The organism is Comamonas sp. MYb69, from assembly GCF_037479315.1.
GTDB lineage: Bacteria > Pseudomonadota > Gammaproteobacteria > Burkholderiales > Burkholderiaceae_C > Comamonas.
Map to the genome: position 1 here is coordinate 56,282 of NZ_JBBGZG010000002.1, position 56,030 is coordinate 112,311.

At 65.4% G+C, this 56,030-nt stretch carries 52 protein-coding genes and 1 riboswitch (2 of these 53 running past the window's edge); of the genes, 22 read left to right on the forward strand and 30 right to left on the reverse strand.

The features are described from left to right. The 3 genes from WH303_RS02440 to WH303_RS02450 all read left to right on the forward strand — a co-directional run. A protein-coding gene (locus WH303_RS02440) for an alpha-hydroxy acid oxidase (RefSeq protein ID WP_339516725.1) crosses the window boundary here: on the forward strand, window positions 1-783 show its 3' portion. Its footprint begins 354 nt before the window's first position; only the last 783 of its 1,137 coding nucleotides appear in the window; its start codon lies off the left edge, out of view; its stop codon occupies window positions 781-783. 29 nt (window positions 784-812) lie between these two features. Next, window positions 813-1,637 (forward strand): IclR family transcriptional regulator, encoded by an 825-nt coding sequence (locus WH303_RS02445; RefSeq protein ID WP_027011415.1) that lies wholly within the window; start codon window positions 813-815, stop codon window positions 1,635-1,637. 157 nt (window positions 1,638-1,794) lie between these two features. Next, window positions 1,795-2,568 carry a ferredoxin--NADP reductase gene (locus tag WH303_RS02450; RefSeq protein WP_116927613.1) on the forward strand — a complete coding sequence of 258 codons (774 nt, stop codon included), beginning with the start codon at window positions 1,795-1,797 and terminating at the stop codon, window positions 2,566-2,568. A gap of 66 nt (window positions 2,569-2,634) precedes the next feature. Here WH303_RS02450 and WH303_RS02455 read toward each other — a convergent pair whose 3' ends face one another. Beyond that, the gene (locus tag WH303_RS02455) at window positions 2,635-3,162 is read right to left on the reverse strand and encodes a flavin reductase family protein (RefSeq protein WP_021029037.1); all 528 of its coding nucleotides are present in this window, start codon (window positions 3,160-3,162) and stop codon (window positions 2,635-2,637) included. A gap of 155 nt (window positions 3,163-3,317) precedes the next feature. Here WH303_RS02455 and WH303_RS02460 point away from each other — a divergent pair, with 155 nt between their 5' ends. Both WH303_RS02460 and WH303_RS02465 read left to right on the forward strand, forming a co-directional pair. After that, complete coding sequence (locus tag WH303_RS02460; RefSeq protein ID WP_339516732.1) at window positions 3,318-4,127, forward strand: alpha/beta fold hydrolase; 810 nt, start codon at window positions 3,318-3,320, stop codon at window positions 4,125-4,127. A gap of 238 nt (window positions 4,128-4,365) precedes the next feature. Beyond that, window positions 4,366-5,466 (forward strand): branched-chain amino acid aminotransferase, encoded by a 1,101-nt coding sequence (locus WH303_RS02465; protein ID WP_021029035.1) that lies wholly within the window; start codon window positions 4,366-4,368, stop codon window positions 5,464-5,466. 70 nt (window positions 5,467-5,536) lie between these two features. On the opposite strand, the gene WH303_RS02470 is transcribed toward WH303_RS02465, so the two are convergent. After that, window positions 5,537-6,871, reverse strand: coding sequence for a D-amino acid dehydrogenase (locus WH303_RS02470; RefSeq protein WP_339516735.1), 1,335 nt, complete (start codon window positions 6,869-6,871; stop codon window positions 5,537-5,539). An 87-nt stretch (window positions 6,872-6,958) separates the two neighbouring features. On the opposite strand from WH303_RS02470, the gene WH303_RS02475 reads away from it, so the two are divergent. Continuing rightward, the gene (locus tag WH303_RS02475; RefSeq protein ID WP_339516736.1) at window positions 6,959-7,903 is read left to right on the forward strand and encodes a LysR family transcriptional regulator ArgP; all 945 of its coding nucleotides are present in this window, start codon (window positions 6,959-6,961) and stop codon (window positions 7,901-7,903) included. Between the two features lie 172 nt (window positions 7,904-8,075). Here the strand turns inward: WH303_RS02475 and WH303_RS02480 are convergent, their stop codons facing one another. From WH303_RS02480 to WH303_RS02490, 3 genes are all read right to left on the reverse strand, one after another. After that, complete coding sequence (locus tag WH303_RS02480) at window positions 8,076-8,498, reverse strand: universal stress protein (RefSeq protein ID WP_021029032.1); 423 nt, start codon at window positions 8,496-8,498, stop codon at window positions 8,076-8,078. Between the two features lie 457 nt (window positions 8,499-8,955). Then, a complete protein-coding gene (locus WH303_RS02485) occupies window positions 8,956-9,801 on the reverse strand; it encodes a metallophosphoesterase (RefSeq protein WP_339516738.1) in 846 nt (281 codons plus the stop codon). A 42-nt stretch (window positions 9,802-9,843) separates the two neighbouring features. Next, window positions 9,844-10,821: a LysR family transcriptional regulator gene (locus tag WH303_RS02490; protein ID WP_021029030.1), complete on the reverse strand. Its 978-nt coding sequence runs from the start codon at window positions 10,819-10,821 to the stop codon at window positions 9,844-9,846. A 173-nt stretch (window positions 10,822-10,994) separates the two neighbouring features. Here WH303_RS02490 and WH303_RS02495 point away from each other — a divergent pair, with 173 nt between their 5' ends. Continuing rightward, a complete protein-coding gene (locus WH303_RS02495; RefSeq protein WP_239645084.1) occupies window positions 10,995-11,405 on the forward strand; it encodes a hypothetical protein in 411 nt (136 codons plus the stop codon). A 384-nt stretch (window positions 11,406-11,789) separates the two neighbouring features. On the opposite strand, the gene WH303_RS02500 is transcribed toward WH303_RS02495, so the two are convergent. The 3 genes from WH303_RS02500 to WH303_RS02510 form a co-directional block, all read right to left on the reverse strand. Next, complete coding sequence (locus tag WH303_RS02500) at window positions 11,790-13,658, reverse strand: phosphoenolpyruvate carboxykinase (GTP) (RefSeq protein WP_339516741.1); 1,869 nt, start codon at window positions 13,656-13,658, stop codon at window positions 11,790-11,792. A 482-nt stretch (window positions 13,659-14,140) separates the two neighbouring features. Continuing rightward, window positions 14,141-14,287 carry a hypothetical protein gene (locus WH303_RS02505; protein WP_021029027.1) on the reverse strand — a complete coding sequence of 49 codons (147 nt, stop codon included), beginning with the start codon at window positions 14,285-14,287 and terminating at the stop codon, window positions 14,141-14,143. A gap of 115 nt (window positions 14,288-14,402) precedes the next feature. After that, the gene (locus tag WH303_RS02510) at window positions 14,403-15,014 is read right to left on the reverse strand and encodes a LysE family translocator (protein ID WP_339516743.1); all 612 of its coding nucleotides are present in this window, start codon (window positions 15,012-15,014) and stop codon (window positions 14,403-14,405) included. A 111-nt stretch (window positions 15,015-15,125) separates the two neighbouring features. Here WH303_RS02510 and WH303_RS02515 point away from each other — a divergent pair, with 111 nt between their 5' ends. Continuing rightward, a complete protein-coding gene (locus WH303_RS02515; RefSeq protein ID WP_339516745.1) occupies window positions 15,126-16,652 on the forward strand; it encodes an aminotransferase-like domain-containing protein in 1,527 nt (508 codons plus the stop codon). Here WH303_RS02515 and WH303_RS02520 read toward each other — a convergent pair whose 3' ends face one another. From WH303_RS02520 to WH303_RS02530, 3 genes are read right to left on the reverse strand one after another with little or no spacing between them, the layout of a single operon-like run. Then, complete coding sequence (locus WH303_RS02520) at window positions 16,653-17,354, reverse strand: response regulator (RefSeq protein ID WP_339516747.1); 702 nt, start codon at window positions 17,352-17,354, stop codon at window positions 16,653-16,655. Next, window positions 17,351-19,351: a type IV pili methyl-accepting chemotaxis transducer N-terminal domain-containing protein gene (locus WH303_RS02525; protein ID WP_339516749.1), complete on the reverse strand. Its 2,001-nt coding sequence runs from the start codon at window positions 19,349-19,351 to the stop codon at window positions 17,351-17,353. The genes WH303_RS02520 and WH303_RS02525 overlap by 4 nt, the downstream gene beginning before the upstream one ends. Then, window positions 19,348-19,905 carry a hemerythrin domain-containing protein gene (locus WH303_RS02530; protein ID WP_339516751.1) on the reverse strand — a complete coding sequence of 186 codons (558 nt, stop codon included), beginning with the start codon at window positions 19,903-19,905 and terminating at the stop codon, window positions 19,348-19,350. Before WH303_RS02530 ends, WH303_RS02525 begins: the two co-directional genes overlap by 4 nt. Before the next feature lie 133 nt (window positions 19,906-20,038). Here WH303_RS02530 and WH303_RS02535 point away from each other — a divergent pair, with 133 nt between their 5' ends. Beyond that, window positions 20,039-20,245, forward strand: a complete 207-nt coding sequence (locus tag WH303_RS02535; protein WP_339516753.1) for a DUF3079 domain-containing protein — start codon at window positions 20,039-20,041, stop codon at window positions 20,243-20,245. An 884-nt stretch (window positions 20,246-21,129) separates the two neighbouring features. Here the strand turns inward: WH303_RS02535 and WH303_RS02540 are convergent. The 10 genes from WH303_RS02540 to WH303_RS02585 form a co-directional block, all read right to left on the reverse strand. Then, window positions 21,130-22,026, reverse strand: a complete 897-nt coding sequence (locus WH303_RS02540) for a peptidylprolyl isomerase (protein WP_339516755.1) — start codon at window positions 22,024-22,026, stop codon at window positions 21,130-21,132. Next, window positions 22,023-22,745, reverse strand: coding sequence for a respiratory nitrate reductase subunit gamma (gene narI, locus WH303_RS02545; protein WP_339516757.1), 723 nt, complete (start codon window positions 22,743-22,745; stop codon window positions 22,023-22,025). Before narI ends, WH303_RS02540 begins: the two co-directional genes overlap by 4 nt. 17 nt (window positions 22,746-22,762) lie before the next feature. Then, window positions 22,763-23,449: a nitrate reductase molybdenum cofactor assembly chaperone gene (narJ, locus tag WH303_RS02550; protein WP_339516759.1), complete on the reverse strand. Its 687-nt coding sequence runs from the start codon at window positions 23,447-23,449 to the stop codon at window positions 22,763-22,765. Between the two features lie 11 nt (window positions 23,450-23,460). Continuing rightward, window positions 23,461-24,984, reverse strand: a complete 1,524-nt coding sequence (gene narH, locus WH303_RS02555; protein ID WP_339516761.1) for a nitrate reductase subunit beta — start codon at window positions 24,982-24,984, stop codon at window positions 23,461-23,463. Then, entirely contained in the window at window positions 24,981-25,340 is a 360-nt protein-coding gene (locus WH303_RS02560; RefSeq protein ID WP_339516763.1) for a cupin domain-containing protein, read from the reverse strand. Before WH303_RS02560 ends, narH begins: the two co-directional genes overlap by 4 nt. A gap of 25 nt (window positions 25,341-25,365) precedes the next feature. Next, window positions 25,366-29,172 (reverse strand): nitrate reductase subunit alpha, encoded by a 3,807-nt coding sequence (locus WH303_RS02565; protein WP_339516765.1) that lies wholly within the window; start codon window positions 29,170-29,172, stop codon window positions 25,366-25,368. A 39-nt stretch (window positions 29,173-29,211) separates the two neighbouring features. After that, on the reverse strand, window positions 29,212-30,648 hold the full coding sequence (locus tag WH303_RS02570) for an MFS transporter (RefSeq protein WP_339516767.1): 1,437 nt from the start codon (window positions 30,646-30,648) through the stop codon (window positions 29,212-29,214). A 34-nt stretch (window positions 30,649-30,682) separates the two neighbouring features. Continuing rightward, window positions 30,683-31,951, reverse strand: coding sequence for an MFS transporter (locus WH303_RS02575; protein WP_021025311.1), 1,269 nt, complete (start codon window positions 31,949-31,951; stop codon window positions 30,683-30,685). 206 nt (window positions 31,952-32,157) lie between these two features. Then, window positions 32,158-33,357, reverse strand: a complete 1,200-nt coding sequence (locus WH303_RS02580; protein WP_021025310.1) for a threonine ammonia-lyase — start codon at window positions 33,355-33,357, stop codon at window positions 32,158-32,160. A gap of 78 nt (window positions 33,358-33,435) precedes the next feature. Next, window positions 33,436-34,101, reverse strand: coding sequence for a TenA family protein (locus WH303_RS02585; RefSeq protein WP_339516772.1), 666 nt, complete (start codon window positions 34,099-34,101; stop codon window positions 33,436-33,438). 132 nt (window positions 34,102-34,233) lie between these two features. Between WH303_RS02585 and WH303_RS02590 the strand changes: the two genes are divergently transcribed. The 4 genes from WH303_RS02590 (at window position 34,234) to WH303_RS02605 (ending at window position 37,458) form a co-directional block, all read left to right on the forward strand. Beyond that, entirely contained in the window at window positions 34,234-34,599 is a 366-nt protein-coding gene (locus tag WH303_RS02590; protein ID WP_021025308.1) for a RidA family protein, read from the forward strand. A 234-nt stretch (window positions 34,600-34,833) separates the two neighbouring features. Continuing rightward, window positions 34,834-36,141, forward strand: coding sequence for a C4-dicarboxylate transporter DctA (locus WH303_RS02595; RefSeq protein ID WP_260718493.1), 1,308 nt, complete (start codon window positions 34,834-34,836; stop codon window positions 36,139-36,141). A 4-nt stretch (window positions 36,142-36,145) separates the two neighbouring features. Next, the gene (locus tag WH303_RS02600; RefSeq protein ID WP_021025306.1) at window positions 36,146-36,832 is read left to right on the forward strand and encodes a GntR family transcriptional regulator; all 687 of its coding nucleotides are present in this window, start codon (window positions 36,146-36,148) and stop codon (window positions 36,830-36,832) included. Next, window positions 36,832-37,458 (forward strand): pseudouridine synthase, encoded by a 627-nt coding sequence (locus tag WH303_RS02605; RefSeq protein WP_339516779.1) that lies wholly within the window; start codon window positions 36,832-36,834, stop codon window positions 37,456-37,458. Before WH303_RS02600 ends, WH303_RS02605 begins: the two co-directional genes overlap by 1 nt. 19 nt (window positions 37,459-37,477) lie before the next feature. On the opposite strand, the gene WH303_RS02610 is transcribed toward WH303_RS02605, so the two are convergent. After that, window positions 37,478-38,644, reverse strand: coding sequence for a hypothetical protein (locus tag WH303_RS02610; protein ID WP_339516781.1), 1,167 nt, complete (start codon window positions 38,642-38,644; stop codon window positions 37,478-37,480). 177 nt (window positions 38,645-38,821) lie between these two features. Between WH303_RS02610 and WH303_RS02615 the strand changes: the two genes are divergently transcribed. The 3 genes from WH303_RS02615 (at window position 38,822) to WH303_RS02625 (ending at window position 40,426) form a co-directional block, all read left to right on the forward strand. After that, window positions 38,822-39,493, forward strand: a complete 672-nt coding sequence (locus WH303_RS02615) for an ankyrin repeat domain-containing protein (RefSeq protein ID WP_021025323.1) — start codon at window positions 38,822-38,824, stop codon at window positions 39,491-39,493. A gap of 264 nt (window positions 39,494-39,757) precedes the next feature. Next, window positions 39,758-39,967, forward strand: coding sequence for a hypothetical protein (locus WH303_RS02620; protein ID WP_084635674.1), 210 nt, complete (start codon window positions 39,758-39,760; stop codon window positions 39,965-39,967). Between the two features lie 108 nt (window positions 39,968-40,075). After that, the gene (locus tag WH303_RS02625) at window positions 40,076-40,426 is read left to right on the forward strand and encodes an RNA recognition motif domain-containing protein (protein WP_021025325.1); all 351 of its coding nucleotides are present in this window, start codon (window positions 40,076-40,078) and stop codon (window positions 40,424-40,426) included. A gap of 103 nt (window positions 40,427-40,529) precedes the next feature. Here WH303_RS02625 and WH303_RS02630 read toward each other — a convergent pair whose 3' ends face one another. Next, window positions 40,530-41,465, reverse strand: coding sequence for a LysR family transcriptional regulator (locus WH303_RS02630; protein WP_339516784.1), 936 nt, complete (start codon window positions 41,463-41,465; stop codon window positions 40,530-40,532). 122 nt (window positions 41,466-41,587) lie between these two features. Between WH303_RS02630 and WH303_RS02635 the strand changes: the two genes are divergently transcribed. The 3 genes from WH303_RS02635 (at window position 41,588) to WH303_RS02645 (ending at window position 44,314) form a co-directional block, all read left to right on the forward strand. Continuing rightward, entirely contained in the window at window positions 41,588-42,367 is a 780-nt protein-coding gene (locus WH303_RS02635) for an SDR family oxidoreductase (protein ID WP_339516786.1), read from the forward strand. Window positions 42,368-42,410: 43 nt separating this feature from the next. Further along, window positions 42,411-42,680, forward strand: coding sequence for a hypothetical protein (locus WH303_RS02640; RefSeq protein ID WP_339516788.1), 270 nt, complete (start codon window positions 42,411-42,413; stop codon window positions 42,678-42,680). 272 nt (window positions 42,681-42,952) lie between these two features. Further along, window positions 42,953-44,314 (forward strand): glycerophosphodiester phosphodiesterase family protein, encoded by a 1,362-nt coding sequence (locus WH303_RS02645; protein ID WP_339516790.1) that lies wholly within the window; start codon window positions 42,953-42,955, stop codon window positions 44,312-44,314. Between the two features lie 73 nt (window positions 44,315-44,387). Here the strand turns inward: WH303_RS02645 and WH303_RS02650 are convergent, their stop codons facing one another. The 3 genes from WH303_RS02650 to WH303_RS02660 form a co-directional block, all read right to left on the reverse strand. After that, on the reverse strand, window positions 44,388-45,077 hold the full coding sequence (locus WH303_RS02650; protein ID WP_339516792.1) for an amino acid ABC transporter permease: 690 nt from the start codon (window positions 45,075-45,077) through the stop codon (window positions 44,388-44,390). Next, entirely contained in the window at window positions 45,074-45,841 is a 768-nt protein-coding gene (locus WH303_RS02655; RefSeq protein WP_339516794.1) for an amino acid ABC transporter permease, read from the reverse strand. The genes WH303_RS02650 and WH303_RS02655 overlap by 4 nt, the downstream gene beginning before the upstream one ends. A gap of 67 nt (window positions 45,842-45,908) precedes the next feature. After that, window positions 45,909-46,733, reverse strand: a complete 825-nt coding sequence (locus WH303_RS02660) for an ABC transporter substrate-binding protein (protein WP_021025332.1) — start codon at window positions 46,731-46,733, stop codon at window positions 45,909-45,911. 249 nt (window positions 46,734-46,982) lie between these two features. On the opposite strand from WH303_RS02660, the gene WH303_RS02665 reads away from it, so the two are divergent. After that, a complete protein-coding gene (locus WH303_RS02665) occupies window positions 46,983-47,588 on the forward strand; it encodes a DUF4304 domain-containing protein (RefSeq protein ID WP_339516796.1) in 606 nt (201 codons plus the stop codon). Window positions 47,589-47,626: 38 nt separating this feature from the next. Here the strand turns inward: WH303_RS02665 and WH303_RS02670 are convergent, their stop codons facing one another. Both WH303_RS02670 and metH read right to left on the reverse strand, forming a co-directional pair. Then, window positions 47,627-47,896, reverse strand: coding sequence for a helix-turn-helix domain-containing protein (locus WH303_RS02670; protein WP_312988892.1), 270 nt, complete (start codon window positions 47,894-47,896; stop codon window positions 47,627-47,629). A 118-nt stretch (window positions 47,897-48,014) separates the two neighbouring features. Beyond that, entirely contained in the window at window positions 48,015-50,768 is a 2,754-nt protein-coding gene (gene metH / locus WH303_RS02675; protein ID WP_339516799.1) for a methionine synthase, read from the reverse strand. 35 nt (window positions 50,769-50,803) lie between these two features. Further along, window positions 50,804-50,915, reverse strand: a riboswitch (S-adenosyl-L-homocysteine riboswitch). Between the two features lie 225 nt (window positions 50,916-51,140). Here metH and gltS point away from each other — a divergent pair. Further along, window positions 51,141-52,379, forward strand: a complete 1,239-nt coding sequence (gene gltS, locus WH303_RS02680; protein WP_339516801.1) for a sodium/glutamate symporter — start codon at window positions 51,141-51,143, stop codon at window positions 52,377-52,379. Window positions 52,380-52,444: 65 nt separating this feature from the next. Here the strand turns inward: gltS and WH303_RS02685 are convergent, their stop codons facing one another. Continuing rightward, window positions 52,445-52,864, reverse strand: a complete 420-nt coding sequence (locus WH303_RS02685) for a PACE efflux transporter (protein ID WP_027010524.1) — start codon at window positions 52,862-52,864, stop codon at window positions 52,445-52,447. Window positions 52,865-52,968: 104 nt separating this feature from the next. Here WH303_RS02685 and WH303_RS02690 point away from each other — a divergent pair, with 104 nt between their 5' ends. Further along, a complete protein-coding gene (locus WH303_RS02690) occupies window positions 52,969-53,907 on the forward strand; it encodes a LysR family transcriptional regulator (RefSeq protein WP_312988888.1) in 939 nt (312 codons plus the stop codon). On the opposite strand, the gene WH303_RS02695 is transcribed toward WH303_RS02690, so the two are convergent. After that, window positions 53,904-56,030, reverse strand: partial view of a mechanosensitive ion channel domain-containing protein gene (locus WH303_RS02695; RefSeq protein WP_339516803.1) — the 3' portion only. It continues 1,257 nt past the right edge of the window; 2,127 of the gene's 3,384 nt are visible here — the last part of the coding sequence; its start codon lies beyond the right edge, outside the window; the stop codon is at window positions 53,904-53,906. The genes WH303_RS02690 and WH303_RS02695 overlap by 4 nt on opposite strands.

Genomic DNA, 56,030 nt, shown 5'->3' on the forward strand with positions numbered 1-56,030 from the left:
AGCCCGGGCGATCTGTGGCTGCAGCTCTATGTGCAAAAGGACCGGCGCATTGCGCAGAGCATGATGGCGCGCGCGCAGGCGGCGGGCTTCAGCGCGCTGATGCTGACGGTGGACACCATGGTGCATGGCAAGCGCGACCACGATGTGCGCAACGGCTTTCGCATGCCCGTGCCCTGGACGCCCCGGCTGCTGGCCGACCTGCTCAGCCACCCGCGCTGGTGCCTGCGCATGCTGCGCCAGGGCGGCTCACCGCAGCTGGTCAACCTGGCGCGCAGCGCCGGGGTAGAGAGCAATATCCAGAAGCAGGCCGCCGCGATGAGCCGTGAGATGGACATGGCCCTGCGCTGGGAAGACCTGGCCTGGGTGCGCCGCCACTGGCAGGGCCCGGTCATCGTCAAGGGCCTGCTGAGCGCGGGCGATGCCCAGCGTGCGCTGCAGGCCGGCGCCGATGGCATCGTGGTCAGCAACCACGGCGGGCGCCAGCTGGAGTGCGCACCCGCACCGATGGCGCAATTGCCGCAGATTGCCGACGCCGTTCATGGCAAGATGCATATCTTTGTCGATGGCGGGGTGCGCCGCGGCAGTGACATCGCCAAAGCCCGGGCGCTGGGGGCCGATGCCGTTCTGCTGGGGCGCGCGCCTCTGTACGGGCTGGCCTCGCGCGGGCCCCAGGGCGTGGCCGAGGTTCTGGAGATACTGCGCGCCGAGCTGGAGACCACCCTCCGATTGCTGGGCGCCCCACAGGCCACCAGCCTGGACGCGACCTTTCTGCAAAAATACTAGACAGTGACCCGAGACAGCCGCTTTTTACGATGCCTAAAACCACACACAGCATTGCCGAGCCCGTAGCAAGCGTTGAACCCACCGCCCGTGAATCCTCATTGTTTGTCGGCTCGCTGGCCAAGGCCTTCCAGGTGCTGGAGGCCTTTCGCGACACCCACCGCGAGATGTCGCTCGCCGAGATTGCCCGCGCCGCCCAGCTCGACCGCAGTGCCACCCAGCGCATCATCTTCACCCTGGAGAAGCTGCGCTATATCCGGCGCCTGCCCGGCTCCAACCTCTACACGCTCGCGCCCGAGGTGCTGCGCCTGTCCTACAACTACCTGCGCTCGCAACGCATCGTCGAGCGTGCCTACCCCTACCTGATCGAGATGACCCACACCCTGGGCGAGACCTCGAACCTGCAGGAGATGGATGGCAACGAGGTGGTCTTTATCGCCAAGGTGCCGGGCCGCTACATCTACAACTCGGACTTTGCCGTGGGCTCGCGCCTGCCTGCGGCCTATACCGCCTCGGGCCGCGCCATGATGGCCAAGCTGCCGATGGACGAGCGCCTGCGCCTGATCGAGTCGACCCCGCTGGTCAAGATCACCGCGCAGACCATGACCGACCCCGAGGAGCTGCTGCGCTGCATCGAAGACGCCGAGCGCGACGGCTATGCGATTGTGCAGAACCAAACCGTGGTGGGCGATATCTCGGTGGCTGCGGCCATCACCGGCCGGGGCGGTGTGCCCATTGGCGCGATCACCATCTCGGCCCCCTCCACCCGCTGGGGCACGGCCAAGGCCGAGGCCGAGCTGCTGCCCCATGTGCTGCTGGCGGCGACCTCGATCTCCAACATCCTGGATAACTTCTAGACGATCAACGTTATTCGGCCAGGTCGAAAATAGGCATGGATTCAGCGAAAAACCCCGCTCACAACGCGCCGATATGTCCATATGACGTTTAAGTTGTATGAATAGTGAACAATAGCGTTTATAGATATACACAAGACCAACTGACTACTGCACTGCTATGAGCGCCTTTCTCGAAGAACGTGTCCTGTCTGTTCACCACTGGACCGATCGTTTGTTCTCCTTCACGACCACCCGTGATCCCGCGCTGCGTTTTTCCAGCGGCCACTTCACGATGATTGGCCTGAAGGTCGATGGCAAGAACCTGCTGCGCGCCTATTCCATCGCCAGCCCCAACTACGAGGAGCACCTGGAGTTCCTGTCGATCAAGGTCGATGACGGCCCGCTGACCAGCAAGCTCCAGCACATCCAGGTGGGTGACACCATCATCGTCGGCAAAAAGCCCACGGGCACCTTGCTGGTCGATTACCTGCTGCCGGGCAAGAACCTGTACCTGATCGGCACGGGCACGGGCCTGGCGCCCTGGCTGTCGGTAGCGCGCGACCCCGAGACCTATGACCACTTCGAAAAGGTCGTTGTGGTGCACGGCGTGCGCCAGGTCCAGGAACTGGCCTACCAGCAGCTGCTCGAAGAAGAGTTGCCCAACCACGAGTTCCTCGGCGAAATCGTCAAGGACAAGCTGGTGTACTACCCGACGGTGACGCGCGAGCCTTTCCGCAACCAGGGCCGTATCTCCAACCAGATCACTGCCGGCACCTTCCCGCAGAACATCGGCCTGCCCGAACTGAACCCGGACACCGACCGCGTGATGCTCTGCGGCAGCCCCGCAATGCTCGCTGAGCTCAAGGAACTGCTCGAAGCCAAGGGCTTCAAGGAAGGCAATACCTCGACGCCGGGCGACTTTGTGGTGGAACGCGCCTTCGTCGAGAAGTAAGCAGCGCCCCCAGCCCAGCAAAAAACGACCCTCGGGTCGTTTTTTGTTATCTGTAGCGCGGGCGGCTTAGATCAGCTGCTCGGTGTAGAAATTGCCACCGTGGTAGAGCAGCGGCGGCACGCCCACCACATGCTGGCAGTGCGCCACCTCGCCAACCAGGATCACATGGTCGCCCGCATCATGGTGCGGGCCGTTGCGGCACTCAAAGCTGGCAATGGCGCCGGCGAGCAGCGGCACGCCGGTCACGCCCACTTCATACTCCACGCCCGCCCAGCGGTCGATGCCCTTGCGGCTGAACTGCAGGGCCAGCTCCTTCTGGTGCGCGCCCATCACATTGATCGCATAGTGGCTGACGGTCTCGAACACCGGCATCGAGCTGGCAGTCTTCATCAGGCTCCACAGCACCAGTGGCGGCGTGAGCGATGCGGAATTGAAGGAGCTGATGGTCAAGCCGACCTTGTTGCCATCGGGCGCCAGTGCCGTCACCACGGCCACCCCGGTGGCGAACTGGCCCAGCGCATTGCGAAACTCGCGTTCGGAAAACGAGGCAGAAACAGGCGATTGCAGGTGTTCAGGGGGGAGGGAGCGGTTCACGGGGCAGGCAGACGGCAGGGGCAGACGCCATGCCGTCAAAAGCATGGATAGCGGTCATTATCGGCCAGGGGGCGAGGCCCCTGCGCGCGTAGGTGCTTGAAAACAAGGCAGGCGGGCCGCATCTGCGGGGGAAATACACGGCGAGAAGCAAACCTATGTCCTTGATTCCCAACTTTGCCATGCTGGGCAGTGGCCCGACGGTGCTGATGCTCCACGATGCCGACACCGACCACCTGGGCTTTGCCCCGCAGGTGGAGCTGCTCGCCAGCCAGGGCTACCGCGCGATTGCCTGGGACATGCCTGGCTACCATGCCAACCCGCCGCCCTATGGCGGCTACAGCCTGAAGGCGCTGGCCGCCACGGCGGACGGCCTGCTCGAAGCGCTGAAGATTGGCCGCGCCCATATCGTTGGTCACGGCATGGGGGCGATGGTGGCCGCCGAGCTGGCCCTGCGCCACCCCACCCGCGTGCGCAGCCTGAGCCTGGTGGCTGGCGGCCCGGCGCTGGAGGCGGACAGCCAGCAGCACTGGGTGCAGACGCGCCAGCAACTGCTGGCCCAGTCCCAGCAGCAGGCCAGCACCGAGGCGGTGCAGATGCAGCGCTTTGCCGAGCTGCTGGTGCAGCTGCAATCGGGCCAGCAGGCCTTGCCTGAAGGCTTGCAGCTGGCGCGCCATGCGATCACCCAGATCCAGCCGCTGGCCTATGGCCGTATGCTGGAGATGCTGGCCGGCCCCAGCACCCTGGCCGAGCGCCTGCCCCACCTCAGCCAGCGCTGCCTGCTGGTGAGCGGCGGCCAGGATGTCTGCATGCCGCCCCAGCGTATGCAGGCGCTGGCAGACCAGCTGCCCGACGCTCGGCATGCCTGCCTGGAGGGCGTTGGCCACTGGCCCCAGCTGGAGAGCCCCGATGCCTTTGAAGGCCTGCTGCTCGACTTTTTGGCGACCCAGCGCGCCACGGTGCACTAGGAAAAACCCGTAAACCGGCGGCCTGCGGCGGCGGTTTGCCTCTGCAGGTGGTTGACTTGCCATCCTGGCAATGCAGCCCGCTTGGCGCCACCGGGGCAAAAAACTGGCATGCTATGGGGTTTGGCGTGCAGCCCGTCACTTTCCTGGAGCCTCTCCAGGCTGGCGGACGGCCACCATGATCGGCAGCGGCTCCCCACAGGACGCTGCTGTCCCTGTTGCCAACTGAAGGATTAGTCCCGTGTCCCCCTCCTCCCTGACCTTTGCCGTCACCCCATCGAGCCAGCCACGCAGCGCCCAAGAGCGCGCCAAGATTCTGGACAACCCGGGTTTTGGTCTGCACTTCACCGACCACATGGTCTCGGTGCACTGGGACAAAGAGGGAGGCTGGCGCGATGCGGCCGTGACCCCGTACGGCCCGATTGCGCTGGACCCCGCCGCTGCCGTGCTGCACTACGGCCAGGAAATCTTTGAAGGCATCAAGGCCTACCGCCATGCCGATGGCTCGGTCTGGACCTTCCGCCCGCAGGCCAATGCCGAGCGCCTGCAGCGCTCCGCCCGCCGCCTGGCGCTGCCTGAGCTGCCGGTCGATATTTTTGTGGAATCCCTCAAGCAGATCATCGCGGTGGACAAGGACTGGGTGCCCAGCGGCAACGAAGCGAGCCTCTACCTGCGCCCCTTCATGATCGGTGACGAAGTCTTCCTGGGCGTGCGCAGCGCCCACAAGGCCACCTACTACGTGATCGCCTGCCCCGCCGGCCCCTACTTTGCCAAGGGCGTGGCGCCCGTGGCGATCTGGCTGTCCACCGACTATGCCCGCGCGGCCAAGGGTGGCACGGGTGCCGCCAAGTGCGGCGGCAATTATGCCGCTTCGCTGCTGCCCCAGCAGCAAGCGCAGGACAACGGCTGCTCGCAGGTGCTGTTCCTCGATCCTGCCGAAGGCAAGTACCTCGAAGAGCTGGGCGGCATGAATGTGTTCCTGGTCTACGGCAAGCAAAACAAGCTGGTCACCCCTGCGCTGTCGGGCAGCATTCTGGAAGGCATCACGCGCGACTCGCTGCTGCAGCTGGCACGCGACCGTGGCATGGTGGTCGAAGAGCGCAAGATCGCTGTGGACGAGTGGAAGCAGGGCGTGGCCTCCGGTGACATCACCGAAGTGTTTGCCTGCGGCACCGCTGCCGTCATCACCCCCATCGGCCAGCTCAAGGGCGAAGGCTTCTCGGTGGGCGACCTGTCGGCCCCCGCTGGCGAAGTCACGATGGCCCTGCGCAAGGAACTGACCGACATCCAGTACGGCCGCGCCCCTGACCGCCACGGCTGGCTGGTGCGCCTGGACGCCTGATCCGTCCGCAATAAACGCTAAAAGGGCTGCACACTGTGCGGCCCTTTTTCATGGCGTTGTCCGTTGCCGTTCAGGCGGCGACTGCGGCCCGGCGCTTGGCTTCGCTTTCATAGCCGTAGAAGCCAAACTGCATCTCTGGCATGCGGCCACTCACCAGCTCGGCCATGGCCTTGCCGCTGCCGGCGCCATGGGTCCAGCCCAAGGTGCCGTGGCCGGCATTGATCCAGAGCTTGCTGATCTTGGTGCGGCCAATGAACGGGATATTGGTGGGGGTGGCGGGGCGCAGGCCGGTCCAGAACTGCGGGTTGCCGCCCTGCTCGGGCAGGCGGGTGTCGCAGACGCCGGGCATCAGCTCCTCGATGCGGCGCGCCAACATATGGCAGCGGGCCTTGGCCAGCGGGCTGTCCAGCGAGCTGTCAAAACCGTTGAGCTCGATCGTGCCGGCCACGCGCAGCTGGTTGCCCAGGCGGCTCATCGCCAGCTTGTTGCCATCGTCGATGCAGCTGACAAAGGGCGCGGCCTCGGGCTTCAAGATCGGCAAGGTGGCGCTGTAGCCCTTGCCGGGGTAGATGGCGACATTCAGGCCCACGGTGCGCAGCAGCGGCGCGGTGTAGCTGCCGCAGGCGACGATGACGGCATCGCCCTGCAAGGTGCGTGGGCTGCTGTCGGCGCCCGCTGCGGTGGCACGCACGGTGACCGAATCGATCGCGCCGCCGGCCACATTCAACCGCTCGACCCGGTGGTTGTAGAGAAACTGCACACCGCCCTGTGCGCAGAGCTGGGCGAGCTTTTGCGTGAACACGCGCGCATCGCCGCTCTCGTCGCTCTCGGTAAAGGTGCCACCCTTGATATGCGCGGCATAGGGCTTGAAGGCGGGCTCGATCTTCAAAAACTCTTCGGTGCTGACCATGCGGCGGTTCACCCCGTACTGGCGCATCAGGTCGACGGCCATCTGCGCATCCTGCACCGCTTCGTAGCTGGTGAAGAAGTGGGCGATGCCGCGCTCGAGCCGGTTGAACTGGATGCCGGTCTGCGCCACCACGGCCTTCAAGGCGTTGTGGCTATAGGCACCCAGCGCAACGATCTGCTGCACATTGCGGGCAAAGGAGCGGTCATTGCACTCGGCCAGAAACTGGGTGAGCCAGCGCCATTGCTGCGGATCGGCATGCGGGCGCAGCAGCAGCGGGGCCTCCTTGTCGAACATCCACTTGAGCGCCTTGAGCGGGGCATGCTTGTTGGCCCAGGGCTCGCAGTAGCTCACCGAGATCTGCGCGGCATTGGCATAGCTGGTCTCCAGCGCCGCGTCCGGTTGGCGATCCACGACGGTGACGTCATGGCCGAGTTGCAGCAAATGCCAGGCAGTGCTGGTGCCGATGATGCCGGCGCCGAGGATGATGACTTTCATGCCTCTCAGTGTCTGGCATCTTGGCTGCAACATAAAGTGCAATTAAACTTCTTCAAGATTCATCAGTTCTTCTAATACTGGAGCCCCATGAGCAACCTGGACCCGGTCGCGCTGGAATGCCTGGCCGCCGTGATTGAAGAAGGCGGTTTCGAGAAGGCCGCGCTGCGCCTGAATGTGACGCAATCGGCCGTCTCGCAGCGGCTGCGCGCGCTGGAGGCGCAGATCGGCTCGGTGCTGGTGGTGCGCAGCCGCCCGCTGCGGCCCACCGCTGCCGGCCAGCTGCTGCTCAAGCACACCCAGCAGCTGCGGCTGCTGCGCACCGACCTGGAGCAGGAGCTGCACAGCCTGCTGCCCCACGCCATGGGCCGCAGCGCGCATGACGAGGCCATCTCGATTGCCATCAATGCCGACAGCATTGCCACCTGGGCGCTCGATGCGCTGCAGGACATTGCGCTGCAGCAGCTGCCGCTGGAGATCATCACCGACGACCAGGACCACACCTTGGAGCTGCTGCGCACCGGCGAGGTGCTCGGCTGCGTCACCACCATGCCGCAGGCGCTGCGCGGCTGCCGCGTGACCGCGCTGGGCGCGATGCACTACATCGCCGTGGCAGCGCCCAGTTTTGCCCAGCAGCATGTGCCGCAAGGAATCAACCGCAGCAACTTCAAGCACCTGCCGTTTTTGAGCTACAACCGCAAGGACGACATGCAGCGCGTGTTTGTCGCCCGCGCGATGGGCCTCAAGACCGTTGGCCTGCACCAGCTCTATGTGCCCAATTCCGAAGCCCAGGTGCGCGCCGTGGCCGCCGGCTGGGGCGTGGGCGTGGTGCCCGAGCTGCTGGCCCGCCCTTATCTCGCCGATGGCCGCCTGGTCAATGTGGCCGAGGCCCAGGTGCTGCGCGTGGACCTGTACTGGCACTGCTGGAACCTGCAGTCGGCCTTGCTGGGCGCCCTGAGCGATGCGATGGTGCACAGCGCCAAGAGCAGCCTGGCGCCGCCGACTGCCGCCGCGCGCGCCACCGTCAAGGCATAAAAAAACTGCCTGCACCCCAGGGGGATGCAAGCAGTTTCCGGATGTCCACAGGCATTCATCGCACCGGTGGTTCCATCCCTCCCTCATCAGTGAAATCCATTGCTTGTGCAGTATCCACGCCAAGTATTGCTATATGGTGAATAGCAAATGACAGACGCATGATCTGATCCATTTACCGAATCAGCAATACCGGCAGCTTGCTCTCGGCCAGCACCTGGGTCGCCACCGAGCCCAGCACCAGCTTGGCCAGTGCGCCATGGCCCCGGGTGCCCATGATCAGCAGGTCATAGCCGCCCTTATCGGCCGTCTCGGCAATGGTCTGCGAGATCGGGCCGACAGCAGTCTCGGCCACGGCCTTGACCTGGTGGGCGGCCAGAAACTCCTGCACCGGCACCAGCACCTTCTGCGCCTCCTCGCTGTGGTAGTCATCCACCAGCGCCTTGCCCAAGGCCTTGGCAGCCCGGGGCGGCAGCAAGGGCTGCACCGTGAGCACCGTGTAATGGTGGTTGGGCGTCAGCCACTCTGCGTGCGCTGCCAGGTAATCGAGCATCTTCTGGGTGTAGGGGCTGCCATCAACGGCCAACAAAATACGCATGCCTTGACTCCTTCAAAAAGGGGTGAGGGACCCAACACCGGTGGCGCCACCAACGCTGGACTGTGGCCTGGCAAACCCGCGCTCCATCAGCGAGAACGCGCTTTACAGGCTAAATCATGTGTATCAGCTTATAGATTTACCGTCAAACGGGCATTGATGTGCATCAGGTGCGGCGATAAATTTAGGTAAAAACCCTTGGATTTGATCGAAGATGCTAAGCACGCCTCAGAGAAGAACTGTCGACCGTAAACATTTTGCTGCTGAAATGCGCCTCAATAACTGTTTTAGGGACACGGTATGCAAAATGGAGATGAATACGCGGGATATAAGCGGCCGTTCAAGACATGGCGGCGCCGCAGAGGCTAGTCAGCGCCAAGCACACAACCTTACCGTACCCATGTTGTGGAGCCGCGCGAGAAGTAGTGGCGCGCTAAGCAGTCCCTGAGAACCTGTCGCTTTACACCGCCACCAAGCAATGCGGATTGAAGCTTTCCTGCTCGCCCTTGCGCGCATAGCCCAGCGGGTTGGCCACAACTCGGCATTGCCAGGGGCGGCCATCGCTGTGCTGGCCTTTGGCCAGGTAGTCGCTGGGCGCATGCAGATGGCCGTGGATCCAGAGGTCGGCATAGGGCAGCAGGTCATCGAGCACATTGCAAAAGCCGGCGGTGCCCGGGGTCAGCCCATAGCGCGGATCGGCGCTGCGCAGGCTGGGCGCAAAGTGGGTGATGACGACGGTCTTGCCATCAAAGGGCTCGGCCAGTGCGGCGCGCAGCCATTCCTGGCAGCGCAGCGCTTCGTCGCGCATCTCGGCGGCCAGAAAGGGCTGGCCATTGCGCTCGGTCTGGGCCTTGGTCAGGTAGAAGTTGGCGGCCTTGAAAGCCTTCTCGCGCTGCTTCATCAGCGCACCCAACTCGGTCACGCCGTTGTGCAGCGCAATGGCGTCGTAGTCGGACCAGAGGGTGGTGCCAATAAAGCGCACGCCGTCGATGGCCAGGGTGTCGCAGTCGAGCATGGTGATGCCCAGCTTTTCGCAGCTGGCACGCAGGCGCAGCCGGGCGGTATCGAAATCCTGGTTGTCGAACTCATGGTTGCCGGGCACCAGGATCACCGGTTCGGGCCAATGGCCGCCGGCCTGTTGCGGGCTGAACTGGGTGAGGCCAAAATCGGCATCGTCCAGCATCGAGCCATTCTGGTAGGAGCCAATGTCGCCGGCCAGCACCAGCAACTGTGCGCCGGGCGCAGGCTGGGCACGGAAATGGGGGTGGGTCTCCAGATGCAGGTCGGACAGAATTTGCAGGTGCATGGTCGCCAAGCCTACCATGGGCTTTGGCGCCTTGCAGCCCCGCTACATCGGTAATTCCAGGTCAGGAAAAGCCGCCCGGGCCGAGCGCTCCAGCGCGTGCAGCATCCATTCCAGCGCCGAGGGCGGAATATGCCCGCTGCGGCTGCGCCAGAGCGCATCCACATGCACGGCCTCCACGCGCAGCGGCAGCGGCTGGAAGGCCAGCAGATCGGCGATGCCGGTGGCAGGCACAAAGTGGCGCGGCAGGACGGTCAGCAGATCGGTGCGCGCCACCACGCGGGCGGCGGTGAAGTACTGGTTCACCGTCAGCACCACCCGGCGTTTGCGGCCGATCGATGCCAGCGCCTCGTCCAGAAAGCCAAAGGGCTGGCCGGAAAAGCTCACCAGCATATGGCGCGCATCGCAGTAGCGCTCCAAAGTAAGCAAGCCCTCACTCAGAGGGTGATCCTTGCGCATCACGCAGAGGTATTCGCCGTCATAGAGGCGCCGGCTCTCGAAATCCACCAGGTCCCCCGACTGGGCGCGGGCCGTCATCTCCGCGAGCACAAAGGGGAAATAGCCCACGGCCAGGTCGGCGGTCTCGGCTTCCAGCTCCTCGCGCGGATCCCGGGTAGTGAGTGGTTGCACATGCACAGAGACGCCTGGTGCCTCGGTCTCCAGAATATGCATCAGGCTGGGCAGCAAGGTGGCGGCGGTAGCATCGGCCATCGCCACGACAAAGGCCTGGGTCGCATGGGCGGGGTCAAAGCGCTCCGGCGCAAAGCTGGCCTGCAGGCGCGCCAGCGATTCGCGCACCACCGGCCACAGCGCATTGGCCAGCGGCGTGGGCTCCACGCCCTGGCCACTGCGCACCAACAGCTCGTCATGCAGCGCCTCGCGCAGGCGCCGCATCGCATTGCTGACCGCCGGCTGGGTGATGGCCAGCTTGTCGGCCGCCCGGGTCAGGCTGCGCTCATTCATCACCTCGTCGAATACACGCAAGAGGTTCAGGTCCAGGTGCCGAAATTGGTGGGGCAGCATTTTCAATCCTTTGCAACGCTGGGCGAACCGCAATACATCACTGGCATGAATGATACAGATTCAAAAGATAAATTTGAGAACGTCTAGGGTAAACCCTATACTTCGTTCATCGCTTCAAAGAAGCATTAATACCAAAGACATCCATCATGACCAACAGTTTTGTACACACTGACATGGCTACCGAACACACGGGCGTTCTGCGTGTGGAACGTGCTGCTGAACATCTCAAGACCACCTTCGGCACCAAGGGCGTTGGCGCATCGCTGATGCTGGCCGCGCTGGTCGCTGCCGTGCTGGTGGTTGCTACCCGCCTGGTGGACTCCGTCGCTGGCGGTAGCCACTGGATCGCTGGCTGGGCCCTGCTGTGGGCTGTCGCCTTTGTCGCCATCGCCCTGCTGGCCGCCCCTGCCCGCAACCTGAGCAGCAGCCTGCGCGCCGCCCGCCGCAGCTGGGACGAAGGCCACCGCCGCGCCCTGGAAGACGACAAGACCTGGCAAGTGGCCCTGCAAGACAGCCGCGTGATGGCTGACCTGAACCGCGCCATGAGCGACGCAGCGGTTTCGTTCTACCACAAGAACTACTGATCAACGCCGGGGTTCCTCCAGAGCCCCAGCGCCGGCAGCCACGATCTGCCTTTTCAAGAGCCACGGCATGCCGTGGCTTTTTTGTTGCTGGTGGCTGCATCTCATCCAAAGTGGATCAGCGGTTTGGGATTGCGGAACACCTCCGCCTGCGCAAGCCGCAGGTGCTAGGAAAACGCTTGGCAAGCACTTTCCTGCCCCGCAACATGCTGGCTGTATGCAACAAACCACAGTTCCATCGATGCGCTGACGCTGAGTCCAAGCGCGCTCACAACAAACCAAGCACCCAAAACAAAACCCCGCATGCCTAAAACATGCGGGGTTTTGCTGTGTTGCGCTATCCCAGCCACTGGCAGCGGGGCTACCAGCGAGCTCGCCAGCTACCGATCAAGCAGCGACCAGGCGCTTTTCCAGATCGGCCTTGATGTCCAGCAGCGCCTGGGGCAGGCGCTGGGCCAGGTGGTCGAAATGGGCCTGGTGCGATGCCAGCTCTTCGGTCCAGACGGCGGTGTCGATGTTGGTGACGGTCTTGAACTGCTCGGCATTGAAGTCCAGGCCGGTCCAGTTGATCTCGGCGTACTGCGGCGCGACACCAAAGGCGGTCTGCGTGCCCTGCACCTGGCCTTCGAGGCGGTCGAGCATCCACTTGAGCACGCGCATGTTCTCACCGTAGCCAGGCCAGACGAACTTGCCAGCGGCATCCTTGCGGAACCAGTTGGTGGTGTAGATCTTGGGCAGCTGCGCGCCAGCGGCTTCGAGCTTGTCGCCCAGGTTCAGCCAGTGGGCGAAGTAGTCGCTCATGTTGTAGCCCATGAAAGGCAGCATTGCGAACGGATCGCGGCGCACCACGCCTTGCGCGCCAAAGGCGGCAGCGGTGGTTTCCGAGCCCATGGTCGCAGCCATGTAGACGCCTTCCTTCCAGTTGCGCGCCTCGGTCACCAGCGGCACGGTGGTCGAGCGGCGGCCACCAAAGATGAAGGCATCGATCTTCACGCCCTTGGGGTCGTCCCAGGCTTCGTCGAGCGCCGGGTTGTTCGTGGCAGCGACGGTGAAGCGGGCATTGGGGTGGGCGGCCTTGGCGCCGGTTTCCTTGGCGATCTGGGGCGTCCAGTCCTTGCCTTGCCAGTCGATCAGGTGGTCTGGCAGCTGGCCGCTGTCCTTTTCCATGCCTTCCCACCACACATCGCCGTCATCGGTCAGCGCAACGTTGGTGAAGATGACGTTCTTGTCCAAACTGGCCATGCAGTTGGGGTTGGTGTGGTAGTTGGTGCCAGGGGCCACGCCAAAGTAGCCGGCTTCGGGGTTGATCGCGCGCAGCGAGCCGTCGGCCTGGGGCTTGATCCAGGCGATGTCGTCGCCAATGGTGGTGACTTTCCAGCCTTCAAAGCCGGTGGGTGGCACCAGCATCGAGAAATTGGTCTTGCCGCAGGCGCTGGGGAAAGCGGCGGCCACATGGTACTTCTTGCCCTGGGGGTTTTGCACGCCCAGAATCAGCATGTGCTCGGCCAGCCAGCCCTGGTCGCGGCCCATGGTCGAGGCGATGCGCAGCGCAAAGCACTTCTTGCCCAGCAGCGCATTGCCGCCGTAGCCCGAACCGTAGGACCAAATTTCGCGCGTCTCGGGGTAGTGCACGATGTACTTGGTCTTGTTGCAAGGCCAGCTGGTGGTGTCCTTTTCGCCGGCCTGCAGCGGCGCGCCGATGGTGTGCACGCAGGGCACAAATGCACCATCGCTGCCGATCACGTCGTACACGGCACGGCCCATGCGGGTCATGATCTTCATGTTGACCGCGACATAGGCGCTGTCGGACAGCTCGATGCCCACGTGGGCAATGGGCGAGCCCAGCGGGCCCATCGAGAACGGCACCACATACATGGTGCGGCCCTTCATACAACCGTCAAACAGCGGCTGTAGAGTCGAGCGCATCTCGGCAGGTTCCATCCAGTTGTTGGTCGGGCCGGCATCTTCCTTCTTGGCCGAGCAGATGTAGGTGCGGTCTTCCACGCGGGCCACGTCCGAGGGATCGGACCAGGCCAGAAAGCTGCCGGGGCGCTTGGCGGGGTTGAGCTTCTTGAAGGTACCGGCATCGACCAGTTGCTGGCAGAGGCGGTCGTATTCTTCCTGGCTGCCATCGCACCAGTAAACGGCGTCAGGCTTGCACAGTGCGGCCATATCGGCCACCCAGGCGATGAGCTTGGGGTTCTTGACGTAGTCGGGGGCCTGAATGGCGACACCGGCCTGGATGTTTGCGTTCATGGGAAGGCTTTCAAAGTTGTAAACGGTTCATCAAAAACCGCTGCGACAAGCTCCTTGGCCGACAGCAACCCATTTTTGAAAAACCGTCTCCACAGCGTCGGACAAGGCGCAATGCCTGTGCGCAACAATGCCTACGCTGGACTGGCGATTTTAGCAGTCAGCCCCCAAAACGGTGATTTTCAGTCGCCACATCTATGCATTTGATGCATGACAAAATGCATAACTGTATTGATACCGGTTTCTTGGGCAACAGCCCTGTCGCGCAGGTGGCGCTGGGCCCGGCACCACCCAGGCACCACCCAGGCACCACCCAGGCACCACCCAGGCACCACCCAGGCACCACCCAGGCACCACCCAGGCGTCAACCAGACGTCACCCAGGGGCCTGGCCAGCACAGGGCCTTGCCAGCCTTCGTCAGCGAACGCCAGGCAACAAAAAACCCGCCAGCGGCGGGTTCAGCAACGGGGTTTGGCGCGCAGCGCTCAGGCCATGTGTACGGCGATAAAGGCCAGCAGGAACATCATCAATGCGCCCACCAGCGGCAGCACCACGGGCATCAGCGGAACAATGGCTTCCACGGTATCCATCGGGGCGTGTTCGGTGTCGGCGTCGGTGTGCGGGCTGGACATGGGCTCTCTCCAATGCAAAGGCTGAGGACCATTGTAGCGAGCGGGCGCCGGGCCTGCATGCCGGGCGAACCCTGAGCCTGCCACGGTGCAAGGCCCTGGGTCGGCTCGCCCGCTGTCAGCCCTCCAGCACCGGGTAGAGCGACAGCACCAGCAGCGCCGCCATGCACCAGTTAAAGCGCTGCAGCGCCCGGGGTGTGCGCAGCGCGCGGCCCACGGCGCTGCCAAACAAGGTCCAGACGCTGACGCTGGGGTAGTTCACCAGCCCAAGCACCAGAGCGGCGAGCAGCAGGTTGGCGGCATAGCCATCGCGCGGGGTGTAGGTGGCCACAATGCCGATGGCCATGATCCAGGCCTTGGGATTGACCCACTGGAAGGCAGCGGCCTGCCAAAAGCCAAAAGGTTGCGCAGCCGCCTGCCCGGCACCCGCCTGCCCGGAGCGGGCAATCTTCCAGGCCAGCCACAGCAGGTAGGCGGCGCCCAGGTACTTGAGCCAGGTGTAGAGGCGCGGCTCGCGCTCAAAGGCCACGCCCAGGCCCAGGCCCACCAGCAGCAGCATGGCCACCACCCCCAGGCTGATGCCCAGCATATGCGGCACCGTGCGGCGGTAGCCAAAGCTCGCGCCCGAGGCCGTCAGCATCACATTGTTGGGGCCTGGCGTGACCGAGCTGACAAAGGCGAACAGGGCCAGGGGCAACACAAAGGCGGAGGTTTCGGGCAAAACAGACATGGCAAGCTACGGAAAAAAAGGAGAAAAGAAAAGCTGCTGCCATGCTAAGGCCGTTATGCAGTACAGTACCGGTACACTTTATCTGGCCAGTTCAAGAATTGGCCTGCTCTTATGACCCAGACACTTTCGCCGACTGCTGATATCGCCGATGTCGCCTATACCGCTGCCCCCAGCCCCAGCGCCCCTCCGCTGGCCGCAGCTGCCTGGGGCTGGCAGCCAGTGCGCACCGGCAGCGCATCGCTGGTCGAGCAGCTGGTGGCGCATTTCAGCGACCGCATCCGCAACCACGGGCTGCGCGCGGGCATGCGCCTGCCGTCGGTGCGGGCGCTGGCCGAGCAGGCGGGGGTAAGCCGCGACACCGTCGTGCAGGCCTATGACCGGCTGGCCGCGCAGGGCCTGGTGCAGTCGCGCCGGGGTGCGGGCTTTTTTGTCTGCGCCCAGCGTGCGCTGGCCGAGGCGGCCGCAGCCCCTGCCGCCAGCCTGGCCCAGGGCGCGGCCTTTGATACCTCCTACCTGCTGCGCGGCATCTTCCGCGAGGATGCCGATGGCTCCGGCCACACCGGCAGCGCCGGCTGCCTGCCCGCCAGCTGGATGGACGAGGGCCTGATCAGCGGCGCGCTGCGCACCATCCTGAAGCAGGGCCTGCGTGCCGAGCGCAGCCTGCTGGGCTATGGCCTGCCCCAGGGCCTGGCGCCGCTGCGCCGCCAGATCGCATCGACCTTGCAGGCCCAGGAAGTACCCGCCCATCCCGAGACCCAGTTGATGACGGTGAGCGGCGTCACCCACGGGCTGGACCTGATCGTGCGCTGCTTTCTGCAGCCCGGCGACACCGTGCTGGTCGAGGACCCGGGCTGGTTCCTGATCTTTGGCCGCCTCAACACCATGGGGGTCAACGTGGTGGGGGTGCCGCGCCTGCCCGGCGGCCCCGATGTGCAGGCGCTGCAGGCACTGGCCGCGCAGCACCAGCCCAAGCTCTTCATTCTCAACACCGCCGTGCACAACCCCACCGGGCTGAGCCTGTCGGCCGGCGTGGCGCACGAGGTGCTGCGCATTGCCGAGCGGCATGATTTTCTGCTGGTCGAGGACGACACCTATTCTGAGTACCTGGGCAATATGCCCTTGCGCCTGGCGGCCATGGACCGGCTGCAGCGCGTGCTGCTGGTGGGGGGTTACTCCAAAACGCTGTCGGGCGGCTTGCGCGTGGGCTATGTGGCCGCGCGCCCCGAGTTCATCCACCAGCTGACCGATCTGAAGCTGCTGGGGGGCCTGACCTCGGCGCTGCCCAGCGAGCAGATCGTGCACCGCATCCTGGCCGATGGCAGCTACCGCAAGCATGTGGACCGGCTGCGCGAGCGGGTGGACAAGGCGCGCCACCGCTGCCTGCGCCAGCTCGAAGCGCTGGGCTGCCACGCGGTGCATGAGCCGGTCGCCGGCACCTTCGCCTGGGTGGACTGCGGTATGGATTCGGAACTGCTGGCGCGCCAGGCCAGCGAGCATGGCCTGCTGCTGGCGCCTGGCGTGCTGTTCTCGCCACGCCAGGCGCCGTCGAGCTTGCTGCGCATCTCGGTGGCGATGGCCGAGCAACCGGCGGCCTGGCAGACCTTGGCCCTGCTGCTGGAGCGCCACCGGGGCGCTTGATCAGACCCCTGAACGCCCGCGCCCCTCGGTCAGCAGCACCGCGGCCTGCACGCGCGATGACAGGCCCAGCTTGCGCAGAATGTGCTGCACATGGATCTTCACCGTCGTCTCGGCAATCGCCAGGCTGCGCGCAATCTCCTTGTTGCTGGCACCGTCGGCAATTTCGCGCAGGATCTCCAGCTCGCGCGGCGACAGCTGCTCCAGCGGGTCGGCCGGCTCGGGCATGGCCGGCGGCGCCGCAGCCGGCTCCAGCGGCCGGTTTTGCAGGGCGCTCACCAGCTTGTCGGTCATCTCCATGCTCACCGTCGATTGGCCGCGCAGCGCGCGCTCGATCGCGGCCACCAGCACCTCGCTGTCGGCCGTCTTGAGCAGGTAGCCCTGGGCGCCGCGCTGCAAGGCCAGCGCCAGCGTGCCCGCGTCTTCGCTGGCGGTGAGCACCAGCACCCGCGCCGCTGGCGCTGCTGCGCGCAGGTCCGGCAACAGGTCCACGCCGCTCACGCCCGGCATATGGTGGTCCAGCAGCACCACATCGGGCTGCAGCTGCGCGGCCTGGCGCAGCGCCTCGCCCGCATCGCCGGCCTCGGCCACCACCTGCAGCTGCGGCTGGGCGGCCAGCAGCGCGATCACACCGCGCCGAAAAAGCGGATGGTCGTCCACCACCAGCAGGCGTATCGCGGGGGTAGGCGCTTGCGCTGCCGTCATGCGGGGCTCCTGGAGGTGGCAAGGGTTACGGCCGTGGGCGGCTGAAATGTCGGTAGGGGCTGCAGGGTTTGCAGAGGCTGCAAGCGGGGCAGGCTCAGGCGCACGCAGGTGCCGGCCCCGGGGACGGAATGGATCTCCAGGCTGGCGCCAATGCCAGCAGCGCGCTCGCGCATGATGCGCAGGCCCACATGGGTTTCATCCAGCGCCAGGGCGGCCTGCGCCATGCCCTGGCCATCGTCGCGCACCTCCACCGCCCACTGCGGGCCTTGCTCCACCTCCACCCACACCTGGCTGGCCTGCGCATGCTTGCGCACATTGGACAGCGCCTCCTGCACCACATGCAGCACCTGCACCTGCACATCGGGCGGCAGTGCCATGCCTTCGCCGGCAATCTGCAGCTGCGCGGGCAGGCCGGTCTGGTGCTCGAACTTGGTCAAGGTGGTGCGCAGCGCAGGCACGATGTCCTCGGCATTGGTACGGGTGCGAAAGTGCAGCAGCAGCTCACGCACATCGGACAGGCTTTCGCGGATGCCGGTATCGAGCTCGCCCAAGGTTGCCTGTACGCGCGCGCCATCCGGGGGCAGCCGTGCCATGTCGCTGCGCAACAGCCCCGCCTGGATCTTCAAGAACGCCAGGCTCTGCGCGATGGAGTCGTGCAGCTCGCGCGCCAGCAGACCGCGCTCGTCGGCCACCGCCGCTTCGCGTTGCAAGGCGTCGGCGCGCAGGCCCTCCATGCCGCCGGCCAGGTGGCTGGCCAACGCATCGAGCAGCGCGCGGTCATCGGGCGCCAACGTGGTCGCATCGCGAAAAAACAGGTCCACTTCGCCCACCATGCGCTCATGCAGCCGCACCGGCACGCTCAGCACGCTGACAAAGCCAGCCCGCCGACATTGCCCGGCATCCACCCGGCCGGCCGCTGCCGGCACGCCACGGCGCCAGTCCTCCAGTGCCACCAGCTGGGTCTGCGCCTGGGCCTGGGGCTGGCCGCAAAAGCAGTCACCGGTGGGCAGGCAGTGCTCGGCATCGGCCATCTCCTCGGGCAGCCCTTCGGATGCGAGCAGCACATAGCGGCGGTTGTGCTCGTCCGACCAGCGCAGCGCGACCGCATCGGCCTGCGCCGTCTTGCGCATCTGGGCCGCAAAGCCCTGGGCCAGCACCGGCAGCGCATCGGCGCGCGCCACCAGCGCGGCAGCCTCGTACAGCACCGCCAGGCGGGCGCGTTCGGCCTGCAGGTGTTCGGTCTTTTGCTGCACGCGGCGCTCCAGGCTGGCATACAGGTCCTGCAGGCGCACCGCCATGCGGTTGAAGCCCCGCGCCAGCGCACCAAACTCATCGCCGCCATCGGCTGGCACCCGCACCGACAAATCGCCCGCCTCCACCTGGGCCAGGGCCGTCTGCAGCCGCGCCAGCGGCCCAAACACCAGCAGCTGCGCCGCATACAGCAGCGCCAGCGCGGCAGCAATGGCCAGCGCCATCATCACGAACTGGGCGGTGTTGAGCCAGGTCGTCCAGCGCGCCAGTTGCTGCTCGATGCGGCCGACCAGCTGGTCCACCTCACCGACGAAGCTCTGCGCCTGCTGGGCCGTGACCTCGGCCTGCACCACATGGCTGCCAGTCACCGGCTGCTGCCAGGCTGCGCGCAGCCGCTGCCAGCGTTGCTGCACGGCTTGCAGGGCGGCACGCGAGGCCGTATCGCGCGGCACCGACAGCGGCCGGGCGGCATCGCCCTTTTCCAGCAAGGCCAGGCTGGTGTCGAGCTGGCCGATCAGCAAGGCCAGGCGCTGCGGGCTCGCCTCCGGCAAGGCCTGCGCCAGCTGCCAGGTCTGCATGCGCATGCGCCCCGCTTCATTGACCGCCGCAGCCCCCCCTTCGAGCGACCAGGTCAGCCGCAAGGTCAGGCCAATCGCGACCAGCGCCATCAGCAGCAGCGCGCAACCAATGGCGCCGATCTTGACGGCCAGCGGCCGCTGGCGTGCTGGCTGCAGTTCCCCTTTCATGGCCCCGCCTCCGGGTAACGCACCCCGCGCCGCTGCGCCATCTCGCGCCCCATGGCGGCTTGCACGGCAGGCTCCAATTGCGCTTGCGCGCTGGGGTAGGCCTGCGTCTCCTCTGCCGCGATATGGCGCGTATAGACCTCGGCAAAATCCGCCCAGCGGCGCCGGGCCGCCACCAGCGCCTCGCCCGTCGGTGCATGGCCTGCTTGCACTGCCTGCAGATCCGCCCGTATCGCCGGCCACAGCGCCTCCATCTGCCGGTGCTCGGCCTGCAGCTGGTCGGCCAGCGCGCCCTGCCCCGCCGCCCGCAGTACGGGCAGCACATGCTGCTCTTCATCCTGGTGGTGCAAGGGCGCCGCCAGGTCAAAGTAGCGCTGCACATCAGCCGCCGCATCGCGCGCCTGGCCCTGCGCATCGCCGCCGCCCTGCTCGGCCAGGTAGGCACCCAGGCGGCCCAACAGATCCAGGCTGCGCGCCACCCGGCCGTGGCAGGCCTGCAGCATGCCGAAAGGCTCGTCAAAGCCTGCTGTGGGTGGGGTGTTCAGGAGCTGTGTCACAGCCTCTATTTTCGCTGCCCATCGCTGGCTGTGCGTTGCGGTGTACGCCAAGCATGATCCAGGTCAAATTCTGCTGACTGGCGCAGGCGCACAGTGGTGCGGTACTGCTATATCTTTGCCCTGTTAGCTCTTTATGGCCAAAAGTTTTCCTATCCATCCTGCGCATCCGGAGCGGACTTGCTGGGGGTGTGACCGTTATTGCGCTGCGTCGTCCATGGCTTGTGGCAATGGATCGGAGCGGTCGGCGCACCCGGTGGAGTTGTTTGGGCCCGATTGGGCGGAGTGGGATCCTTTGGCTTCTCAGCCTGCTGAGGGTGATGGTCTGCCAGGGCAGTCCTGATGGTTCGGCCAGCGGTCGGCATTCCATCGCTCTTGGCCATGCAGCCTTCTGCTGTGGCCTTCAGGCCGGAGGCCGGTTTTCGCCCGGCAGGCGACTCACTTTCTTGCTCGTGCAAGAAAGTAAGCAAAGAAACACGCCCCTACCGTCTGCGACCCCTTCGCTGCGCTGCGGGGCAACCTGTGGTGTGACGTTTGCGGTCTGCGCCGTGGAACTCACTCCGCGCCAAGGCGCTTCGTTCAAACAGCCACGGCGAGTCAGTTCACGAAGCATGCGCGCTTAGGCGCGCATGCCAGCCCGCAAACGCCCCACCACAGGCGCATACAGAAGGGGGGATACCCCGATGCCGAGCGCAGCGATGGCTCGCAGGTTGTCGGGCCCCTTCTGTCCGTGCCGAGAAGCACAGGCCCAGGGGCGGGCGTGTGCCGAAGGACACACGCTTCGTAAACATGCTTGCCGCATCTGTTTGAACGGAGCGCCCTGGCGCGTAGTGAGTTATGCGGCACGCCCCTGGGCCGAGCATCGCAGGTTGCCCCGCAGCGCAGCGAAGGGGACACGGACAGCAGGGGCGCACTTCTTTTGCTTACTTTTCTTTGGTCCGGCACTCCGGTGCGAGCAAGAAAAGTGAGTCGGCTGCCGGACGAAATCCGGCTTCTGTCCTTCAACAACAGAAGAAGTAGAAACCAGCCGCTGTGGCCAACGCTTCTCCATTAACTCGGCAATACCGTGCGATGGTCGGCCTTCCATCGCTCTTAGCCATGCAGGCTCCTGCTTTGGCCTTCAGGCCGGAGGCCGGTTTTCTCCCGGCCTCTGTCCTTAAACAAAAAGCAGGCGGTTAACAAAGAGCCGACGGTGAGACATAGCCAAGCGGCAATCAAACAAGCGAGCTACTGCACCAAAGGCGTCTCCGCCCCTTCCAAATCCACCCCCACCACCAGCGCCCGCCCCGCCAACAACCGCAAATACTGCGACAAGCCCGTCGCAAAACTCTGCTGCCGCAACTGCTGCAACACAGCGGCCCGCACCTGCTCATAAGGCGGCACGGTGCCCGCCTCGCGCTCCTGCACCTCTACCACATGCAGCCCAAAGCGGCTGTGCACCAGGCGCGGCAACACCCCCACCTCGGCATGGCCGAAAAGCTCGCGGGAAAATTCGGGGGCGCAGTCTTCGATGCGCAGCCAGCCCAGCTGGCCGCCCTGCGCGCCGCTGGGGCAGTTGCTGCTGGTGCTGGCAGCGGCGGCAAAGCGGTCGCCAGCGGCCTGCTCTTGCGGGGTGGCGCTGCGCACATCCAGCAGGCAGGCCTCGGCGCGCTGGCGCAAGGCGTTGATGTCGACGCCGGGCGTCACCGCAAAGAGCACATGGCGTGCCCGCACGCGCTCGCCCCGGGCGTAGCGGGCGGCATGCGCCTGGTAGTGGCGGCGGCCGGCGCTGTCGTCGGGCTCGGGCAGTTGCAGCTCGGCGTCCAGCAGCTGCTCGATGGCGCTGCCGGCCGCTTCGCTGATGGCGCCGGCGCGGGGCACCGGGTCGTCGGCAGCGAGCAGGCCCTGGGCCTGGGCGGCCTGGCGCAGCAGCTCGGTGCAGGCGCGCTGGCGCAGCTCCATCGGGTCCAGCAACTCGTCGGCATCGCACAGCGCAATGCCGTTGACCTGGGCAGCAGCCAGCGCATCGCGCGGGGCGCCCAGCGGCGCCTCGATGCGGGGCAGGCTGGGGGCGGCGGGGCTGTCCTGGCAGCTGCAGGCTGCGCTGCCGCAGCCACCGGTGGGGGTGTGCAGATCGGCGTTCATGGGCGGCCTCCTGGCTGCTTGCTGGGCAGGTTCAGACGGCGCGCGCGCACCAGCTGGTAGGGCCGGGCCAGGTAGGCCACGGAGGCGAAGCCGCTCCAGACATGCACCAGGCGGCTGAAGGGGAAGAGCAGGAAGATTGTCATGCCCAGCACCATGTGCACCTTGAACGGCCAGTCCAGCGCCACCAGGCCTGCCGCATCGGGGCGGAAGGTGACGATGCGCTGGGCCCAGTCGGCCAGCACCAGCATGGCATGGGCATCGGCCCGGTGCGAGAACGAGGCGGGCAAGGTCGCCAGGCCCAGCACCAGCTGCACCCACAGGATGATGAGGATGGCCAGATCGGTGCGGTGGCTGGTGCGGCGGATGCGCGGATCGGCAATGCGGCGGTGCAGCAGCAGGCTCAGGCCAATAAAGCAGACCAGGCCGGCGGTGCCGCCGGAGATGATGGCCAGCATCTGCTTTTGCGGCGCGGTGATCAGCCACTCATACATGAAGTGCGGCGTGAGCAGGCCCACCGTGTGGCCGAACAGCAGGAACAGAATGCCGATATGGAACAGGTTGCTGCCCCAGCGCAGCTGACCGGCGCGCAGCATCTGCGAGGAGTCGCTCTTCCAGGTGTACTGGTCGCGGTCAAAGCGCGCCAGGCTCCCCATCAGAAAGACGGCCAGGCAGATGTAGGGATAGACATTAAACAGGAAGTTGTGCAATGCAATGGGCATGGCGGTCTCCTCGGGGTTCAGCGGGCCGCGCCAGCGGGTGGCTGGCGCCGCGTGATGTGGATGGGTTGGGCGCTGCCCGGTGCGGCCTGGCCCTGGCTGTTGCAGCCGCCAAAGGCGGCGGGCTCTTCCCAGCTTGCGTCCAGCGGCTCGTCGGCGGGCAGCGGCGCAGCGGGGGTGTCGGCCACCAGCGGCTGGCCGGCCAGATCGAGCACGGCCGACACGACGGCGGCGTAGTCGCTGTGCCGGCGGCCGAGCGCCGCGGCGATGGATTGCAGGATGTGCGCAAACTCACCGATGAAGGCGCGCGCCTCCAAGGTCGGCTGGGTGGAGGCGAACTCCAGCAGCACGGTCATGTGGTCGGGCAGCTCGGCAGGGTCGAGCAGCAGGCCGGCCTGCTCATAGGTCTGGACCAAGTCGACCATCGCCGGGCCCCGGTCGCGCGAGTCGCCATGCACATGCTCGAACAGGTGCAGCGCAGTGCCACGGCCCCGGTCAAACAGGTCCACATAGATGGCCTCGGCATCCATGCCTTCGGCCAGCAGGCGGTCCATCAATGCGTCCAGCTCGCTGCGGCGCACATGGCCCAGCGCGTTTTCGGCGTTGAGCGCCGTGTGGATGTCGACCAGGTGGCCGCGCATCGCGGCGTCGGGGTAGCGCAGCAGGTGGGCCAGTGCGCGCAAGGTAAAGCTGATGCTGTCTTTCATGTCGTCTCTCCTCAGAGGCTCGCCTGGATCGGGATGGTGCGTTTTTTCTCGCTGCCGAACAGGCTGGTGTCGGTCACGCCTTCGCTGCAACCATTGCCAAACGAGAAGCCGCAGCCGCCGCGCACATTGAAGGCGTTCTCGGCGTATTCGCGGTGCGTGGTGGGGATCACAAAGCGGTCCTCGTAATTGGCAATGGCCATGGTCCGGTACATCTCCTCGGCCTGGGCCACCGACAGCTGGGCCTGCTGCAGAGCGGCCTCGTTGGGCAGGCCATCGACATGCTTGCCGCGCTGATAGGCGCGCATGGCCAGCATGCGCTCCAGCGCGCGCACCACCGGCACCGTGTCGCCTGCGGTGAGCAGGTTGGCCAGGTACTTGACGGGGATGCGCAGCTGGTTCACATCGGGCAGCTCGCCATTGGCGCTCACATGGCCGGCCTGGGCGGCGGCGGTGATCGGCGACAGCGGCGGCACATACCAGACCATCGGCAAGGTGCGGTACTCGGGGTGCAGCGGCAGGGCCACCTGCCAGTCCACCGCCATCTTGTAGACGGGGCTGTTGCGGGCCGCGATCAGCCATGCCTCGGGGATGCCATCGGCCCGCGCCTGGGCGATCACCGCCGGGTCGTGGGGGTCGAGGAAGATATCGAGCTGGGCCTGGTACAGGTCCTTGTCCTGGGTGACACTGGCCGCTGCTTCAATGCGGTCTGCGTCATACAGCAGCACACCCAGGTAGCGGATGCGGCCCACGCAGGTTTCGGAGCAGACGGTGGGCTGGCCCGCCTCGATGCGCGGGTAGCAGAAGATGCACTTCTCGGCCTTGCCGCTTTTCCAGTTGTAGTAGATCTTCTTGTAGGGGCAGCCCGAGACGCACATGCGCCAGCCCCGGCATTTGTCCTGGTCGATCAGCACAATGCCGTCTTCCTCGCGCTTGTAGATGCTGCCGCTGGGGCAGCTGGCCACGCAGGCGGGGTTGAGGCAGTGCTCGCACAGGCGCGGCAGGTACATCATGAAGGTGTTCTCGAACTGACCGTAGATGTCCTTTTGCACCTCGTCGAAGTTCACATCCTTGCTGCGCTTGCTGAACTCGCCGCCCAGGATCTCTTCCCAGTTCGGGCCCCAGACGATCTTGTCCATGCGCTGGCCGGTGATCAGGCTGCGCGGCCGGGCCGTGGGCGCGGCCTTCATCTCCTTGGCAGTTTGCAGGTGCTCGTAATCGAAGGTAAAGGGCTCGTAGTAGTCGTCGATCTCGGGCAGGTTGGGGTTGGCGAAGATCTTCATCAACAGCTGCCATTTGCCACCCTGGCGCGGCGCAATGGAGCCATCGGCCTTGCGGACCCAGCCGCCATTCCAGCGCTCCTGGTTTTCCCATTCCTTGGGGTAGCCGATGCCGGGTTTGGTCTCGACGTTGTTGAACCAGGCGTACTCGACGCCGGGGCGGTTGGTCCAGACGTTCTTGCAGGTGACGCTGCAGGTATGGCAGCCGATGCATTTGTCCAGGTTCAGGACCATGCCGATTTGTGCGCGAACCTTCATGTTGGGTTCTCCGTGGGGGTTGGTGTGGGGGTCGGTGCGAAAAGCAGGACCAGGGCCGAGGCGGCCTCCTGGGCATGCACGGCGTGGGGCTCGCCCGCGGCGATATGGCAGCAGTCACCGGGCGCCATGGCCAGCTGGCGGGCCATGGTCTCGAACAGGAACTGCCCCTCGATGCACTGGATCACCATGCGCTCTGGCACCTGGTGGCGCTGCAGCGACTGGCCGGCCTGCAGCACCAGGCGGAAGATCTGCAGATCGCCATCGCGCACCAAGGTGTACGAGCGCGACTCGCCCAGCGCGGCCGCCAGGGGCCGCGCCGAGAAGATGGCGCCAGCAGGGGTGTGGGTCAGTGCCATGGCGGGGACTCCTTTTGCGCGGCGCTCAGGGGTTCTCGCCCTGGGCCTGGTAGGCGGCGGCCAGGTGGTCATCGCGCGGCGTGTCCAGCCAGTCCACCTTGGCCATCTTGCGCACCACGACGAACTCGTCGCGGTTGGTGCCGATGGTGCCGTAGTAGTTGAAGCCGTAGCTGTACTGCGCGTAGCCGCCAATCATGTGCGTGGGTTTGAGCACAATGCGCGTAACCGAGTTGTGGATACCGCCGCGCACCCCGGTGATCTCGCTGCCGGGCGTGTTGATGATCTTCTCCTGCGCGTGGTACATCATCACCATGCCGGGCTTGACCCGCTGGCTGACGACCGCCCGCACGGCAACGGCGCCGTTGAGGTTGAACATCTCCATCCAGTCGTTGTCCTCGATGCCAGCGCGCTGGGCGTCCTCCTCGCTGATCCAGGCCACCGGCCCACCCCGGTTGAGCGTGAGCATCAACAGGTTGTCGGTATAGGTGCTGTGGATGCCCCATTTCTGGTGCGGCGTGATGAAGTTCAGCTGGATCTCGGGGTGGCCATTGGGCTGGATGCCCTGCATGCCGGCCGTGGCCTTCATGTCCACCGGCGGACGGTAGCTGGAGAAGCCCTCGCCAAAGGCCACCATCCAGGGGTGGTCCTGGTAGAACTGCTGGCGGCCGGTGAGGGTGCGCCATGGGATCAGCTCATGCACATTGGTGTAGCCGGCGTTGTAGCTGACGGTCTCGCTCTCGATGCCGCTCCAGGTGGGCGAGCTGATGATCTTGCGCGGCTGCGCCTGGATGTCGCGGTAGCGGATCTTCTCGTCCTCGCGGTAGATCGCCAGGTGCTTGTGCGCGCGGCCCGTCACCTTCTCCAGCGCCTCCCAGGCTTTCACCGCCACATGGCCATTGGTCTCCGGGGCCAGCTGCAAGATGGTCTCGCAGGCGTCGATGTCGCTGACGATGCGCGGGCGCCCCTCGGTCACGCCCGGCTCGGTGGTCAGGCCATTCAACTGGCCCAGCTGCTCGACCTCGGTGCCGGTCTGCCAGCCAATGCCCTTGCCGCCATTGCCCAGCTGGTCCATCAGCGGGCCCAGTGCGGTAAAGCGCTTGTAGGTGTTGGGGTAGTCGCGCTCCACCACGCTGACCTGCGGCGCGGTCTTGCCGGGGATCAGCGCGCATTCGCCCTTTTTCCACTCGGCCACGCCATAGGGCTGGGCCAGCTCGGCGGGGGTGTCGTGCATCAGCGGGGTCAGCACGGTGTCGCGCTCCACGCCCAGGTGGCCCACGCAGACCTCGCTGAAGGACTGGGCAAAGCCCTTGTAGATCTCCCAGTCCGAGCGCGATTCCCACACCGGATCGACCGCTGCCGACAGCGGGTGGATGAAGGGGTGCATGTCGCTGGTGTTGAGGTCGTTCTTCTCGTACCAGCTGGCCGTGGGCAGCACGATGTCCGAGTACAGACAGGTAGTGCTCATGCGGAAGTCCAGGGTGACCAGCAGATCGAGCTTGCCCTGGGGCGCATCGACATGCCAGGTCACCTCTTCGGGCTTGGCGTCATCCGGGCCCAGGTCCTTGCCCTGCACGCCGTTGTCGGTGCCCAGCAGGTGCTTGCAGAAATATTCATGGCCCTTGCCGCTGGAGCCCAGCAGGTTGCTACGCCACACAAACAGGTTGCGCGGCCAGTTCTCGGGCGCGTCGGGGTCTTCGCAGCTCATCGCCAGGCTGCCGCTTTTGAGGCCCTGGGCCACATAGTCGCGCGGCGCCAGGTTGGCGGCATCGGCGGCGGCTGCTATCGACAAGGGGTTGGTCTTGAGCTGCGGCGCGCTGGGCAGCCAGCCCATGCGCTCGGCGCGCACGTTGTAGTCGATCATGCTGCCGCCGTACTGGCTGCGGTCGGCCAGCGGGCTGACGATCTCTTCAAGGCCGAGCTTCTCATAGCGCCACTGGTCGGTGTGGGCGTAGAAGAAGCTGGTCGAGTTCTGCTGGCGTGGTGGGCGTGCCCAATCGAGCGCAAAGGCCAGCGCGGTCCAGCCGGTCTGGGGGCGCAGCTTTTCCTGGCCCACATAGTGCGACCAGCCGCCGCCGCTTTGGCCCACGCAGCCGCAGAGCATCAGCAGGTTGATAACGCCCCGGTAGTTCATGTCGCAGTGGTACCAGTGGTTCATCGCCGCGCCGATGATGACCATGGACTTGCCCTGGGTCTTGTCGGCATTGGCGGCAAACTCGCGCGCCACCATCGTGATCTGCTCGCGCGGCACGCCGGTGATGCTCTCGGCCCAGGCGGGCGTGTAGGCGGCATCGTCGCCGTAGCTGGCAGCGCCGCTGCCCAGCCCCCGGTTGATGCCGTATTGCGCGGCCTGCAGGTCGAACACGGTGGCCACCAGGGCCTCGTGGTACTCACCATCGCTGCCCAGGCGCAGGCGCACGGCCGGCACCTTGGCGCGGCTCACATCGCCTTGCTGTTCGTTGGCGGTGAAATGCGGCGTGGCAATGCCGCCAAAGTAGGGAAAGCCGACATCGACAATCTCATGGGCCTGGCTGCCGTCTTCCAGCACCGAGAGCTTGAGGGTGACCTCGTCGCCATGGCGCGCTTCCTTGGACTCCAGGTTCCACTTGCCCGCGTCATCGCGGCCCTCGGCGCCCCAGCGAAAGCCGATGGAGCCATGGGGCAGCACGGCGCGGCCCTGGCTGTCAAAGGCCATGGTCTTCCACTCGGGGTTGTTGTCCTGGCCGAGCTTGCCGTTGAAATCGCTGGCGCGCAGGTAGCGGCCAGGCACCTGCACCACGCTGCCATCGGCCAGGGTCTTGCTCTCGAGCAGCACCAGCATCGGCAGGTCGGTGTAGCGGCGCGCGTAGCCGTCAAAGTATTCGCTGCGCTTGTCGAAGTAGAACTCCTTGAACGCCACATGGCCCATGGCCATCGCCAGCGCCGCATCGGTGCCCTGCTTGGGGTGCAGCCAGACATCGGAGAGCTTGGCCACCTCGCTGTAGTCGGGGGTCACGGCCACCGTCTTGGCGCCCTTGTAGCGCACCTCGGTGAAGAAGTGGGCATCGGGCGTGCGCGTCTGCGGCACGTTCGAGCCCCAGGCAATGATGTAGCTGCTGTTGTACCAGTCGGCCGATTCGGGCACGTCGGTCTGCTCGCCCCAGACCTGGGGGCTGGCCGGTGGCAGGTCGCAGTACCAGTCGTAAAAGCTCATGCAGACGCCACCGATCAGGCTCAGGTAGCGGCTGCCGGCCGCGTAGCTGACCATGCTCATCGCCGGGATGGGCGAGAAGCCGATGATGCGGTCGGGCCCGTGTTGCTTGATGGTGTAGACGTTCGCAGCGGCCACCAGCTGGTTGACCTCGTCCCAGGTCGAGCGCACAAAGCCGCCCAGGCCACGCACCTGCTGGTAGTCGCGGCGTGCGGCATCGTCCTGCGCAATCAGGGCCCAGGCATCGACCGGCGTTTTGGCCACCTGGAGCGCAGCGCGCCAGCGCTCGAGCAAGCGGCCCCGCACCATCGGGTACTTGACCCGGTTGGCGCTGTACAGATACCAGCTGTAGCTCGCACCCCGGGCGCAGCCGCGCGGCTCATGGTTGGGCATGTCCCAGCGCGTGCGCGGGTAGTCGGTCTGCTGGGTTTCCCAGGTGACGATGCCGCCTTTGACATAGATCTTCCAGGAGCAGGAGCCCGTGCAGTTGACGCCATGGGTGCTGCGCACGATCTTGTCATGCGCCCAGCGGGCGCGGTAGGCGTCCTCCCAGGTGCGGTCTTCGCCGGTGGTGCGGCCGTGGCCGCCGGCAAAGCTCTCCTTGGGCAGGCGAAAGTGGGTGAGTCGGTCGAGGAAATGGCTCATAACGGTTCTCTTTCTCGTGGGGTCCAGGCTCTGGAGCCTTTAGCAGGGCATCGCGGCGTTGCGGCGGGCATAGCACCACCAGGTCACCACAGCGCACAGCAGATAGAAGGCAGAAAACACCCACAGCGCGGCCTCGGGCCCGCCGGTGGATGCGATCGAGCTGCCATAGCTCTTGGGAATGAAAAAGCCCCCGTAGGCACCCAGTGCGCCGGCAAAGCCGACGGCGGCGGCGCCCAGCACATTGCCTTCCTTGAGGGCGGCGGCCTGCGAGGCCGCATCCTTGCCCGCGCCTTGCGTGGCCAGCTGGTTGAAGATCACGGGGATCATGCGGAAGGTGGAGCCATTGCCGATGCCGGTGGTGACAAACAGCACCAGGAACATCAGAAAAAAGCCGGTGAAGCTGCCCGCCTGCGGCCCCCAGGCCAGCGCATAGCTGCCCGTGCCCTTGGGCAAAAACCACAGCACGCCCAGCACGGCCAGCGCCATCACCAGAAAGTTCCAGAACGTGACCACCCCGCCACCGACCTTGTCGGCCAGCCAGCCACCAAAGGGCCGCACCAGCGCGCCCACCAGCGGGCCCAGCCAGGCGTAGGCCAGCGGGTTGATGGCGGGGAACAGTCCCTTGATGAGCAGCGGAAAGCCGGCGGCAAAGCCGATGAAGGAGCCAAAGGTGCCCAGGTAGAGCAGGCACATGATCCAGTTGTGGGGCTGCACAAAGATGGCGGCCTGCGCAGCCACCGAGGCCTTGGCATCGGCCACATCGTTCATCCCGAACCAGGCAACGACCGAGGTCAGCGCAATCCAGGGCACCCAGATGAAGGCGGCGTTCTGCATCCAGACCTGGACCTGCACCCCGCCCTGGCTGATGGTCTGCGGCTCACCGCCAAAGATGCCCAGCAGGCCGACGGTGACGACGATGGGGCTCAGGAACTGCACCACCGACACGCCCAGGTTGCCCAGGCCGGCATTGACGCCCAGCGCCGAGCCCTTGCGGTCCTTGGGGAAGAAGTAGCTGATGTTGGCCATGCTGGAGCTGAAATTGCCCCCGCCCAGGCCGCACAGCAGCGCCAGGATCAGCATCGTCGGGTAGGGTATGGCCGGGTCCTGCACGGCCACGCCGATGCCGATCGCCGGGATCAGCAGGCTGGCAGTGGAGATCGCCGTCCAGCGCCGGCCGCCCACCAGCGGCACCATGAAGGAGTAGAAGATGCGCAAGGTGGCACCCGACAGCGCAGGCGCGGCCGCCAGCCAGAACAGCTGGTTGGTGGAGTACTGAAAGCCCAGGCCCGGCAGGCTGACGGCGACCACGCTCCAGACCTGCCAGACGGCAAAGGCCAGGAACAGGGCCGGCACGGAGATCCACAAATTGAGCTTGGCGATGGCCTCGCCCTCCTTTTCCCAGAAGGCCTTGTCCTCCGGGGTCCAGATCGTCAAGGTGCTGCCGCGGCGCGGCGCAGAGGGGGTGTTGCTTGTCATGGAGAGTCTTTCCAGCAGAAATCGATGGCGGCTGTCAGGCCTTGCGGCCCGCAGCGGGGCCCATCACATCGGTGCGGCGCACCTCGGTCCAGTACATCCAGATCAGCGAGACCCAGACCACACCGTAGAGCAGCATGAAAGCACTGGAGCGCAGGCCCGTCAGGTCGAGCAGCAGGCCGAACAGGATGGGCAGCACAAAGCCGCCCAGGCCGCCGGCCAGGCCCACGATGCCGCTGATGGCACCGATGTTGTCGGGGTAGTCGTTGCCGATGTACTTGAAGACGCTGGCCTTGCCGAACGCAAAGGCCACGCCCAGCACACCCATCAGCGCGGTGAAGCTGTAGACGTTCAGGCCCAGGTGGAAGGTCTGGGGGCCGTTGACCGTGGCAATCGTGAAATCGGTCTGCGGGTAGCTCAGCAGGAACAGGCAGACCCAGCTCACCCACATCACCCACCAGGTGACCTTGTGGGCGCCGTATTTGTCGGACAGCACACCGCCAATGGCGCGCAGCACGCCGCCGGGCAGCGAAAAGCAGGCCGCGAGCAAGGCGGCGACACGGATGTCGAGGCCGTACTCGCCCACGTAGTACTGCACCATCCACAGCGCCAGCGCCACATAGCCACCAAAGACGATGCTGTAGTACTGGCAGTACTTGAGCACGCGCGGGTCCTTCAAGGCCTGCAGCTGGTCGACAAAGCGGACGTTGTTGGCGACCAGGTGGCGCGGGTCATGCGCGCTGAACAGCCAGAACAGCACCACGGTGCCGGCCAGAATGGCCGCGTAGACCTGGGGCACCAGCGCCCAGCCGCCCGCCACCAACAGCGCCGGGGCCAGAAACTTGTTGACGGCCGAGCCGGAGTTACCCGCGCCATAGACGCCCATGGCCATGCCCTGGCGGCTCTTGGGAAACCAGCGCGCCACATAGGGCGTGCCCACCGAGAACGAGCCGCCAGCGAGACCGACAAACAGGCCGATGACGAGGAACTGCCAGTACTGCGTGGCGTAGGCCATGAGCCAGACGGCCGGCACGGTGACGGCCATCAGCACGGTCATCACGGTGCGGCCGCCAAAGCGGTCCGTCCAGATGCCCAGCGGCACCCGCACCAGCGAGCCCGAGAGCACCGGCATGGCGGTGAGCAGGCCGAACTCGGTCGCGTTCAGGCCCAGTTGCTGCTTGAGCGGGATGCCGATGACGCCGAACATCATCCACACCATGAAGCAGACGGTGAAGGCCAGCGTGCTGACGGCGAGCACGCTCCAGGCCTGGCGCGAGACAGCAGGAGGGGCAGTGGCGGAATCCATGGTGGGGGCAGATGTTGTTGGTCTGCCCCTACTGTGCTGCGCCAGCGCGCAGCGCACCATCCACCGGTTAGCGCATCAGGCCGCGCCGCAAGAACGATGGCCTGCGCCCTGCCATCGTTCTGAAGAACTACGGCGCCGCTTTTCTCGGCAGCGCCTGATGTGCATCAAACCGGCCATGCAGCCTGGCCGGCATGATGCCCGGTTGCTCAGGCCAGATCGACCTGCATGCCCACGGCGCGCAGCTTGTCCACCACCTCATCGATATGCGCCTTGCTGCGGGTCTGCAGCACGATGTCGATCTCGGTGTTTTGCGCGGCCAGCTTGGTGAAGGCGCGCTGGTGGTGCACCTCTTCGATGTTGGCGCCCGCCTCGGCCACGATGGCCGTGATGCGCGCGAGCATGCCGGGCACATCGCGCGAGCTGATGCGCAGGCGCGCCAGCCGCCCCGAGCGCACCATGCCGCGCTGGATGATGGAGGCCAGCAGCAGCGGATCGATATTGCCGCCCGACAGCACCAGGCCCACCTTTTGGCCGGCAAAGCGCTCGGGGTAGCGCAGCAGCGCCGCCAGCCCCACCGATCCCGCGCCCTCGACCAGGGTCTTTTCAATCTCCAGCAGCATCAGCACCGCCTGCTCGATATCGCTCTCCTCGACCAGTACCAGGTCGTCCACCGTGCGGGCGACGATCTCGCGCGTGATCAGGCCGGCCGTCGCCACGGCAATGCCTTCGGCCATCGTCGAGACGCCCACGGGCAGGTCCTGGTGCTGCACCGCATTGACCATGCTGGGAAAGCGCGAGGTCTGTACGCCCACCACCTGGATGCTGGGCTTGACGGCCTTGGCGGCCGTGGCCATGCCGGCGATCAGGCCCCCGCCGCCCACGGCGACCAGCAAGGTGTCCAGGTCGGGCTGGTCTTCGAGCATCTCCAGCGCCAAGGTGCCCTGGCCGGCGGCAATGTCGGCATCGTCAAAGGGGTGCACAAACACCAGCTTCTGGTCCTCGGCCATCGCATAGGCATGGGCGCGGGCCTCTTCCAGCGTGTCGCCATGCAGCACCACCTCGGCACCAAAGCTGCGCGTGCGCTCGACCTTGACGCCCGGCGTGAAGCGCGGCATCACGATCACCGCCCGCACCCCCAGCTGCTGCGCATGGTAGGCCACGCCCTGGGCATGGTTGCCCGCGCTCATTGCAATCACGCCCCGTGCGCGCTGCTCGGCGTTGAGCTGCATCAGCTTGTTGCAGGCACCGCGCTCCTTGAAGGCCGCCGTGAACTGCAGGTTCTCGAACTTGAGGTAGACCTTGGCACCCACGATCTGGGACAGGGTGTGGGAGTAGAGGCAGGGCGTGCGCTCGACCTTGCCTTGGATGCGCTGGGCGGCGTCGCGGATGTCTTGAATGCTGAGCATGGGGTGACTCGCTGGAGGGTGGGCCGCGCGGCCTGGGGGCGGCGGTGGTGATGGGTTCCGTATCCGGGGTGCCGGGCTTCAGTCGGCGCTTGCCGGCTGGTAGACATGGTCAAAAAACGCCTGCTCCAGCGCCACCGCGCGGCTGAAATAATCGGCCGCCTCGGCACGCGCGTCGGGCTCGATGCTCTCGCCCATGCGGTCGAGCTCAGCGCGCAGCCAGCCAACAAAATCGCGGAAGAAGGCATTGGCGTGCAGGCTGATCCATTCGGCATGTTCAAAGCGCGGCGGCAGGGTCTGGCCGGGCTGGTCAAAGCCATCCAGGTACAGGCCTTCGGCCACGCAGAGCACGGCCAGGCAGTTGGCGTATTTCTGGCTGCGCGCGGCCTGCCCCATCAGCGCCTGGAACTGCACCGTGGGCAGCGTCAGCGGCGGCGTATCGCGCTCCTGCTGGGACACGTCCAGCGCGTCAAAGCTGCGCTGGAAATAGGTGTTCTCATCGCTGGTGATCATGGCCGCAAACTGCGCCAGGCGCACGCGCGGCGCAAAGCTATCGGCGCTGGCGATGGCCGCGCCCAAGAGCGCCACAAACTGGTTGATGAACTGGTAGTCCTGCACCAGGTAGCGGCGCAGCACCGCGTCATCCAAGCTGCCGGCCCGCATCTCGCCAATGAAGCGGTGCTGGATGCAGGCATCCCAAACGGGCTGGTTCAGCGCTTGAAGCGCATCGGAAAAACGGTCAGTCATGGTGGGCGACAGAGGCTGCAACGGCGAAGAGGGCCATTGTGCCGCAACAGCCTTGTGCCTGCGCACCATCCTTGTGATGCGCTATGATTTTTGCACATCCCCACCCTCTATCTCTGTTACCGAAAGACGAGCATGACCTCTGCCATCGACCGCCGCCACGTCGGCGCCCGCCTGTCCGAAATCGCCATCCACAACGGCACCGTCTACCTGGCCGGCCAGATCCCCGAGAACAACCCCGGCGCCGATATCGTCACCCAGACCCAGGAAGTGCTGGGCCATATCGACCGCCTGCTGGGCGAGGCCGGATCGAGCAAGGCCAGCATCCTGCAGTGCCAGATCTACCTGACCGACATCAGCGAGATCGGCCAGATGAACAGCGTCTGGGACGCCTGGGTGGCCCCCGGCCACACGCCGCCCCGCGCCACCGTGCAGGCCACGCTGGGCAACCCCGCCTACAAGATCGAAGTGGTGGTGGTCGCCGCCGTCGACAAGGCCTGATCGGCACGCGCTGGCCCTGCCGAAAAACCTGTTCATAGGCTGCGTTGAACGCAGCATTCCTTGCATACAAAGCCTGTCTTGCAACTTGCATGGCAGGCTTTTTGCTTGTGTCTCCCAGGCTGCACAAGTCGGTGAACGCTCACGGGTAATCCCTGTTCACTGATCGGTATGTGCATGGGTACATTTTGCATACAAGAAATTTACAACTTGTATACAAACCGAAAAGGAATGCGTATGCGTCGTTTTGTCAGATCGCTGTTCGGGCAGGTGGTGGTGGCTCTTATCGTGGGGGTCCTCATCGGGCTGCTGGTGCCGGAGTGGGCCGTCAAGCTCAAACCTTTGGGCGATGGTTTCATCAAGCTCATCAAGATGATCATCCCGGTGCTGGTGTTCTGCGTGGTGGTGCATGGCATTGCGGGCGCAGGCGACCTCAAGCGCGTGGGCCGGGTTGGCGTCAAGGCGCTGATCTACTTCGAGGTGCTGACCACCATCGCGCTGGTGTTGGGCCTGGTGCTGGCCTTTGTGTTCCAACCTGGTGCAGGCATGAACGTGGACCCGAGCAAGCTCGATGCCTCGGCCATGAGCGCTTACGCCAGCAATGCCGACAAGCTGACCAGCGGCGGCACGGTCGACTTCCTGATGAAGCTGATCCCCACCACCGTGGTGCAGGCCTTTGCCACCGGCGATGTGCTGCAGGTGCTGCTGTTTGCCGTGCTGTTTGGCTGCGGGTTGACCATGCTGGGCGAGCGCGGCGCGCCGGTCAGCCTGCTGATCGACACGATGTCGCATGTGCTGTTCAAGGTGATGGGCATCATCATCAAGCTCGCGCCGCTGGGTGTGCTGGGCGCGATCGCCTTTACCGTCGGCCAGTACGGCGTGGGCTCGCTCAAGCAGTTGGGCATGCTGGTATTGCTGTTCTATGTGGCCGTCGCCTTCTTTGTGTTTGTGGTGCTGGGCTTTGCGATGCGGGTCTCGGGTTTCAGCCTCATCAAGCTGCTGCGCTACCTGCGTGAAGAGCTGATGGTGGTGTTTGCCACCACCTCGTCGGACAGCGTGCTGCCCCAGATCATGGCCAAGCTGCGCCACCTGGGCATCCGCGACTCCACCGTCGGCCTGGTGATCCCCACCGGCTACTCCTTCAACCTCGATGCATTCTCGATCTACATCACCTTGGCGGCGGTCTTCATTGCCCAGGCCACCAATACGCCGATCTCGATGACCGATCTTCTGACCATCCTGGCCATTGCGCTGGTGACCTCCAAGGGCGCACACGGCGTGCCCGGCTCGGCGATTGTGGTGCTTGCCGCCACCTTGCATGCGATCCCCGCCATCCCGGCCATCGGCCTGGTGCTGGTGCTGTCGGTGGACTGGTTCATGGGCATTGCCCGGGCGCTGGGCAACCTGATCGGCAACTGCGTGGCCACCGTGGCGATTGCCTCCTGGGAGGGCGATATCGACCGCGAACGGGCCCATAAGGTGCTCAATGGCGAGAAACTACCGCAAGACACGGCACAATCGGAGCTGTCTACACCCCACGCCTGAGCCCATGACTGCTGTCAGCCCCACCACCATTGCAGAACGCGTCGTCGAAGCCATCCTCGCGCAGAAGCTCTCGCCCGGGGAGCGCCTGGGAGAGCAGGCGCTGGCGGACAACTTCTCGGTCAGCCGCACCTTGGTGCGTGAGGCGCTGATGCAGCTGCAGGCGCGCGGCTTTGTGCAGGTGCAGCCGCGCCGGGGCTGGTATGTGGTGCAGCCCAGTGCCGAGGAGGCACGCGACGCCTTTGCCGCCCGGCGCATCATCGAAGCGGGCATCCTGGAGACCGCAGGCCGCCCGATGCAGCAGGTGATCCGCCAGCTGCGCCTGCATATCGATGAGGAGCAGCGCGCCATCCAGGGCGCCGACGCGGCCACGCGCGCCTTTCTGCTGGCCGATTTCCACGTCTGCCTGGCCGAGAACATGGGCCACCGCCTGCTGGCCGATACCCTGCGCGACCTGACCGCCCGCACCACGCTGGCAGCGACGCTCTACCAGTCCGACCACAGCGCCGAGCAGTCCTGCGCGGACCACGCCAGCATTGTCGAGGCGCTGGAGCGGGGCGATGCCGAGCAGGCCCGCGCACTGATGCTGGCCCATATCGGCAATGTCGAAGAAGCGCTGGAGACCACGCCCCCGCCCCCGGAGACCGCACCGGGCGAGCGCCTGCGTGCCACCCTGAGCCCCGTGCAGCGCTGATGCCCGAGCCACGCATGCGGCCGCGCAAGAGCGGCGGGCCGGTCAAATTCCTCAAGCCTGCCAGACCCGCAAACCCGGCCGGCCCGCCCCGGCTGTTGGGTTTTCACAAGCCCTATGGCGTTGTCAGCCAGTTCACGCCCGAGGGGCGCTGGCAGGGCCTCAAGGACTTTATCGACGTGCCCGGCGTCTATGTCGCCGGCCGGCTCGATGGCGACAGCGAAGGCCTGCTGCTGCTGACCAACGACGGCCAGCTGCAGGCCCGCATTGCCGATCCGCGCCACAAGATGGCCAAGACCTACTGGGTGCAGGTCGAAGGCATTCCCGATGCCGCTGCCTTGCAGCAGCTGCGCGATGGCGTGGCCCTGAAAGACGGCAAGACCCTGCCGGCCCAGGTGCGCATGCTCGATCCGCAGCCTGCGATGTGGCCCCGCGACCCGCCCATCCGCGTGCGCCAGAGCGTGCCCGATTGCTGGATCGAGCTCATCATCCGCGAAGGCCGCAACCGCCAGGTGCGGCGCATGACGGCCGCCGTCGGCCACCCTACGCTGCGCCTGGTGCGCATGGCCATTGGCCCCTACACGCTCGATGGCCTGGAGCCGGGGCAGTGGACAGATCTGGCGCTGTAAAAAGCCGCCGCGCCAGGCCTCAATGCGCCAGCAGCGGCAATGCATCCAAGGCCTCTTGCCCCGAGGGCAAGGCCACCGCCTGCCAGCCACCGCGCCGGGGCCAGGGCCGGTAGTGCGCCAGCGGCAACACATCCACCTGCTCGATCTGCCCTTGCAGCTGCGCGCCCAGCGCTTGCAAGGCCTGGCTGCGCTGCTGCGCGCAGGCCTGCACCTGTGCCCACTGCGCGCGCCGCGCGGCCGCGCTCAAGGCTGCCATCGCATGGGGGGCCGGCAGGCATTGCGCCGCCACCAACCAGCGCAGGGCGCGGTGGTCGCCCGCGCCCAGTTGCTGCAGTTGCTGTGCATAGCGCTGCAGCCCCTCCGGCTCCAGGCGGCCCGCCAGTTGGATATCGAGCACATCGCCTTGCAGGCGGTAGCGCGCTGGCAGGGCGGCGCTCCAGTGGCTTGTGCCGTGGCGGCTGCGCATGCTGGCAGCAATACGGCGGCTGCCCTGCACCAACATCGGCTGCACCAGCTCCAGCAGGGCCGCGTCGCGCAGGCGGGCTTGTTCGGGGTTGCGGGCGGGCGCCAGCTGGATGCGAAGCGGCTGGCTGTCATACCCGCGCCATTGCAGGCCCCAGACCTGCAGCCCGGCCCGGTCCGGCGCCATCAGGCCCATGGCCAGCGCTGCTGGCACAAAGGCGATCGCCGCCCAGATCCACCATTCGGGCGACATGCGGCGCGCATTCCAGGCCTCGCCCTGGCGCAGCAGCGACCAGCCGGTGCTCAGCTGCCCCAGCAGCCAGACCGCTACCAGCACCACGATGGCGCCGGCCAGGCCCGTGCCCATCTGCAGCATCTCGGCCGGGTGCAGGCGCTCGGGCAACAGGAACAGGACCATCCAGCCGCAAGCCGTCGCCAGCAAGGCCGCCAGCATCGCGTAAAACGGCAGCCACACGGGCGTGCGCAGCCGCCCGTCCTCCATCAGCAAGCCTGGATCGCGCTGCGCGCGCCGCCCTTCCAGCATCCAGCCGATACGGCCCGCTTGCGACAGCAGCACAAACACCAGCCCGCCTGCTGCCACTGCTATCAGCAGCGGCAGCCACAGCCACAGCAGCAGCACGCCCAGCGCCGCCATCAGCACCCCGCCCAGCACCAGCAGCGCCGCATGGCCGCGCTGCTGCTTTCGCTCGTTGCTCCCGCCCATTCGTCTCTGCACTCCCTTGTCTCTCATCTCCACCGGCATCCGGCATTCCTGTGCAAGAATGCCCTTTCGCACCCACTAAGCCTGCAAGACCAGCTATGGTTTTGGGAGTATATGAACTGGAGGGGATGGACGCGGCTGCCATACCCCCGCTGTAAGAACCTGTTCAAAGGAGACCCCATGCGCCCCTTGCTCAGCCTCTGCCTTGGCCTGGCCTTTCAACTGACGCAACCCCCTGCCCACGCACAGAACATGACCACGCTCGCCCTGCACCAGGCAGCGGCCGCCAACAACGGCAGCCGCATCCAGCAACTGCTGCAAAACGGGGGCGCCAGCGCCCTCGATGCGCGCGATGCCCAGGGCCGCACGCCGCTGCTGGTAGCCACACAGAGCAACCAGGTGGCAGCGGCCAAGGCCTTGATCGAGGCTGGTGCCGATGTGAATGCCAAGGACCACATCGAAGACAGCCCCTACCTGTACGCCGGCGCACGCGGCCACCAGGAGATCCTGCAGATGACGCTGGCCCACGGCGCCGACCTGCGCAGCACCAACCGCTATGGCGGCACCGCGCTGATCCCGGCGGCCGAGCGCGGCCATGTCGAGACCGTGCGCACCCTCATCAATGCCGGCGTCGATGTGAACCATGTCAACCGCCTGGGCTGGACGGCACTGATGGAGGCCATCGTGCTGAGCGATGGCGGCCCGCGCCACCAGCAGATCCTGCAGCTCTTGATCGATGCCAAGGCCGATGTGAACCTGGCCGACAAGGAGGGCGTGACGCCGCTGGCCCATGCCCGGCAGCGCGGCTACAGCGCGATGGTGGAGATGCTGAGCGCTGCGGGTGCACGCTGATCTGCAGTGTTGTTTTATGCAATAAGTTAATAAAAATTAGACTTTTTATAACTATTGCTTTATAGTGAATGCCGTTCAAGAGGTATTTGCCGCTGCGCAAGCCTCTGGTTCCCGCTGGTGGACCCGCAAGTCGGCATCCAGCGTTCCTGGCGACATTCGCCTGGTTGATCTGCAGAGCAGCAGTCAACCGCGTACTACACGCTCACACCGGCCCCCCAAGCCGCTGACCCCAGATTGCAACCCATTTCCAAGACTTTTATTTCCATCGGGAAGTACCTCGTTTCGCCGTCGACCCACCCGACCGCCAATGGCCGCTTCGGCGCCTCCTTCTCCGTCCAGCGCGCACCAGGCAACGGCAGTTACTGCCGGGTCTTTCGCTTCGACAAGACATTTGCCTCCGCAGAGGCGGCGCGCATCTTTGCCGTGACCCAAGGCTGGCTGCAGTCGTCCATGCCCAAGCCCCCAGTCTGCTGATCGCGGGCAGGCAACCCCTCCCATCCCTTGGCGATAGGGCCTGGTTTCTCCAGTCCATCGCCCACCCCTGCGCAAGCATCGCGCAACCTCTTCCAGAAAGGCTCTGACATGAGCAGCAAAATTTATGTGGGCAACCTGCCCTACTCCGTGACCGACGCCAGCCTTGAGGAGAACTTCTCCGAATTCGGTGCCGTGACCTCGGCCAAAGTCATGATGGACCGCGACACCGGCCGCTCCAAGGGCTTCGGCTTTGTGGAAATGGCCTCGGCCGATGTGGCCCAGGCAGCGATCGACGCGCTCAATGGCCGGTCCGTGGACGGACGCCAGATCGTCGTCAACCTGGCCCGCCCGCGGGAAGAGTCCAGAGGCGCGGGTGGCTACAGCAACGCAGGCGCGCGTTCGGGCGGTCGCTCGGACGTGGGCTATGGCCAAGGTGGTTACGGCGGTGGCCGCTACTGAGCGCATCGCATCTTGAAGACCCGGCTGTCCTAACCGGTTCGATCAGGCCTCCCGGGGCCTTACAAAGCGCCTCCTGGTACCGCTGGTACAGGGAGGCGCTTTGTCATGGACGGGACGCGGAGCCCTGCGGGCCGGGCGCGATCGCTCCGGCCTGCACCAGCAGCTGCGCGATCCAGTCGATGAACACCCGCACCCGGCGCGAAAGCTGCGCGCGGTGCAGGTAGAGCACATGCACCGGTAGCGCAGGCGGCGGGTAGCCCTGCAGCACCTCTACCAGCTCGCCCGATTGCAGATACGCCTGCACGTCATAGCGCGGTATCTGGATCAGGCCCAGGCCCGCCAGCGCGCAGGCGATATAGCTCTCCACATGGTTGGCGCCCACGGCCCCGGACAACACCATGCTGTGCTCGGCGCCGCCCTCCACCCACGCCCAGGCGGCAGGGCGCCCACTGGTGGGTGAGTTGTAGTGCACGCTCTGGTGCGCTGCCAGATCGGCCGGAGTCTGCGGCCTGCCCTGCCGGGCCAGGTAGGCGGGGCTGGCGCAGTTGATCAGCGCCATGCTGCCCAGCGCCTTGGCCACCAGCGAGCTGTCGGCCAGCGGGCCCACACGCAAGGCGCAGTCGATGTGCTCCTGCACCAGGTCCACCGCCCGGTCGCTGGAGCCCAGATCCACCTCCAGCCCCGGGTGCTGCGCCAGCAGCGCCGGCAATGCCGGGGCGACGATCAGCCGCGCCACACGGCTGGGCACATCGATGCGCAGGCGCCCGGCCACCGCATGCGACTGCGGGCGAAAGCGCTGCTCCAGGTCCTGCATCTCATCGACCAGGCTGCTGGCGCTGTCCACCAGCGCCTGGCCGTCCAGCGTCAGCGCCACCTTGCGCGTGGTGCGGTGGAGCAGGCGCGCGCCCAGCCGGGTTTCCAACTGCTGCACCGCCAGCGACACCGTGGGCCGGGGCAGCGCCAGCTGGTCGGCGGCCTGGGAAAAGCTGCCGGTCGCGGCGACGCGCAAAAAGATGCGCAGCAGGTCAATGCGGTCCATGGCCCGGATCCTGCGCATTCATTGTTAGTAAATTCTGGATAAACATGGAATAAATTCTATATTTATCTTTGTTTCATGACCAATTACGCTGAACAGCTCTGACCTATCCCCAGGAGCTTTTCATGTCCAAACCCCAACACAGCCTGCAGGGCAAGACCGTTTTGATCGCCGGCGGCGCCAAGAACCTGGGCGGCCTGCTGGCCACCGACTTTGTCCAGCATGGCGCCAAGGCCGTGGCCATCCACTACAACAGCGCAGCGAGCAAGGCCGATGCCGAGCAGACGCTGGCAGCGCTGCAAAAGCTGGGCACCAAGGCCGTGATCCTGCAAGGCGACCTGACCACGGCCGCCGCTGTGGAGAAGCTGTTTGCCGACACCGTGGCCGCGCTGGGCCGCCCCGACATCGCGATCAACACCGTGGGCAAGGTGCTGAAAAAGCCGATGTCCGAGATCAGCGAGGCCGAGTTTGACGAGATGGATGCGGTCAACAACAAGGCTGCGTTCTTCTTCCTGAAAGAGGCCGGCAAGCAGGTGAATGATGGCGGCAAGATCTGCACCCTGGTCACCTCGCTGCTGGGCGCGTTCACGCCGTTTTATTCCTCCTACGCGGGCACCAAGGCGCCGGTGGAGCACTACACCCGCGCAGCGGCCAAGGAGCTGGGCGCACGCGGCATCTCGGTCACCGCCGTCGGCCCCGGCCCCATGGACACGCCCTTCTTCTACGGCCAGGAAAGCGCCGACGCGCAGGCCTACCACAAGAGCGCAGCGGCGCTGTCGCCGTTCAGCCAGACGGGGCTGACCGACATCGAAGACGTGGTGCCCTTTGTGCGCCACCTGGTGAGCGATGGCTGGTGGATCACCGGCCAGACGATTCTGATCAACGGCGGCTATACGACAAAATAAGGCCGGGAGGGCGCCGCCCTCCCACCACCACAAGGAGTTGCCCATGCATATGATTTTGGTCATGCTGACCGGCTTGCTGCTGCTGGCCGTCTTTGCCCTGCTGGGCAAGCTCTGGGGCGCCGATGCGGCCAGCATCATGCTCGCCGCCAAATACTTCATCCCCGCCTGGCTGGGCGTGGTGCTGGTCAATATGTGGGTCGGCGTCCACAAGGCCGGCTACACCGTCGCGCAGGAGCTGCCCATCTTGCTCGTCAACTTCGCCGTGCCCGCCGCGCTGGCGCTGGGCCTGGTCTGGTGGTTGGGCCGCGCCTGATCGGCGATTGGACAGAACACCACAGTTGCCGCGCTGCAGCATCGAAAACACTGGGCCAGCCCCCAGCCTTGCACTACGCTGGTGCATGGAATTGGATGCCTGCAGCGGTTGATGGGGGTGTTCTCTACAGGCGGCAGCAACAGCTGCCAAGTGCCCGCACACCTCGCCTGTTGTGAGCCGCAGACGCGTGCTTTACATTGTCACCGTGCCGTCATACCGACCCCGCAGCATCCATCCACTTGCTGATTCACCAACCCTGGGGACAACGGACGATGACAACACACCAACCCACATTTCGCCTGGCTGCGCTGGGCTCTGCCCTGTGCGGCGCACTGCTGCTGACCGCTTGTGGCGGCGGCGATGATGATCCCAGCTTCAAGACCCTGGACGGCAAGCAGCCCCAGGTGATCGCCCACCGTGGCTACTCGGGCATGTACCCCGAGCAGACCCGCATGGCCTACGAAAAGGCGGCCGATGCCGGCGCCGACATGCTGGAGCTGGACATGCACATGACGCGTGACTGCCAGCTGGTGGCACGCCACAACGCCTGGCTGAGCGACAGCACCAACATCGCCGACGTAGCCAAGACCAATGCCGCCGTGGCAGCCCGCAAGCGCACCATGCCCGGCGTGCTGGTCGATGTGAAGTACCCCGCCATTCCGGCCAACGGCCCCAGCCAGTACCTGACGGACCTGGTCGAGCCGGGCAACCAGAAATCGGTGCTCAAGGCCTTGATCGTCGACGGCGAAGACCACAGCAATGACTGGTCGATCAGTGACTTCACGATGCAGGAGCTGCGCGACTGGATTGCCGGTACCACCTTGGACAACCGCGCCGACCGCCCCACCGAGTGGAACGGCAAGCTGCCGCTGATCAGCGCCCAGGATGTGATCGACATCGCAGCGGCCAAGGGCAAGTCGCTGGGCCGCACCATCCCCGTGTATGCCGAAACCAAGAACCCCTACTGGAACAACCAGCAGGCGATCGCCAATGGTTGCGGCAGCGGCAGCCACCCGTTTGAAGACGCCGTGATGGCGCTGCTCGAGAAGAACAAGCTCAACAGCAAGGACTCGGCCGTCTACATCCAGAGCTTTGACCCCGAGAGCCTCAAGTACCTGCGCAAGGCCGGCATGAAGGCCAAGGGCGTGCAGCTGATCGATGGCAATGACTTCGACCTCAAGGACGGCTCGATGGTCTACATCACCACCGATGAATGGACCTTCATCAGCGGCCGCCCCTACAGCTGGACCCTGGCTGGCGATGCCCGCACCTTTGCCGTGATGCAGACCCCGGCCGGCCTGGCCGAGATCAAGACCTATGCCGACGGCATCGGCCCCTGGAAGCCCCAGATCCTGGCCCACTCCGTCGTGCCCTACAAGGATGGTTCGGGCCTGAAGGACGTCAACACCTTGAAGGACACCGGCCTGATCGCCAACGCCCACAAGGCCGGCCTGATCGTGCACAGCTTCACCTTCCGCAACGAAGCGGGCCGCCTGGCCGGCATCTACAAGGGTGACCCGGTGCAGGAGTTCCTGGCCTACTACCGCCTGGGCATCGACGGCGTGTTCACCGACTTCACCCCGACGGGCGTACAGGCCCGCGATGCCTACATCACCGAGCTGAAGAACCAGTAAGCACGGCGCAGCAGTGCTCACCCCCAAAAGGACGCCTGGCGTCCTTTTTTCATGCCCGCATCAGCGTGCCAACTCAGCGTACCAAATGCGGCTGGCTGCGCCGCGCCAGCGCCCAGGCCAGCAGGTTCAGCGCCGAGCACATCAGCCAGTAGATCGCGCCCACCAGCAGGAACACCTCGGCCGGGTGCACCATCAGCCGCGCATTGACCTGGGTGGACAAAAAGGACAGCTCGCCCACGCCGACGATATAGGCCAGCGAGCTGTCCTTGATCAGGGTCACCCACTGGTTCACAAACGAGGGCAGCATCACCGCCAGCGCCTGGGGCAGGATGAGGCTGCGCAGCACCTGCCAGCGCGTCAGGCCCAGCGCCGCGCCCGCATCCCACTGGCCCGGCGCAATCGCCTGCAGGCCAGCGGCCACGCCATGGGCCAGGTAGGCGCCGCTGACCAGCGACAGCGCACAGACCACCGAGAAGCTGCCCGGCACATCCAGCTTGAACAGCACCGGCAGCAAAAAATAAATCCAGAAGATCAGCAGCAGCACCGGAGTGGCGCGCAAAAAACCCAGCAGCACCCGCAGGCACTGCAAGGCCCGGCCCCGCCCCATCACCAGCGCAATGCCCAGCGCCAGCCCCAGCACGGCAGAAAGCAGGCCGGAGACCGCGCTCAGGATCAGGCTCAGCAAGGCGCCGCCCGGCGGCCCTTCGGGAAAGGTGCCGACCAGCAGGTAGAGCCAGTCATCACCCAGTGCAGCAAAGTTCATGTGCGCCTCACCTCCACCCGGCCCCAGCGGCGGCGCTGGGCCAGCTGCTGGCTGAGCAGCTCCAGCCCGATGATCAGCACGATGTAGAGCAAGGTGGTGATGCCATAGACCTGGAAGGACTGGAAGGTCTCGGCCTCCGCCTGGCGCGCCCGGTACGACAGCTCGGCCAGGCCAATGGCCATGCCCAGCGAGGTGTTTTTGACGATGTTCATGTACTGGCCCATCAGCGGCGAGATGACCCGCGCCAGCGCCTGGGGCAGCACGATATGGCGCAGCAGCTGCCAGCCGACCATGCCCAGCGAACGCGCCGCCTGGCTCTGGCTGGCGGGCACGCTGTTGATGCCGGCGCGCACTTCTTCGCCCACATAGGCCGTCGCATAGAACACCATGCCGATGCAGGCCGAGACAAACTCCAGCGAAGGCCAGACCAGACTGAACGGCCCCAGCGCCAGGCTGTGCGCCTGGTTGAGCCAGGCCATCCAGGCCGGTGGCAGCAGGCTGGGCACGCCAAAGTACCAAAAGAACAGCTGCACCAAGAGCGGCGTATTGCGAAACACCGACAGGTAGACCAGCGCCAGCCAGCGCAGCGGTGCCCAGGCCGCGCTGCGCGCCACCGCAAAGCCTATGCCCAGCACCGTGGACGCCGCAATCACCAGCAGCGAGGCCAGCACCGTCGTGCACCAACCTTCCAGCAGCCAGCGCCAGTACTTGCCCGCCAGCAGATGCGGCCACAGCGGCTCCAGCCAGGACATCAAAAATTGCATAAACACCGACCCCAAAAGGCACAGCCCCGCGCCTTCTCAGACGCGGGGTTGTGCCCTACCTGTGCTGTTAAGGCTTGTCGCCGATCTTGAAATTGCGCACCAGCGGCGTGGCGCTCTGCGGCCCGAACCAGGTGTCATAGATCTTGCCGGCCTGCCCGCTGGCCTCCAGCTCCTTCAGCGCAGTGTTGACAAAGTCCGTCAGCGCCGCCTCCCCCTTGGGAATGCCCACGCCGATGTAGTCGCTCGAGATCGTGAACGCCGGCACCTCCCACTTGTCGCGCTCCTTCTTGTCCTTGATGGTGGCCAGCAGGCCGACCAGCTTGGGGCCGTCTTGCGAGATGGCCTGCACATTGCCATTGCGCAGCGCGGTGAACGCAAACGGTGTGTCGTCATAGGCCACCAAGGTCGCCTGCGGGTGCTTCTCGCGCAGCACGATCTCATTGGTCGTGCCCTTGTCCACACCGATGCGCAGCTGGTTCAGCTGCTCGGGCGAGGTCAGCGTGCCCTTGGCCGCGATGAACTGCGTGCCCGAGGCAAAGTAGGGAACGCTGAAGCCCACCTGCTTGGCACGCTCGTCGGTGATCGTGAAATTGGCCAGCACCAGGTCGACCTTATTCGACAGCAGCAGCGGCACGCGGTTGGCCGGGTTGGTTGGCACCAGTTGCAGCTTGACCCCCAGGCGCTGCGCAAAGGCCTGTGCATAGTCCACATCCAGGCCCACGATCTTGCGCGTCTTGGGATCGACAAAACCAAACGGTGGATTGGCATCAAAGGCCGCCACACGCAGCACCCCCGCCTGCTTGATATCCTGCAGGCGATCGGCCCACACCGCCCCCGATGCCAGCGCTGCCACCGCAGCGGTCGCCACCATCGCCCATGCCTTGTTTTTCATAGCTATGCTTTCTGAGATCCCACGCCAGGGCACCATGCCCGGGCCAGCGAAACGTTGATTGGAGGCCCAGTGTAGGAACGCAGACCGTCGTTGGACAACGACGATTTCATTCAATCGATATGTAGATTTCGCATGTACGATTCGACGACAAAGCACATCGCCCAAAACGCCCAAAAGGCTTTATAAGCAGGGGAGCGCAGCACAGCCGATGTCTGCACCTGCCGCCCCATCCCCCAAGAGCCACCCGCCATGGACCGCAAAACCACCACCAGCGCACTGCGCGCGCAGTTCTTCCCGCAGCTTGTGGCCGAAGGCTTTGTCCGCCAGGGCGATATCGCCCGGCGGGTGCTGGACGGTGGGGTGGTGCATGTCGTTGAGGTCCAGCACCGCCCGCGCAGTGCGGTGTTCCAGGTCAACCTGGGCGCCCATCTGTTGGCGCTGGGCGATGTGGCCGGCGGCACCCTGCCCGCGCCGCAAACCATGCGCGACCATGACTGCGCCTGGCGCGGCTCGGTCATCGCCGGTTTTCGCAACGCCACAGACGCCGAGTTTGCCTACGGCGCCAGCGCACAGGATGCGGCCGAATCGGTGGCCTTTCTGGTGTCGGAATGGCAGCGGCAGTCGCAGGCCTTTTTTGCCCCCTCCAGCGACTACCCTGCATCGTTTCTAGATGCCGCCCGGCTGGCGGCGCAGGACACGGACATGCACCCCGCCCACCTGCTCATCTGGGCCCGGGTCGCCGTCCTGTTGGGTGAGGCTGCACTGGCGCAATCGATCGCCCAATCGGCGCTGCCAAGGGTGCCGGAGCGCGCTACGGCGCTGCGTGCGAATCTGGAGGCGGTTTTGGCGGGTTGAGGGTTGGAATAGACGCCGAGCAGTTCCTCAACCGCGCTTTACCAATCATCCAGTGACCGGAGTTCAGAGCCGGCATAGTCGCGCGGTTCCGGGTGTGACCGCAGTACCAGGTCGACGCCCAGAACGCTCAGGAGTTTCATCAAGCGTTCAGCGCTGACCGCCTTGGGATTGCGTTCCATCGCAGAGACCGTCTGCTGGGTCACCCCCATGCGCATGGCCACATCTGCCTGGGTGAGCTTCGCCGCCTTGCGAAAAGCGCTCAGAAATATCGGTAGTTGCCGGCTGGTGTGGACGATGAATTCATCCATGCGTACTCCCCATTCACAGTAACTCAGGAGCAGCTATTGTGAGGCCACAACCCATAGGCTGTATTCCGAAAATACAAGTCTTAGTTTGTATTTCCGTTTTACAGCCTATGGCTTGTATTTACGCCAAATTCGGCGCCAGCGCCCGGCGCAGCACTTCGATGTTCATGCCCCGGCGCTGGGCCATATCGGCCAGCTGGTCTTCGCCGATTTCGCCGACATTGAAGTAGACAGCTTCGGGGTAGCCCAGGTAGAAGCCGCTGACGCTGGAGGCGGGGAACATCGCCAGGCTCTCGGTGAGGTGCATGCCGATGTCGGCGGCATCCAGCGCCTTGAACAGGTCGATCTTGGCGGTGTGGTCCGGGCAGGCGGGGTAGCCGGGGGCGGGGCGCACGCCCTGGTATTTTTCCTTGATGAGTTCCTCGTTGCTCAGCTGCTCATCGGCGGCATAGCCCCACAGGTCTTGGCGCACGCGCAGGTGCAGGCATTCGGCAAAGGCTTCGGCCAGGCGGTCGGCCAGGGCCTTGAACATGATGCCGCTGTAGTCGTCCAGCGCGGCTTCAAATTCCTTGTCCTTTTTCTCGGCACCGATACCGGCGGTGACGGCAAACAGTCCGGCGTAATCGCCGATGCCCGATTCCTTGGGGGCGACAAAGTCGGCCAGGCAGCGGCTGGGGCGCATCACGTTGTCCACCGCCTGCTTCTCGGTTTGCTGGCGCATGCCGTACCAGGTCAGCAACTCGGTACTGCGCGACTCATCGGTGTAGAACACGATGTCGTCGCCCACGCGGTTGGCGGGGAACAGGCCCATCACGCCATTGGCCTGCAGCCAGCGGCCTTCGATGATCTTCTTGAGCATGGCCTGGGCATCGGCCAGCACCTTGCGCGCCTCCACACCGACGACCTCATCGTCCAGGATGGCAGGGTACGGACCAGCCAGGTCCCAGGTCTGGAAGAACGGGCCCCAGTCGATGTACTGGGCGATCTCGGCCAGGTCAAAGTTCTTGAACACGCGGCGGCCCAGCACGCGGGGCGTGACGGGCGGGTGCGCGGCAAAGTCCACCGGGGTGGCATTGGCGCGGGCCTGGGCCAGGGTCCACAGCGGGGTCTTTTTCTTGTTGGCGTGCTGGGTGCGCACCTTGTCGTAGTCGGCCTCCACCTCCTGCAGGTAGCGGTCCTTGTTCTCGCCCAGCAGGCTCTGGGCCACGCTCACGCTGCGCGAGGCATCGGGCACGTAAAGCACGGGGCCTTCGTACTTGGGGGCGATCTTCACGGCGGTGTGCACGCGCGAGCAGGTGGCGCCGCCAATCAGCAGCGGGATCTTCTTGATGCGGAAATAGTCGTCCTTGTGCATCTCGCCGGCCACATACTGCATCTCTTCGAGGCTGGGCGTGATCAGGCCCGACAGGCCAATGATGTCCGCGCCCTCGGCCTTGGCCCGCGCCAGGATCTCGTGGCAGGGCACCATCACGCCCATGTTGATGACCTCGAAGTTATTGCACTGCAGCACCACGGTGACGATGTTCTTGCCGATGTCATGCACATCGCCCTTGACGGTGGCGATGACGATCTTGCCCTTGCTCGATACATCGATGCCCGCCGCTTCCTGCTGGCGCTTTTCCTCTTCGATATAGGGCACCAGGTGGGCCACGGCCTGCTTCATCACGCGGGCCGACTTGACCACCTGGGGCAGGAACATCTTGCCGGCGCCAAACAGGTCGCCGACGATGTTCATGCCGTCCATCAGCGGGCCTTCGATCACATGCAGCGGGCGCCCGCCGCCTTGCACCACGATGGCCTGGTAGGCCTCTTCGGTGTCTTCGGTGATGAAGTCGGTGATGCCATGCACCAGCGCATGCGACAGGCGCTCATTCACCGTCTTGGGGCTGTCGGGCGTGCCGCGCCATTCCAGCTTCTTGCTGTCGTCCTTGGCACCGCTCTTGGCGCTGTCGGCCACTTCGACCAGGCGCTCGCCGGCGTCGGGGCGGCGGTTGAGCACCACGTCTTCGACGCGCTCGCGCAGCACCGGCTCGAGGTCGTCATAGACGCCGACCATGCCGGCGTTGACGATGCCCATGTCCATGCCCGCCTGGATCGCGTGGTACAGGAACACGGTGTGGATCGCTTCACGCACCGGGTCGTTGCCGCGGAACGAGAACGACACGTTGGACACGCCGCCGCTCACCTTGGCGCCGGGCAGGTTCTGCTTGATCCAGCGCGTGGCCTCGATGAAGTCCACGCCGTAGTTGTTGTGCTCTTCGATGCCGGTGGCCACGGCAAAGATGTTGGGGTCGAAGATGATGTCCTCGGGCGGGAAACCGACCTCGTCGACCAGGATGCGGTAGGCGCGCTCGCAGATCTCGATCTTGCGCTCGTAGGTATCGGCCTGGCCTTTTTCGTCAAAGGCCATGACCACGGCAGCGGCGCCATAGCGCTTGACCAGGCGCGCGTGTTTCTTGAATTCGTCCACGCCCTCCTTCATCGAGATGGAGTTGACGATGCCCTTGCCCTGGATGCAGCGCAGGCCCGCCTCGATCACCTCCCATTTGGAGCTGTCGACCATGATGGGCACGCGGGCGATATCGGGCTCGGAGGCGATCAGGTTCAGAAAACGCACCATCGCGGCCTTGCTGTCGAGCATGGCCTCGTCCATGTTGACATCGATCACCTGGGCGCCGTTTTCCACCTGCTGGCGCGCAACGGCCAGCGCCTCTTCGTACTGCTCATTCAGGATCAGGCGCGCAAAGGCCTTGGAGCCCGTCACATTGGTGCGTTCGCCCACGTTGACAAACAGGCTGTCCTCGCCAACAAACACGGGCTCCAGGCCCGACAGGCGCATGGGAGGAACAGAAACGGGGGCAGCAGACGCGGACATGGGGCTCACCTGTGAAAACCAGAAAACAGAGACAGAACAGGTGAGCGCCGTTGATGCGGGCCATGCCGTGCATGCCCGTCGACCTGCCCCAAGCCTGACAGGCCTGCGATGGGGTACCACCGGCCTGCTGCAGCGCTCCTTGGGACAAGGCCCTGCATTTTAAGCCAGGCCGGCCGCTGGAGCACAGGCAGGGGGACTTGTCCATAGCCGCAAACACCACTCACCGTTGTTGGTTATAGCCCTATTCAATCAGACGATGCTTCGGCATTCACCCATATTGCAGCGCTTTGCCGGCAAAAAACACCAACCCATAGTCAACACCGGCTTTCTGTTTTCAAACAGGTCCAGGCCTGCTCTTTGAGGAGAATTCCCTTGCATCTGAGTTTCAGTGCTTACTACACCCTGATCTTTGCCGTCCTCGTGCTCTTGCTGGGCAAGTGGCTGACGCGGCATATCCGCTTTCTGCGCGACTTCAATATCCCCGAGCCCGTCTCCGGCGGCCTGGTGGTGGCAGCCATCATCTTTGCGCTGCACCAGGCCACCGGCCTGACCCTCGCCTTTGCCAACGCGATGCAGACCAGCTTCATGCTGGTGTTCTTCTCGTCGATCGGGCTGAGCGCCAACTTTGCCAAGCTGCGTGAGGGCGGCATGGGCCTGGTGGTGTTTCTGGGCGTGATCATCGCGTTTATCTTTGTGCAAAACGGTGTCGGCGTGGGCCTGGCCACCCTGCTGGGGCTGGACCCGCTCATTGGCCTGGTCGCGGGCTCGATCACCTTGCTGGGCGGCCACGGTACCGCTGGCGCCTGGGGCTCGGTGCTGGAGAACCAATACGGCCTGAGCGGCGCCACCGCGCTGGGCATTGCCTGCGCCACCTTTGGCCTGGTCATCGGCGGCCTCTTGGGCGGCCCCCTGGCCAAGCGCCTGATTACCCGCCACCAGCTGGCCCAGCCACGCACAATAACTGAGAAAGAAGTAAGCGAACACACCGAAAACAACGACAGCAGCCAGGTCGCCAATTTCGAGACGCCCAATACCGCCCCGCGCCTGATCACTGCCGAGGCCGCCATCGAGACCCTGGCGCTGTTTGCCGGCTGCCTGGCCTTTGCCGAGTTCATGACCAGCGCCACCCAGGGCACGATGCTGCAGCTGCCCACCTTTGTCTGGGCGCTGGGCGGCGGCGTGGTGATCCGCAATGTGCTGGACTACGGCTTTGGCTTCAAGGTGTTTGACCGCGCCATCGACGTGTTTGGCAACGCCGGCCTGTCGATCTACCTGGCCATTGCGCTGCTGTCACTCAAGCTCTGGGAGCTGGCCGATCTGGCCGGGCCGCTGATGCTCATCCTGGCCGTGCAGACCGTGGCGCTGGCGCTGTTTGCCGTTTTCATCACCTTCCGCACGATGGGCCGCAACTACGATGCCGCCGTGCTGGCCGCCGGCCACTGCGGCTTTGGCATGGGCGCCACGCCCACGGCTGTGGCCAACATGCAGGCCATCACCAGCCAGTACGGGCCCTCGCACAAGGCCTTCCTGATCGTGCCACTGGTGGGCGCGTTCTTTATCGACATCATCAATGCCTTTGTGCTGCAGCTGATGATTGCCTGGCTGCGCTAAAGCACAGCCATTAACAGCAACGGGGCGCCAGTGGTAACACGGCGCCCCGTTGCTTTTTCAGACCCTTACTGTGCCGATTGCGGCAGGCCAAACAGGCGGTCGAACGACCAGTTGAACACAAAGGTGTAGACCAGGAAGAACAGCAGCAGGCCGATGTCCATCACCAGCGCATCCCAGAGGCTGACCTCGAACCACCAGGCAAACAGCGGCACGAGCATGAAGACGAGACCGCCTTCCATGCCCAGCGCATGTGCAATGCGACGGCCCAGGCCACGCCCACGGGTGGGCTGGGTGGCCTCCCAGCGCTCGAACAAATGGTTCCAGACGACATTCCACAGAATCGCGATGGCCGACGAGGCAGCGGCCACGACACCGGAGTGCGCCGCGCCCTGGCCCGAGAGGGCCGACAGGCCTGCCGTGGCGGCCACGATGGCGATGGCCTCGTACAGGGCCACATAGACCACGCGCCGCATGGGCCCCTGCAGAGACCAAGGGCTGTTGTGTATTTTTTGAACTGACATAGGGCGCTATCTTATGTGTCATGAACTGATAACATAAGTCAGAATCTTTCAGAAAAATTGATACATCAATGCGCAGTGCCTTCGCCCCCTTTGACTCGGACACCATCCAGACCCTGCTGGCCGTGCTTGACCATGGCAGCTTCTCGGCCGCAGCCCGGGCGCTGGGCAAGGTGCCCTCGGCCGTCAGCATGCAGATCGCCCAGCTCGAAGCCGAGCTGCAGATGCCGCTGTTCGCGCGCGAAGGGCGCGAGCCCCGGCCGCTGCCCGCCGCATTGGCGCTGGAACCACAGGCGCGCCTGCTGGCCGCGCAGCTGCAGCAGCTCAACGCCCATGCGCTGGCGCTGGAGCAAGGGCTGGAGTCGCGGCTGAGCCTGGTGATGGCCCCGGAGCTGCTCTCAGCCCCCTGGGCTGCGCCGCTGGCCGCCTTGGCGCAGGAGTACCCGCAGCTGGCCGTCGAGGTGCTCACGGCCCCCCAGGCCGATGCGCTGACCATGCTGCACAGCGGCCGCGCGCAGCTGGCGCTGGTGTTTGAGCGGCCGAGCCTTGACGGCCGCGAGGGTTTCCAGGAAGTGGCGACCGAGACCTTGCTGGCGGTCATCGCCCCCAGCCACCCGCTGATGCAGGCGCTGGGCCAGGCTCCTGCGCCCGGTGAGGCCGCCCGGCCCCAGCTGCGCGAGCACCACCTGACCAATACGCGCCAGATCATCGTTGCCAGCCGCGACTGGTCGCTGGACCATGAGCGCCTGGTCTATGCCCGCGATGTCTGGCGTACCGACAACCATGTGGCCGCCCTGCAGATGGTCAGCGCCGGCATTGGCTGGGGCTGGCTGCCCCAGCCGCTGGTGGCGCCGCTGCTGCAATCGGGCGCGCTGGTGGCGATGGAGTTTGCCAACCTCAGCAATGGCGCCCAGCTCTATGTGGATGTGGTCTGGTCCAAGGAGCACCCGATGGGCCTGGCCGCCAAGCGCTTTGTGGCGCTGGTGCAGGCAGCCTCCCAAACGCCTTAAGCGCCCTGCGTCTCCTGCGCTGCAGCAGCGGCTGGCGGCAGATCGCGCACATGGATGTCCATCTGCGGGAAGGCCACCGCAATGCCGGCCGCCTTCAGGCGCGCGTTGATGCTGCGGTTGAGGTCGTTGCGCACCGGCAGGCGGTCGTCCACCGCACCCACATAGACGCGCAGCTCGAACTTCTGGCCCTGGCCTTCGAGCGCCATGAACCAGCAGTTGGCCTCGGGCTCGCGCAGCACCTTGGGGTGCTCGGCCGCAATCGCCAGCAGCATGCGCTGCACCTCGGCCGGATCGCTGCCGTGCGCGACCGAGACATCGATGATCAGGCGCGTCACATCGTCGCTCAAGGTCCAGTTCGTCACCTGGCCGGTGATGAAGGTCTTGTTCGGGATGACGATTTCCTGGTTGTCGAAATCCAGCACCGTGGTCGCGCGCGTGCGGATGCGCGTGACGGTGCCGGTGTGCTGGTTGATGGTGATCACATCGCCGACCCGGAAGGGCCGCTCGACCAGCAGGATCAGGCCCGAGACAAAGTTGGCAAAGATCTCCTGCAGGCCAAAACCCAGACCCACGGTCAGCGCGGCGGCCATCCACTGCAGCTGGCTCCAGCGCAGGCCCAGCAAGGACAGCGCGCTGACCGTGCCGGCAATCGTGATGCCGTAGCGCGCCAAGGTCGCCATCGTGTAGCGGTCCGAGCTGCTGACCCGGCGCGTGCTGGAGAACACCACCTCGACCAGGCCGGGCAGGTTGCGCGTCAGGCTGAAGGTCATCAGCAGGATCAGCGCGCCCACCAGCAGGTCCATCAGGCTCACCGGCGCGGGGCGGGCAATGCCGCTGGCCTCGGTATTGGTGGTGTACCACAGCACCACGCCCTCAAAGCGCAGCAGCGCCGGCAGCACCGGCGACCAGGCGTACACCAGGCTCAGCGCCACCAGCACCCGCTGCAGCAGGCCCAGTAGGCGGTGCGCCTGCGTGCTGACGGTGACCAGCGCCATCTGGCTTTGCTCATCGGCGGCATTGTTGTTGGCCGTGGGGGCAGTTCCGCCACCAGTGGCGGCATCGGCCGCCGCTGCCGCATTGGCCGCCTGGCGCTGCAAGGCCGCGGCGCGCAGGCGGTTGAGCGCCAGGCGGCGCTCGCCCAGCAGCAGCCAGCGCCGCAGCAGGCTGACCAGCACCTCGGCCGCTGCAAGAAACACAAAGCTGCTCAGCAGCGCCTGGATCACTTCGGTGGCGGTGTAGACATAGCCCAGCCCAATGCCCACCAGGGTCACGGCCAGCACCAGCAGCACGGCCACGCTCACCACCTGGCTCCAGCGCAGGCCCGGGCGCTGCTTGCGCAGGCTTTGGCGCAGGTAGCGCAAGGCCATCCAGCCCAGGCCCAGGGTCAGCACCAGCAGGCACATGCGGCCCCAGGTGCTGATCGCCGAATCATCGTGGCTGAAGAAGGCCAGACCGCCCAGCAGATCGATGGGCACGATCAGCCAGGTGGCGCGCAGCACCATCTGGCGCAGCACCTGCACGCGCTCACGCGGCCAGCCAAAATGCGCCACCGCCAGCCCGCAGGGGCGGAACAGCACGTTGAGCAGGGTCACGACAAAGACAAAGGCACTCAGCTGCTCGAGCGCCTGGCCCAGCGGCTCGAGCGCCACCGGCGCTGCCGTCGATTGCAGCAGGGTGCCCAGCGCGGCCGTGGCAAAGCTCCAGGGCAGTGCATACAGCAGGCTCCAGCCCAGCGCCATCAAGGTCAGGCCAAAGTGGTCCTGCGAGAAGTTGTCGACCTGCGTGGCAATCGCCTGCAGCTTTTGCAAGGCATAGCGGCGCAGGCCCAGCAGCAGCAGCACGCCGGCAAAGATGCCGGCATAGATCCAGAGATTGCGCAGCATGCTCGCGCCCAGCGCCCGCGCGGTGTTCCAGGGCGAGGCGCTGGCGCCCTGCTCCAGTGCGGCGCCGTCCGAGCTGCGCAGCACCGAGCGCCATTCGTCCAGCCAGGCGCCGCCCATTGCCAGATGGCTGGGGAACCACAGCAGCTCCTTGTCCATCACCTGGCGCAGCGCGTTGCCGCTGTTCAAGGTCGATTGCAGCGCGGCATCGGTCTGCTCCAGCACCGCGATACGCCGCAGCAG

What these genes read in the sequence shown, in the direction of transcription:
- WH303_RS02525 (WP_339516749.1), bottom strand. Translation starts at nt 19,351, where the DNA reads ATGAAAGGGGAACTGCAGCCAGCACGCCAGCGGCCGCTGGCCGTCAAG.
- WH303_RS02595 (WP_260718493.1), top strand. Translation starts at nt 34,834, where the DNA reads ATGCGTCGTTTTGTCAGATCGCTGTTCGGGCAGGTGGTGGTGGCTCTT.
- WH303_RS02560 (WP_339516763.1), bottom strand. Translation starts at nt 25,340, where the DNA reads ATGGCACTGACCCACACCCCTGCTGGCGCCATCTTCTCGGCGCGGCCC.
- WH303_RS02470 (WP_339516735.1), bottom strand. Translation starts at nt 6,871, where the DNA reads ATGAAAGTCATCATCCTCGGCGCCGGCATCATCGGCACCAGCACTGCC.
- metH (WP_339516799.1), bottom strand. Translation starts at nt 50,768, where the DNA reads ATGTCCGCGTCTGCTGCCCCCGTTTCTGTTCCTCCCATGCGCCTGTCG.
- WH303_RS02460 (WP_339516732.1), top strand. Translation starts at nt 3,318, where the DNA reads ATGTCCTTGATTCCCAACTTTGCCATGCTGGGCAGTGGCCCGACGGTG.
- WH303_RS02500 (WP_339516741.1), bottom strand. Translation starts at nt 13,658, where the DNA reads ATGAACGCAAACATCCAGGCCGGTGTCGCCATTCAGGCCCCCGACTAC.
- WH303_RS02490 (WP_021029030.1), bottom strand. Translation starts at nt 10,821, where the DNA reads ATGCTGCCCCACCAATTTCGGCACCTGGACCTGAACCTCTTGCGTGTA.
- narJ (WP_339516759.1), bottom strand. Translation starts at nt 23,449, where the DNA reads ATGAAAGACAGCATCAGCTTTACCTTGCGCGCACTGGCCCACCTGCTG.
- WH303_RS02590 (WP_021025308.1), top strand. Translation starts at nt 34,234, where the DNA reads ATGACCTCTGCCATCGACCGCCGCCACGTCGGCGCCCGCCTGTCCGAA.
- WH303_RS02565 (WP_339516765.1), bottom strand. Translation starts at nt 29,172, where the DNA reads ATGAGCCATTTCCTCGACCGACTCACCCACTTTCGCCTGCCCAAGGAG.
- WH303_RS02660 (WP_021025332.1), bottom strand. Translation starts at nt 46,733, where the DNA reads ATGAAAAACAAGGCATGGGCGATGGTGGCGACCGCTGCGGTGGCAGCG.
- WH303_RS02445 (WP_027011415.1), top strand. Translation starts at nt 813, where the DNA reads ATGCCTAAAACCACACACAGCATTGCCGAGCCCGTAGCAAGCGTTGAA.
- WH303_RS02480 (WP_021029032.1), bottom strand. Translation starts at nt 8,498, where the DNA reads ATGCGTATTTTGTTGGCCGTTGATGGCAGCCCCTACACCCAGAAGATG.
- WH303_RS02580 (WP_021025310.1), bottom strand. Translation starts at nt 33,357, where the DNA reads ATGCTCAGCATTCAAGACATCCGCGACGCCGCCCAGCGCATCCAAGGC.
- WH303_RS02650 (WP_339516792.1), bottom strand. Translation starts at nt 45,077, where the DNA reads ATGAACTTTGCTGCACTGGGTGATGACTGGCTCTACCTGCTGGTCGGC.
- WH303_RS02575 (WP_021025311.1), bottom strand. Translation starts at nt 31,951, where the DNA reads ATGGATTCCGCCACTGCCCCTCCTGCTGTCTCGCGCCAGGCCTGGAGC.
- WH303_RS02665 (WP_339516796.1), top strand. Translation starts at nt 46,983, where the DNA reads ATGGACCGCAAAACCACCACCAGCGCACTGCGCGCGCAGTTCTTCCCG.
- WH303_RS02485 (WP_339516738.1), bottom strand. Translation starts at nt 9,801, where the DNA reads ATGCACCTGCAAATTCTGTCCGACCTGCATCTGGAGACCCACCCCCAT.
- WH303_RS02495 (WP_239645084.1), top strand. Translation starts at nt 10,995, where the DNA reads ATGGCTACCGAACACACGGGCGTTCTGCGTGTGGAACGTGCTGCTGAA.
- WH303_RS02600 (WP_021025306.1), top strand. Translation starts at nt 36,146, where the DNA reads ATGACTGCTGTCAGCCCCACCACCATTGCAGAACGCGTCGTCGAAGCC.
- WH303_RS02670 (WP_312988892.1), bottom strand. Translation starts at nt 47,896, where the DNA reads ATGGATGAATTCATCGTCCACACCAGCCGGCAACTACCGATATTTCTG.
- narI (WP_339516757.1), bottom strand. Translation starts at nt 22,745, where the DNA reads ATGCCCATTGCATTGCACAACTTCCTGTTTAATGTCTATCCCTACATC.
- WH303_RS02540 (WP_339516755.1), bottom strand. Translation starts at nt 22,026, where the DNA reads ATGAACGCCGATCTGCACACCCCCACCGGTGGCTGCGGCAGCGCAGCC.
- WH303_RS02520 (WP_339516747.1), bottom strand. Translation starts at nt 17,354, where the DNA reads ATGACGGCAGCGCAAGCGCCTACCCCCGCGATACGCCTGCTGGTGGTG.
- WH303_RS02640 (WP_339516788.1), top strand. Translation starts at nt 42,411, where the DNA reads ATGCATATGATTTTGGTCATGCTGACCGGCTTGCTGCTGCTGGCCGTC.
- WH303_RS02515 (WP_339516745.1), top strand. Translation starts at nt 15,126, where the DNA reads ATGACCCAGACACTTTCGCCGACTGCTGATATCGCCGATGTCGCCTAT.
- WH303_RS02570 (WP_339516767.1), bottom strand. Translation starts at nt 30,648, where the DNA reads ATGACAAGCAACACCCCCTCTGCGCCGCGCCGCGGCAGCACCTTGACG.
- WH303_RS02585 (WP_339516772.1), bottom strand. Translation starts at nt 34,101, where the DNA reads ATGACTGACCGTTTTTCCGATGCGCTTCAAGCGCTGAACCAGCCCGTT.
- WH303_RS02475 (WP_339516736.1), top strand. Translation starts at nt 6,959, where the DNA reads ATGAGCAACCTGGACCCGGTCGCGCTGGAATGCCTGGCCGCCGTGATT.
- WH303_RS02690 (WP_312988888.1), top strand. Translation starts at nt 52,969, where the DNA reads ATGCGCAGTGCCTTCGCCCCCTTTGACTCGGACACCATCCAGACCCTG.
- WH303_RS02655 (WP_339516794.1), bottom strand. Translation starts at nt 45,841, where the DNA reads ATGCAATTTTTGATGTCCTGGCTGGAGCCGCTGTGGCCGCATCTGCTG.
- WH303_RS02505 (WP_021029027.1), bottom strand. Translation starts at nt 14,287, where the DNA reads ATGTCCAGCCCGCACACCGACGCCGACACCGAACACGCCCCGATGGAT.
- WH303_RS02645 (WP_339516790.1), top strand. Translation starts at nt 42,953, where the DNA reads ATGACAACACACCAACCCACATTTCGCCTGGCTGCGCTGGGCTCTGCC.
- narH (WP_339516761.1), bottom strand. Translation starts at nt 24,984, where the DNA reads ATGAAGGTTCGCGCACAAATCGGCATGGTCCTGAACCTGGACAAATGC.
- WH303_RS02635 (WP_339516786.1), top strand. Translation starts at nt 41,588, where the DNA reads ATGTCCAAACCCCAACACAGCCTGCAGGGCAAGACCGTTTTGATCGCC.
- WH303_RS02630 (WP_339516784.1), bottom strand. Translation starts at nt 41,465, where the DNA reads ATGGACCGCATTGACCTGCTGCGCATCTTTTTGCGCGTCGCCGCGACC.
- WH303_RS02605 (WP_339516779.1), top strand. Translation starts at nt 36,832, where the DNA reads ATGCCCGAGCCACGCATGCGGCCGCGCAAGAGCGGCGGGCCGGTCAAA.
- WH303_RS02615 (WP_021025323.1), top strand. Translation starts at nt 38,822, where the DNA reads ATGCGCCCCTTGCTCAGCCTCTGCCTTGGCCTGGCCTTTCAACTGACG.
- WH303_RS02610 (WP_339516781.1), bottom strand. Translation starts at nt 38,644, where the DNA reads ATGGGCGGGAGCAACGAGCGAAAGCAGCAGCGCGGCCATGCGGCGCTG.
- WH303_RS02625 (WP_021025325.1), top strand. Translation starts at nt 40,076, where the DNA reads ATGAGCAGCAAAATTTATGTGGGCAACCTGCCCTACTCCGTGACCGAC.
- WH303_RS02510 (WP_339516743.1), bottom strand. Translation starts at nt 15,014, where the DNA reads ATGTCTGTTTTGCCCGAAACCTCCGCCTTTGTGTTGCCCCTGGCCCTG.
- WH303_RS02535 (WP_339516753.1), top strand. Translation starts at nt 20,039, where the DNA reads ATGGCCAAAAGTTTTCCTATCCATCCTGCGCATCCGGAGCGGACTTGC.
- WH303_RS02450 (WP_116927613.1), top strand. Translation starts at nt 1,795, where the DNA reads ATGAGCGCCTTTCTCGAAGAACGTGTCCTGTCTGTTCACCACTGGACC.